Raw genomic sequence first — 57,671 nt, 5'->3', positions numbered from 1 at the left:
ATTGCGGAGAAGAAACTTGCCGATGCACCGATCGCTAATTACAAAGGCGAACCAATTACCAAAGGAAGCGGTAGATTCGGGCCTTTCATCAAATATAAAAGCATCTTCATCAATGTTCCGAAGAGATATGATTTTGAAAATCTTTCTCAAAACGACATCAATGAATTGGTGGAAGCGAAATTAGAAAAAGAAGCCAACCGATATATCCAGCATTGGGAAGCTGAGAAAATCTCCATCGAAAATGCAAGATGGGGCCCTATCGTGAAGCATGGAAAGAATATCTATAAAATTCCAAAGAAAAAAGACGATACCAAATACGAAGCCGACGACTTGAAAGAAGTCTCCATCGATGAGGTTAAAAAATGGATCACCGCACAGGATCCAAAAGCTTTCGCAGAAAAGAAAAAGCCTGCAGCAAAGAAAGCTCCTGCTAAAAAAACGACGACAGCTAAGAAACCTGCAGTGAAAAAACCTGCAACTAAGAAATAATTAGTTTCAAATAAATAGAAAGCACAGATTTTTGGTCTGTGCTTTTTTGTGTTTTCAGAACTATTTGATAGTGCAGATTTGTTATTTGTATGACACTTCTATATAGTGCGTATGTAAAAATTTGAGCTTTTAATTTATAATTTTAGCCTTTCTTCAAATCATCAGCCAGGAGGTTATTGAATATTATTAAATTGTTTGTGTCGTAATATTAAATTGTTAAATTTTTGATAAAGAATTATAACAGCATTATGTTTAAAAATCCAAAATTTAGAATGTTGTTTTTTAAATTTCATTAAAATCACATCTCAAAAACTAATTCCATCATTCGCTCGTATGTTATTTTAAACCTTAACCTATGATTCGTCTCATTCTTATCATCATTCTTTTTATTTTATCTCTTGTTAATTTTTTCCCTGTCCCAAGCCAGAGTACTTGGTATGTTGGGATTGCAGTTCCTGAATTTCCTTGGGTTTTTATGCTCGTATCACTGCTTTTGATGGTTTGGTCTTGGTATTCTAAAAGGTTCAGAAAACTGTCGCTGGTTATTGGTGTGATTACTTTCGTAATTCTGGGTTCGCCAATTGTGCGTGCCTATCATGTGGGAAGTCATTTAAGCGAAGATCTTAATAAAGCTTATGGTGTAAATGATAATGATATGAAGGGTTTTCATCAGGAAAAACCATTTAGTTTTCTTCAAATGTTTACCGGAAATGGGGCTAAAGATATTCCTTTCAAGACGTATCATTTTGCAAAACCTTCAGGTGTGGATCTGACTTTGAATTTTACCCCTTCAGCAATTCCCGGTGTGCGACCATGTTTGATTGTGGTACACGGTGGTTCGTGGAAAAGAGGTGAAAACAGTGAAATTGCTGCTGCCAATAATTATTTTGCCAATGCCGGTTATCAGGTGGCAACGATCAATTACAGACTGGCTCCGAAATTTCCAAGTCCGGCTCAACAGGAAGATTTACATTCTGCTTTTAAATGGATTCGCCAACATGCAACAAAGTTAAAAATTGATACTACGAATATTGTACTGATGGGAAGATCTGCAGGTGCCTCAATCGTTTTAACGATGGCTTATACCGGAAACGAAAATGGTGTAAAAGGTGTGGCTGCATTTTATGGGGCGATCGACATGCCCTGGAGCTATAAAAATCCTGATAATCCTTTGATTATGGATTCTAGAGAAGTACAGCGGGACTTTTTGGGTGGTACACCGGAAGAGATTCCGGAAAGATACTATGCAGAATCTCCAATCTTTCATGTTAATACGAAAACAACTCCCACATTGCTGGCTCATGGCTGTCTTGATGCTCATGTTTGGCATATTCAGAGTGAAATGCTGAAAAAAGAATTAGATAAACATCATGTGAAAAATTATCTGCTCACCATTCCGTGGGGAACTCATGGTTTTGAATATAATCTAAATGGTCCTGCAGGACAATTATCGATGTACTCGGTAGAGCGGTTTTTTTATTCGGTAACGCAGATGAAACATTAACCCTAAACCGCAGGATACTCAACCAATCGATTCTCATTAAATTAGCTTTAAATGAAAATCATGAGTACATCCAAAAACTTTTCCAGAAAAGAATTTTTACAGACTTCAGGTCTAGGAGTGATGGCGATGCTTTTGGGTTCATCATTTACAAACTCATTTGATATTTCAGAGAAGCCTTATTTTAAATTAAAACCAATTGGTCGCTCTTTAGAACTCGAAGACTATTACATTTGGTGCTCTTCCCCGATTTGGGGTGAAGACGGAAAAGTTCATCTTTTCTATTCACGCTGGAAAAAAGAAAAAGGAATGGGCGGTTGGCTCAGCGGTTCTGAAATCTGTCGTGCAGAAGCTAATTCACCATTTGAAAAATTTGAACACAAACAAATTATTTTCTCTCCGAGAGGAGAAGGTTTTTGGGATGCAACCACGTGTCACAATCCTTTAATTAAAAAAGTAGATAACCAATATTATCTGTTTTTCATGGGAAATTCCAATGGGAAAACAAATACCAAAAGAATAGGATTGGCAGTTTCTAAAACTCTTGACGGAGAATGGACAAGACCTGATCAACCATTACTTCTTCCCGGAAAAGAAGGTTCCTGGGATGATCATTGTACGACAAATCCGGCTTTTGTAAAAGGAAATGACGGAAAATACTGGCTGTTTTACAAATCCTGGAATACCGAAGAATACGAAACGCAGAAAGGCACGGTGCGAGGAAATAGAAAGTATGGTTTGGCAAAATCTTTAAAACCTGAAGGTCCTTATATAAAAGTTTCCGAAAATCCGGTCATTGATTTTTCAGGATTGCCCAATAATGCCCAACTGGAAGATGCATATGTTTGGGAACAGAAAGGGAAATTCCATATGATTGCAAGAGATATGGGATTTTATAACCATGAATACGGTTTGCATTTAACGACAAAAGATGGAATGAAATGGACGAAACCTGAAGTTGCTTATTTAGATTTAAAACAATACGTCACCGAGGCTGAACCTCCGAAACATCTGAAGCGGTTCGGAAGACTGGAACGTCCCATGATTTTGTTTGATAAAGACGGAAAAACGCCGAAGTTTTTATTTGGAGCTACGCAAGGTGGAGTATTTGAAACTTCTACAACTTTTGTTTTTGAGATTACCAACCGCTAGTTTTTTCTTCATATAGATTTTGTTTAAACCATCACTTTTTTGTTGATGGTTTTTTGATAAGAGTAAATTTCTCGACCTTTCGTTTATACAATAATTGAACACTAAGCACACAAAGTTTTTTGTTTAAAATAACTTTTGAAGGTTCACAAAGCCGCTAGCGCTTATATAAGCTCGCTGAGTTTTTTGACTGGTTATGTTTTTCAATGTAGATGAGTTTTTGGAGGGCTTTGTTGAGCGGAGTGCCTCTGTGAAACATAAAGGATTTGGATTTAGAAAAAACTTTGTGTGCTTAGTGTTCAAATTAAAACCCGTTTATATCACAGCCAAATCAAATTTATTTTAATATTTTTGAGCATTAATAAGTATTTGAGCACATGGATTTTGAAGATTTTATTATTTCACCCAGAAATTTCAGAACAGAAAACTGGCAAATCGGGAATAAAATTACGAAGGATATAAAAGAAGACAGTATAGTTTTGCTGTTCATTTCCGATTACCGAGGTGCAAATGGTGATGCGGAAGTGCAGGATTTTACCGCAGTTCGAAAAGAATTTTATAAACTTTCTCAGCTTGACTTTGAAATTCCGGTTGTGGATTTGGGAGATTTGGTTTCCGGGAAATCAGTGCAGGATTCTCATTATATTTTGCAGGAAGTTTTATCGGCTTGTCATTCCAAAAGAGCCATTCCGGTAATTATTGGCGGCTCGAATGATTTTGTGTTCTCATTGTTTTCAGGACTAAATTATCATCATCAGAATATTAATTACACTCAGATCAGCAATATTATTTCGCTAAAACAGGGTGAAGCGATTGATGAACATACTTTTTTAAGCAAAATTTTAGGTTCGAAAAATTTCTCTATAAAAAATTATCATCATTTAGGTTACCAAAAACATCTGAATGAGCAGGATTCTGTAAAACTCATCAAAGAAGTGGAGTTTGATATTATTCGTTTGGCTGAAATGATGAATTCTACTGAGAAAACAGAACCGTTCTTCAGAAAAGCCGATTTGGTGACGGTCAATTGTGATGCGATTGAAAGTTTCAGCGAACCTTTTTCGATGAATCCGCAGGTTAATGGTTTGAATAGAAGAGAAATTTGTGCTTATATGAAGGAAATCGGTTTAAGTGAAAACCTAAAGTCAGTAGGAATATTTAATTATAATATTTATTCTGACAATCAGTTGAATCATCAGCTTTTAGCACAAATGATCTGGTACCTGATTGAAGGAATCAATATCCAGCAATCTCATCCCAAAGAAAGACATTACGAAATGTTTTATGTATTGATTGAAGACCGGCAATATGCTTTTAAGCGTGACACATTCAGTAATCTTTGGTATTTCGGTGACGATGAAAATATTGAAAACTGTATTCCTTGTTCGAGAAAGGATTTTGATGAAGCTAAAAAAGGCTGGCTCAGCGCAAGATTTACAAAAAGCTAAATGATGAAAAACGTTCCCTCAAAAGTTTCTGTCATCGTTCCGGTTTATAATGTTGAAAATTATTTGGCTAAATGTCTCGATTCTTTGGTGAATCAAACGTTGCAGAATATTGAAATTATTATCGTTAATGACGGAAGTAAAGATGGTTCGGAACAAATTATTCAGCAATATTCAGAAAAATATCCGAGTAAAATAAAAGCTTTTAATAAAGAAAATGGAGGATTAAGTGAAGCCAGAAACTTTGGAATTGAAAGAACAACAGGAGATTATTTTGGTTTTGTAGACAGCGATGATTATGTTTCTGAAACCATGTTTGAAGAAATGCTCAGGTTGGCTGAGAAACACGACGCAGAAATGGTGATCTGCAACATCCAGAAAGTAGATGAGTATGGAAATGTTACTCAAAAACTGACGCAGATCCCAAATATGCCTGAAAAAATAGATTTGGAAACCCATTTTTCCGTTTTTTCAGATTTGAGTTATTTTGCGTGCAATAAATTATTCAGAAAAGAACTTTTTAAACATAAAAGGTTCAAAAAGGGAGTTCACTTTGAGGATATTCAGTTGATTCCGCAGCTTTTATTAGAATGTAAAATCTTAGCTCAAACTCAGAATTTTCATTATCATTATTTGGAACGAACAAATTCTATCTCAAAAACGCACACCGAAAAAGGGCTGGATATTCTGAAAGCAGTGGAAGATGTTGAGAAGACTTTTCGAACGTCTAAATACTCTTCAAAAGTTATGGAATTGAAAGGTTTTCAGATTTTGGAAGGTATTTATACTTTTTTAGCCTATTTAGCATTCGTGAAAGATGAAGCTGTTTTTTATAAAATGTCTCATCAATTGGATGTTTTTATAGAAGAAAGGAATATTAAAATTAAAGATATATTGAATTACAGTCGTTTTGGTAAGAATTATATTTTATCTTTGCCACTGAAAAAAACTATATTTTATCTTCTTTTTCTTGCCGGACAAAAGAAGTTGATAAGAAAACTGATGTAAACACAACTGAAATTATCGCTGTTTTGAATAGAGAATTCAAAACGGGGATCTTTTTAAAACTTTGCTTTCATCCTGAATTGAAAGTAAAGAGCTCAAAAAGCAAAAGATGAAAAACTTTGAATTGTTCTTAAATCAAACTGGGATTTCTATTTTTTATGTAAAAGTAGGGTTAGGTTTTCTGTTCTCTTTTTTTATAACTTATTTCTCGATTCCCACCATAATTAAAATTTCAAAACGCAAAAACCTGATGGACGAGCCGGGTGTACGAAGCTCGCATCTGAGAAAAATACCTAATCTCGGCGGAATTGCAATTTTCTATTCAATAGGAATCTGTACTTCGATATTTGCATACGAGATTTTTGATCTCTACAAATTTTTATTTGCCTCACTTATTATCTTGCTTTATGTAGGAATTATGGATGATATTGTGGTGATGAGGGCTTATAAAAAACTGGTAGCGCAGATTGTAGTTTCAGCATTTATTGTCATTGGTTCTGATGTGAGAATCAGGAATTTATTCGGGATTTTTGGAATTCATGAGATTCATTATTGGGTAAGCGTTGTCTTTTCAATCATCACTTTTATTATTTTGATCAATGCATTTAATCTTATTGACGGGATCGACGGTCTTGCTGGAGGTTATTCACTGATCTGCAGCGCGCTCTTCGGGATCAGCTATTTTAGATTAGGCGAATATAATTATCCGTTGGTAGTGTTGTCGGTTGTACTTATTGGTTCTGTATTGGCGTTTTTATATTACAATCTTTCCAATTACCGTGCTACCAAAATTTTCATGGGTGACACGGGATCTATGCTTTTAGGCTTTTTATTAGCATTTACCTGTATTTGTTTTATAGATATTTTCATAGATAAAAAACTTCTGAATGTACCAAGATATCATCTGAAATCTGCTCCTGTTATAGCTGTTGCCATTTTAATTTTACCTATTGTTGATACACTAAACGTTATTCTGGTAAGATTCTGGAATAAAAAATCACCTTTTGAAGCAGATAAAAATCATATTCATCATAAATTACTTAGATTGGATCTCACTCATAGAAGGTCTAGTTTTTATATCATCATGTATTATCTTTTTATCGTGGCAGTTACTTATTGCTTCAGACATACAGATGTTAATATATTACTGTTTATAGTTCTGCTTTTAGGTTTTGTCGGAGCTTACATTCCAGATTTTCTGTATGTGATAAAAAATAATAAACTCAAAACTAATAATTAAATTTCTATTTTTGCAAACTACATTTAATACGATGAAAATTTACAAATACTTCCCATTTATAATAATGTTGCTTTTACTGACTTCATGTATCACAACGAAAGACGTGAAATATATGCAGCCCAGTGAAAGTTTGGTGATTAACGAAGAAGGTTTAATTCCTTACAATGTACCAGTTTACAGAGTTACTAAAAACGATATGTTGACATTGAATATCGTGACTACTCCGAAAGGAGATGCTGCACAGTTTTATTCGTCTTTAAATACCTCAGGAACAGGAGGTGTCAATAATATTTCTATTACAGGAGGCGGTGTTGGAGGAAATAATGGGATGGGCGGTAATGCAATGATTTATTTTAATGGGTTAAAAGTTGATTCTAAAGGAGATATATTGGTTTTTGGTATTGGTTATATAAAAGCAGAAGGCAGAACAATTGAAGAAATTACAAAAGAATTACAGGAAAAAGTAAATGAAAACTTTCAGGAAGGTAAATCTGAAGTTCGCCTCAATGTTGATGGGATTACTTATTATGTATTGGGTGATATTGAAACGGTGGGTATGACCGGTGAGAAGAAGGTTTATAAAAATACATTGACTTTAACTGAAGCAATCTCTATTAACGGTGGTTTAAACAGAACCGTGGATCGTAAAAATATTGTTGTTTACAGAAAATTTCCGGAAGGTATAAAAAAAGCTCAGATTGATCTTACCAGAGAAGATGTAATGAATTCTCCGTATTATTATGTTCAAAACGGTGATGAAATATTTCTTACTACACAGAGGAGAGCGCTTAACGGGTTTGGAAAAGATCCTATACAGACAATCGTAAGCGGAGTTTCTGTAATCACTACAGCCTTATCAATTTATCTGCTAATAAAAAATCTTTAATTTATGATTCCTGAAAAAAAGACTTTGGCAGGTAAAGATGAGCCACAAAAAGAAAAATACGGATCTTTTGCTTTATTTGATATTGAGCATTTTTTAAGAAAGATTTTAAGAAATTGGTATTGGTTTGCACTAATGCTGTCGATAGGATATGTTGTATCTTGGTTTTATGGAAAGTATTATGCCCAGAATATTTATTCGTCAAATCTTTCTTTAAGCATATCGAGTAATACGGCAAGTTATTTTACTCCTAATCAGTCAATCAACTTTATTTGGGGGCAAAACGGAAATCAGGATGGGGTTTATCTTAAAAAAATGCTACTGTCTAGATCTCATAATGAATTTTTGGTAACTGAACTAGGTTTATACGTTAATTATCAGACAAAAGGAATGATAAAATCAACGTATCTTGATAAGAATGACTCGCCCGTATTTTTAGATATTGATAAAAAACATCTTCAGCAGGTTTATTATCCTATTACAATTACACCAAAAGGAGAAAACTCTTATGAAATATCATTACCTGAAGAAGGGCAATCTACTCATCTGTATTCTTACGATTCTGAAGGATTTCACAATGTGGAGCCTTATAAGAGAGCACAGAATAAAATTTTAAAGATTAACGAATGGTATACAACACCGAATCTTCGATTTAGATTATTAAAAAACCCTGTTAAGCCGGTTACGAAATTTGATAATATTATTGTGAATCTTTCAACAATAAATGATGGTGTAAATGGGATAATATCTACAATTGGGGTAGAGTTTGATAAAGAGATCAATACCATTATGATTATATCAAAATCGGGTTTTAACTTAAACAGTACGGTAAATTTTTTAAATAAATCGGTACTAGAGTTACAGAAGAAGCGGTTTGCAGATAGAAATACAGTCGATAAAAATACAGAAGAGTATCTTACTGAAAGCTTAAAAGATGTACGGAGAAAATTAGACTCCAGTGCTGCTTACCTTAATTATCTTAAAGTTTCTGAAAAGCTTTACGATATCACCAACAGAGATGAAAAGTCCTTGGAAAAAATAAAAAATTTAGAAGCAAAAAAAGCTGATATTCTTAGTAAAATGAATTCTTTACGAAGAATCAGAAATTCCGTAGAGTCGCAAAGTTTTGATAAAATGATTAGTCCTTCGGCTGCGGGATTTGATGATGGTTTATTTTCGGCATCGGTTTCAGAACTAAAAGCTTTATATCTTAAAAAAAGGGAGCTTTCATCCATTTATACTCCCAATTCAGAGCCAATAAAAGAAATCAACAGACTCATCGCAGAATCAAAAACAAATTCTTCTGGTTCTTTAAAAAATGTTTATAACGTTTATACAACAGAATTAGGTAAAATTGATCAGCAAATTCTGGAAACGAGTTCCGATCTCAACGCATTTCCTGAAAAACAGAGAAAATACCTTGATGCTGAAAGAGGATATAATATGATTGAAGCAACTTATAACAGCTTGCTGAACAGACAAAATGACAGCCAGATGAGATTGGCAACCAACCAGTCTGATATCTCCGTTATTGACCCTGCGAAAAATCTTGGTCAGGCGCCAATAGGTCCAAATGTAAAAGGTACTAAAATGGCAATGATCGCAGGATTTTTAGGTCTTCCATTTATATTAATTCTTATCGGTAGCCTATTTGACAGTAAGATAAGAAACATCAAAGAGCTTTTAAGTGCTACAAGAATTCCTTTACTGGGAGTTATCGGTACCAATAATAACGAGAATATGCTTACGGTTCTAGATTCTCCAAAATCTTCTGTTGCAGAGGCATTTAGAGGGATTCGGGCAAATGTAAGGTTTTTATCGGGAGAAGATGAAAACAGCAAAGTGATCTTAGTAACATCATCCGTTGGCGGAGAAGGAAAAACCTATATTTCCATCAATTTAGCTTCAGTTTTGGGATTAAGTGATAAAAAAACGATATTACTGGGGATGGATTTAAGAAAACCAAAAATTTTTGGAGATTTTAATATTGATAATAAATTAGGAATATCAAATTATCTTACAGGGGAAACCACAATTGATCAGATTATTAACAGAACAAATATCCCTAATCTTGATGTAGCTACATCAGGACCAATACCTCCCAATCCTTCCGAACTTTTGATGAGTGAAAAAAATGTGAAGTTTATTGAAGAGCTTAGGCAGTTGTATGATTTTATTATTATTGATTCTCCTCCTGTAGGTCTGGTTGCAGACTCATATGAATTAATGAAGTATTCTGATGCTAATTTATATATCGTTCGTCATGAATATACCGAAAAATATATGCTGAAGATGATTACTGAAAAGTATCATAATAATGAGATTAAGCATTTAGGAATCGTCTATAACGATTATGTTACAAAACAGGGTTATGGTTACGGATATGGATATGGCTACGGATATGGGTACGGCTACGGCTATTTTGATGAAGACAAAAACTATAAAGAACCGTTATTAATAAAAGTTCGAAACAAAATCAGGGCTATTTTCAATAGATAGATATATAATTCTGCCCTCAGTTATTGAGGGTTTTTTATTTCAAAAGCTTGCTCAGAAGTATTAAAAAAAGAATAAATTTGCTACTTTATCGTTTACTTTATAACAAATTATATTTTTTTGTTTATTTTTAACTAAACATTAAGATTATCATTAATATAAAAATGTTTTATATTTGCAAAAATTAATTTTTAAAATAACCATAAATCCATATTCTTTTATGAATAAAAAATTATTGTTTAGCTTCCTTGCCCTCTTAGGAACAGTGGCGAGTATAAAAGCACAAAGAAATGAATTGGGAATTCGCTTAGGGATGAGTAATCTTGTGGGTGATATAGGAAAAACCAATTACATTTTGCAGCAACCTTTGGATTTGGATAGAGCTTCAGAATGGGGTGTTCCTTTTTATGGTGGAATTTTATATAGATTTAATTTTAATCCTCATCAGACCGTAAGATTAGATTTAGGATATAATCAGGTTCAGTTTAGTGATAAAGCAGCAAAGGAAGAATACCGAAGAAACAGAAACGCATATGGTAAAAATAATATATATGAAGCCAGTTTAGTTTTTGAGTATAATCTCTTCCCTGTAAATAATGAGCAGCTTAGTATGTTGAGTCCTTATATTTTTGGAGGTATCGGAGGTTTGGTGTTTGATGCGCCGAAAGCTACTTTGAATCATGATTTCAAAAGAAATTCTGATGGCGTTGCGCAGGCTCCTATCAATGAGCTGGATTTTAATACGACTACTGAATACTCTATGGGGAGAAAAGCTGTTGCGCAGATTCCTTTTGGGATAGGTTTAAAATATAAGTTCAATCATGGTTGGGGAATTTTTGCAGAAGCAACCTTTAGATATACATTAACAGACCAGCTGGATCATAGCAAAATTCTTGCTAAAGATGTAGTTTCTAATTATAATGCAGATATTTTGAATCCTACTACAGGTGGTTCTTTACTGCAAACAGGAAGTTATTACGCGGTATCTAAAGAAAGAGAAGCAGAATATATCAGAAACAGAGCTATTGGTGATACAAAATCTAAAGATTGGATGAATACTTTCAGTTTAGGTTTAACCTATTCTTTCGGAAGACCACCATGTTATTGTGATTAAGAAAATATGTCATTGATAAAAGAAAAAATAAATTCTGAGAATTTACCACAGCATGTAGCCATCATTATGGATGGTAACGGAAGATGGGCAAAATCTCGCGGTGAAGAAAGAACATTTGGTCACAAGAATGCCATTAATGCCGTAAGAAATGCCATTAATGCATGCAACGAGATTAATATTCCTTATCTTACACTCTATACATTTTCCTCAGAAAATTGGAAAAGACCTACAGATGAAGTAAACACCTTGATGACTTTGCTTGCTGAAACACTTTTGTTGGAAGCTGAAGAGATTTTTACAAAAGGTTTAAGAATGCATGTGATTGGGAATTTAGATAAATTACCGGTTTTGGTGAAAGAGCAGTTGCTGAATGTAGTTGATCTTACCAAAGAAAACACAAAAGGAAATTTGGTTTTGGCGATTAGTTATGGTTCACAGAATGAGATACTAAATGCCGTAAAAAATATATGCTCCGATGTAAAGGAAGGAAAAGTAGAGGCGGAGAATATTGATGAAAAATTATTTGAAAACTATCTTTATACAAAAGATTTTCCACCCGTTGATCTGCTAATAAGAACAAGCGGTGAAACAAGAATAAGCAATTTCCTGCTTTGGCAGATTGCCTATGCAGAACTTCAGTTTCTCAATGTTCTGTGGCCAGACTTTACAAAAGATATTTTCTTCCAATGTATTGTTGATTATCAAAATAAGGAAAGAAGATATGGTCTTACAGGCGACCAAATTCAAATTCAGTAAATTTTAAGAAAAGAAAGATTACGATAAAATGAAGTTTAGACTATTACCCATCATTATGTTTGCGGCTTCTGCACATTTTTATGGACAGGTTATTCCACAAGACAGCACAAAGGTAGAAAATACCTCTGTCTTAGCAGGAAATGAAGCAGGTGCTTATACGCTGAAAGACATTGTTGTTGATGGAGTGAAAAAATACACACCAGCTCAAATCTTCAGATTTACAGGCCTTACCAAAGGTGAAACTGTGGATATTCCGGGTCAGAAAGTAAGCAACGCTATCAAAAAGCTTTGGGATTCTCAGTCTTTCTCAGAAGTTGAAGTTTATGTAGAAAGCATTGAAGGACAAACGGTTGTCCTGAAGTTTTATCTGCAAGATCTGAAAGATCTTGGTGAGGTGAAATTTACAGGTAAAGGAATTGGAAAGTCTAAAAATGAAAAATTAGCAAAAGACAATAATCTAAAGCCGGGAACGAAGATTACCCAAAATCTTGTTTCAAGCCTTAAAACAAATATTCCCAAAGATTACGTTAAAAAAGGTTTTGCTGATGCAAAAATCACTATTCAGGATAAGGTAAACGCAAGTGATCCTAATCTTGTAGACTGGACAATTAATGTAGACAAAGGAAAGAGAATAAAAATCAGCCATATCGAGTTTGAAGGTAACGAAACCGTTACTGATGCTAAACTTAGAAATAAAGCCTTCAAAGAAACCAAACAAAAAAGATTTGGTATTGGCGGTATCCTGAAATCTTCAAAGTTTGTTGAAGAAAAATATCAGGAAGACAAGAAAAATTTAGTTAATTATTATAATTCATTAGGATATAGAGATGCAGCAATCATTTCTGATTCTGTATGGAGAAATAAGAAAAATAATTACGAGATCAATGTCAAGCTAAGTGAAGGTAAAAAATACTACATCGGAGATATTACATTTACAGGAAATACTGTTTATTCTACAGAATATCTTCAAAGAATCTTAGGATATAAAAAAGGTGATATTTACGATGCTGTAGGATTCAATAAAAAAGTAGGTGAAGACGGTGGTAAAGAAGACGATTCTGATATCAAATCGATATACATGAATAACGGTTATCTTTTCTCAAACGTTACTCCTGTTGAAAAATCGGTAAATGGTGATGCGATCAATCTTGAAATCAGAATTAACGAAGGTGAGCAGGCTACTTGGAATAAAGTAACTTGGAAAGGTAATACAACAACTCATGACCACGTTATTCTTAGAGCTTTATTAACAAAACCGGGAGAATTATTTAAGAAAACTGAAATCAAAAGAACATATTTTGATTTAGCTTCAATGTCTTTCTTTGATCCTCAACAGATTGGTCAGGATATTCAGCCTAATCAGCAGGATAATACCGTAGATATTGGCTGGTCATTAGTAGAAAAAGGTTCATCGCAGGTTCAGTTGCAGGCTGGTTACGGTGGTAACAGCTTTATCGGAACTTTAGGGCTTACCTTTAATAACTTCTCACTGAGAAACTTCTTGAAATTTAAAGATTTCAGACCGGTTCCTCAAGGAGATGGTCAAACATTATCTATTCAGGCACAGGCCGGGCAATATTTCCAAAACTATGGAGTTTCATTTACTGAGCCATGGTTATTTGGAACAAAACCAACTGCACTTTCTGTAAGTTTAAATAACTCCAGAGTTAACTACAGTCAAAGTATAGGACCAGATCAGAGATTGAATATCTTCTCAGCAACAGTAGGTTTAAACAGACGATTAAAATGGCCGGATGATTATTTCTCATTGTACACAGGTATTCAATATCAGAAATATAATTTTAGCAATTACCCGTTTGAATTTGGTAATACAACTGAATTATATGGAAATGCAAACAACTTAAGTTTAAATATCGGATTAAGCCGAAACTCTGCGGGTATTGACCCAATTTTCCCTACAATGGGTTCAAATATAGAGCTTTCGGGTAAATTTACACCGCCATATTCATTGTTTAGTAACAAAAATTATTCTACAATGAGTGCCACAGATAAATATAAGTGGATGGAATTTTACAAAATAAAGTTCAAAGCTGATGTTTATAATGAAGTTGTCGGAAAACTGGTTCTTAGATCTTCTGCTGAAATGGGGTTCATGGATGGCTACAACAAAGAATTGGGCGCTCCGCCGTTTGAAAGATTCTATGTTGGAGGTACAGGTCTTTTCGGAGGCAGATTTGATGGTAGAGAATTGATTCCTTTGAGAGGTTACGAAAATGCTTCTACGTATGGTGGACAAGCTGAAGATATTACTCAAAGAGGTGGAGGTACTATTTACAACAGATTTACGTTAGAATTAAGATATCCGATTTCAATGAGCCAGACAGCAAAAATCTATGCGCTTACTTTTGCGGAAGGCGGTAACGTTTGGAACACATGGGGTAATTACAATCCTTTCCAGCTGAAAAGATCAGTTGGTGTAGGGGTAAGAGTTTACATGGGAGCATTTGGTTTGATTGGGTTTGATTTCGCTTATGGATTTGATAAAACAATTAGTGGTGATGTTTCTGGAAGCAAAACACACTTCTTAATGAACCAATCGTTATAATTCGCAACATGAAAAATTTTAAAACTCTTTTCACCGCAGCTGCAATTTTGCTATTTAGTTTTAGCAATGCTCAAAAAGTAGGAATAATCGACACTCAGTATATTCTAGACAAAATGCCTGAATACAAGGAGGCTGAAGCAAGACTTAATTCTCAGATTGACACATGGGAACAAGATCTTCAACGATTACAGTCTGAGTACGAGCAAAAAAGATCGGCTTTTGAGAACGAAAGAGTTTTATTAATAGGAGATCAGCTAAAGCTTCGTGAAAAAGAAGTTTTAGACCTCGAGAAAAATATTAAAACAACCACAAGTTTAAGGTTTGGTAAAACAGGGGAGATTAATCAGCTTCGTGCAAATTTGGTTGAACCGTTTGAAGATCAGATCTGGACGGCAGTAAAGACAATGTCTGAGAAAAATGGCTTAGGTATAGTTCTTGATAAAACAGACAACAATGTTATCTTCCTGCAAAAAAGATACGACTATACAGATAAGGTTTTAGACGTATTATTAAAAGGAACAGGAGACAAAAAAGAAAAGAAAAAATAAAAAGGAGTAAAAGTTTTTTTCAATACTTAACTTTTACCTAAATTTAAAATCTAAAAACAAATTAATTATTTATTACCCGTTATGAAAAAATTAAGTGTATTATTTGCAGCAGTTATGATGGTTGTGTCAGTAGGTATGGCAAAAGCTCAAAAAATTGCTACATTAGATCTTGTAAGCATACTTAATGCAATGCCAGAAAAGAAAAAAGCAGATACAGATCTAAAAGCTTTCCTTGATGTAAAAGAATCAGAGATAAAAAAGAAAACTGATGCTATGCAGGCGAAATATGCTTTGTATACAAAAGAAGCTACTACAAAAACAGAAGCTGAAAACAAAGTTAGAGGAGAAGAAATGCAAAAATTGCAGGCTGAAGCTCAACAAATGAGCGAAAGAGCACAAAAAGATCTTGCTGAAAAAGAAAAAGTAGCTTACGCTCCTATCGAAAAGAAAGTAATGGAAGCAGTAGACAAAGTAGCAAAAGCAAACAACTATGAGTATGTAATGGATGTAAATTCTACAGGTCTTATCTACAAAGGCGGTCCTGATGCAACTGCAGCTGTTAAAAAAGAATTAGGTCTTTAATAGTAGATATTAACAAAGATTTATAAAAATACCACTTCATTTAGGAGTGGTTTTTTTATTTTTGCGCTATGGAAAGAGAAGTTTCAACAACTGTAAAAGTTAGATTTAGTGATTGCGATCCTATCGGGCATTTAAACAATGTGAAATATTTGGATTATATGTTCAATGCAAGAGAAGATCATGTAGAAACTTTTTACGGTTTTACTTACGAAGAATATACAAAAAAAACAGGCTGCACCTGGATTGCGATTCAGAATGAAATTGCTTACTTAAAAGAAGTAAGGTACAATACTCAGGTTGTTATCAGCAGTAAAACTATTGAAATAGGAGAACGAACTGCAAAAGTGGAGATATTAATGAAAAGTTTAGACGAAAAAACAATTCATGCAGTACTTTGGGTGACAGTTATTTATTTCAATATAAAAACGAGACGTTCTGAAGTACATCCTGAAGATATAAAACAAACATTTGGCAAATTCTTCATTGATTTGGAGCAGAAAGACTTCCAGGCGAGAGTAAAGTTTTTAAGATCTCAAAACGCTAAAAATTCTTAAATTAATCAAATGAAAAAGATACTTGTAATAGGAAGTAATGGTCAGCTGGGAAATTGCATCAGAAAAATTGCTCCCGATTTTGAAACTCAGTATGAATTTATTTTTACAGATTCCCAAATTTTAAATATCACCAACGAATCGCAGATCAATGAGTTCTTTTATGATAATAAACCAGATTTTTGTATCAATGCTTCTGCTTACACAGCTGTTGACCTTGCTGAGAAAGAGGAAGACAAAGCGTTTGCTGTAAATGCAGATGGGGTCGGAAATTTGGCAAAAGCTTGTGCAGATAACAAAACAATACTTATTCACGTTTCTACAGACTATGTTTTTGATGGAGAGACCAATTTAGATTATTCTGAAGATGATTTCACAAACCCGCTCGGAGTGTATGGTAAATCAAAATTAAAAGGTGAAGAATTAGCTTTGGAAAATAATCCTCAGACAATTATTTTGAGAACTTCATGGCTGTATTCAGAATTCAATAAAAATTTTGTAAAAACAATGCTCCATTTATTTAATCAAAAAGATGAATTGGGAATTGTTGCTGATCAGTTTGGGCAACCGACAAATGCAAATGATTTAGCAGAAGCTATTATGAGTATTATTGAAAATCCGAATAAAAAATTTGGTGTTTTTCATTTTTCCAATTATCCCGAAACTACCTGGTACAATTTTGCCCGGAAAATTGCAGACTTTTCAAAATCATCAGTAAAATTAAATGCATTGACAACCGAAGAATATCCAACTCCGGCTAAAAGGCCAAAACGTAGCACAATGTGTCTCGATAAAATAGAAAATGTGTATGGTATAGAACCAAAACATTGGGAAAACAGTTTAGAAGAATGCGTTAACATACTTTCAAATTAAAATGAAGATTAAAAATATTGCGACTTTTATTTTGGCTTTGTCCTTTGCTTTGATTAATGCTCAGGATATTTATTTGTCAAAAGTAGCCAAGGTAAATGATAATACCGATAAATTTTTTATAAAAATCAATAAAGACACATCCGCAGAATATCTCGGGCAGATTGACGTGCAGGGATTTTCTTCTGATGATGAAGAAGTGTTCTCCAGAATTTATAAAAAAGCAAAAGAAATTGGTGCGAATGCATTTGCTTACCAACCTTTTGATACAGTTGATGAGATAGAACAACTTTTCAACCCTTCAAATTATAGAATAAAACTTTTCTATGTCACAAAAGAAGAGTTTTCTAAAAATTCACAACAGCTTTATCTCTTCTCTACTTCAGAAAAATCACAAACTATCAGTATCAATAAAAAAGACTATGTTCTCGAGCCAAGGTCTTACCTTTCACTGACAACTATTCGGGGAGATATTTATACAATTTCTACAAAAAAGTTCCTAGGATCGGCAATTAAAGTATCAAATACTGACGGTGTACCTCAATATTTTCAAGTTTCCGCACTTAAAGTCAGTTCAAACAAATCTGGTGACGCCGGGATAAATTTAAAATCCGGAGACATCACAGGCATTGATAGATCTTTTGGAGATTTTCTCAGAATGATTTACACCGAAATTAAATAATATTAAAACATTTTTTACCTCAGAATTTTTCCGGGGTATTTTTTTTCAAGAGCTTCCACCCGCTCTCTCCTTTATCTTTTGCTCTTCGTTCCTCATCACAAAAGGATGCCGTTTCGATCGGGGCTATGGGTTTGGGTTTACGAGAGATTTTATGCTCTCGTATCAATATAGGTGATTCTATATCTATAATATGTATTTATAATTTCCATTCTTTTATTTTTGAATCAAGATTTAGCTCAACAACAAATTATCTGCTCCAAGCTTTTACTTAAATTTAATGTAAGTGGAAAATTAATTATAATAATACGTTTCCGGATATTGCTCAAAACTTCCACGAGCTGTATCTTAACAGAATCATTAAAGCAGTTTTATCTACGACTCCGTAGGAGCTAAACCTTTGTAGAAAGATATTTCAAAACAACCAGAGCTCCTTAGGAGCGGCACTTATGTCATCTTTGATAAAAGTTTGCCGGTTCTCGTTTTGTTGATCGCCAAATCTCCTTCAAATCCCCACGAACAGTACTTCTCTTCGTTATATCCACCCCTTTATTGCTCACCGCACATCAAATATCAACCCGTTTGATGCAACCGTAACACCCAACAGTCAAAATTTTCTTTGCACCAAACCAGTGAGTTAAGCTTTAATATGAATTAAATAACAACATTATGTTAAATAAATTAGGTTGGTAAAGGAAAAATTTTCTACTTTTGCCGCACTGAAAAACGAGAGAGCTTCAGTAGCGCAGAGGAGCTTTTAGATAAGCGGGGAACATTAAGAAATACTTTTATTAGGGGATGTGTGATCGAAAGGTGATGCATTATTTAATAGGATATGAATTAAAAAAAACTTTTAAAATTTTTAGAGATAAGAGTTGCGGGGGTTAAAAATATTTGTATCTTTGCAGTCCCAATACGGGGAGCGCAGGAGTAGAATTGAGGAGATGTAAATAAAAGGAATTAAGGTCATCAAAAAACTTTAAATTTTCTTTAAAAACATTTTGTCAATTAGAAATAAAGTTTTACTTTTGCACACGCAAATACGATAAGCGAAACGACAGAAAGTAGCGAAGTAGGAAGCGGAAGATAAGAGATCATTGAAATACAATATAACAACCAAAATAAGGAAAAACTAAAGCGTATTAAATAAACTTTGAGTGAGTCAGACAAACATACAATGGAGAGTTTGATCCTGGCTCAGGATGAACGCTAGCGGGAGGCCTAACACATGCAAGCCGAGCGGTATTTCTTCTTCGGGAGAGAGAGAGCGGCGTACGGGTGCGGAACACGTGTGCAACCTGCCTTTATCAGGGGGATAGCCTTTCGAAAGGAAGATTAATACCCCATAATATATTGACTGGCATCAGTTGGTATTGAAAACTCCGGTGGATAGAGATGGGCACGCGCAAGATTAGATAGTTGGTAGGGTAACGGCCTACCAAGTCAGTGATCTTTAGGGGGCCTGAGAGGGTGATCCCCCACACTGGTACTGAGACACGGACCAGACTCCTACGGGAGGCAGCAGTGAGGAATATTGGACAATGGGTGAGAGCCTGATCCAGCCATCCCGCGTGAAGGACGACGGTTCTATGGATTGTAAACTTCTTTTATACTGGGATAAACCTACTTTCGTGAGAGTAGCTGAAGGTACAGTATGAATAAGCACCGGCTAACTCCGTGCCAGCAGCCGCGGTAATACGGAGGGTGCAAGCGTTATCCGGATTTATTGGGTTTAAAGGGTCCGTAGGCGGATCTGTAAGTCAGTGGTGAAATCTCATAGCTTAACTATGAAACTGCCATTGATACTGCAGGTCTTGAGTAAAGTAGAAGTGGCTGGAATAAGTAGTGTAGCGGTGAAATGCATAGATATTACTTAGAACACCAATTGCGAAGGCAGGTCACTATGTTTTAACTGACGCTGATGGACGAAAGCGTGGGGAGCGAACAGGATTAGATACCCTGGTAGTCCACGCCGTAAACGATGCTAACTCGTTTTTGGGCTTTCGGGTTCAGAGACTAAGCGAAAGTGATAAGTTAGCCACCTGGGGAGTACGTTCGCAAGAATGAAACTCAAAGGAATTGACGGGGGCCCGCACAAGCGGTGGATTATGTGGTTTAATTCGATGATACGCGAGGAACCTTACCAAGGCTTAAATGGGAATTGACAGGTTTAGAAATAGACTTTTCTTCGGACAATTTTCAAGGTGCTGCATGGTTGTCGTCAGCTCGTGCCGTGAGGTGTTAGGTTAAGTCCTGCAACGAGCGCAACCCCTGTCACTAGTTGCCATCATTCAGTTGGGGACTCTAGTGAGACTGCCTACGCAAGTAGAGAGGAAGGTGGGGATGACGTCAAATCATCACGGCCCTTACGCCTTGGGCCACACACGTAATACAATGGCCGGTACAGAGGGCAGCTACTTAGTGATAAGATGCGAATCTCGAAAGCCGGTCTCAGTTCGGATTGGAGTCTGCAACTCGACTCTATGAAGCTGGAATCGCTAGTAATCGCGCATCAGCCATGGCGCGGTGAATACGTTCCCGGGCCTTGTACACACCGCCCGTCAAGCCATGGAAGTTTGGGGTACCTGAAGTCGGTGACCGTAACAGGAGCTGCCTAGGGTAAAACAAGTAACTAGGGCTAAGTCGTAACAAGGTAGCCGTACCGGAAGGTGCGGCTGGAACATCTCATTTTAGAGCGTCTAAAGACGTTAAACAAAACAGTACGCAAGTACAAAAAGTACTTATTTAAAGTTTTTTAGCTTTAGTTTTTTATTTGGTTGTCATATATAATAAAATACAAACCCACTAGAAATTAGTATCAGGGAACAGAAGAGACGGGAGAAGATTTTGTGAATCGTTAAAACTCGAAACACAAAACTCGAAACTCGAAACAACAAAGAGTCTCGTAGCTCAGCTGGTTAGAGCGCTACACTGATAATGTAGAGGTCGGCAGTTCGAGCCTGCCCGAGACTACTAATTGAAGCGGATGGCGAATAGCTTTTAGCTGCTGGCAATTAGTCAATAGCAAGAAGCGATAAGCTGGAAGCACCTAGAGGGGGAATTAGCTCAGCTGGCTAGAGCGCCTGCCTTGCACGCAGGAGGTCAAGGGTTCGACTCCCTTATTCTCCACCATCACCGATGGTTTATTCTTAAAAAAGCAGATAGAGCCAAAAACAATATTTTGCGGAATAGATCAGAAGTAGCAAAAAGATCATTGACATTAACGGTAAAGATATCACAAAGAGAAAACCGAGCGCAATAAAGCGTTTGAGTTTACAAAAATATTTTAGCAGCAATGCTAGGAAAAAAATACTGAACTAATGTAACAATTAGGAAAGAAATCGTTAAGGGCGTATGGCGGATGCCTAGGCTTTCAGAGGCGACGAAGGACGTGGTAAGCTGCGAAAAGCTCGGGGGATTGGCACACACGAATTGATCCCGAGATGTCCGAATGGGGCAACCCGTCTGGTTGAAGACCAGTCATCCCGCTTAATGCGGGAAGCAAACCAGGAGAACTGAAACATCTAAGTACCCTGAGGAAAAGAAATCGAAGAGATTCCGTAAGTAGTGGCGAGCGAACGCGGATTAGCCCAAAAGCTTTTATATGTTTAATAGAATGTTCTGGAAAGAACAGCCGTAGAGGGTGATAGCCCCGTATATGAAAGGCATATTAGAGTGATAAATGAGTAGGGCGGGACACGTGAAATCCTGTTTGAATATGGGGGGACCATCCTCCAAGGCTAAATACTCCTGAAAGACCGATAGTGAACAAGTACTGTGAAGGAAAGGTGAAAAGCACTTCGAATAGAAGGGTGAAATAGAACCTGAAACCGTACGCCTACAAGCGGTCGAAGCCCACAAGTTGGGTGACGGCGTGCCTTTTGCATAATGAGCCTACGAGTTAATGTTACTAGCGAGGTTAAGTACTTCAGGTACGGAGCCGGAGCGAAAGCGAGTCTGAATAGGGCGCTTAGTTAGTAGTATTAGACGCGAAACCTTGTGATCTACCCATGGGCAGGTTGAAGCTTTGGTAACACAAAGTGGAGGACCGAACCGGTTGACGTTGAAAAGTCTTCGGATGACCTGTGGGTAGGGGTGAAAGGCCAATCAAACTGGGAGATAGCTCGTACTCCCCGAAATGCATTTAGGTGCAGCGTCGTGTATAAGTTTATTAGAGGTAGAGCTACTGATTGGATGCGGGGGAGTCAAATCCTACCAATTCCTGACAAACTCCGAATGCTAATAAATGTTCCACGGCAGTGAGGGCGCGGGTGCTAAGGTCCGTGTCCGAGAGGGAAAGAACCCAGACCAACAGCTAAGGTCCCCAAATATATGTTAAGTTGAAGCAACGCGGTTGGACTGCATTGACAGCTAGGATGTTGGCTTGGAAGCAGCCATTCATTTAAAGAGTGCGTAACAGCTCACTAGTCGAGCGGTCCGGCATGGATAATAATCGGGCATAAACATATTACCGAAGCTATGGATTTACAGTCATAGGACTGTATCTGGTAGGGGAGCATTCTATAGGCACAGAAGCTGAGTCGTGAGTCTTGGTGGAGCGTATAGAAAAGAAAATGTAGGCATAAGTAACGATAAAGCGGGCGAGAAACCCGCTCACCGAAAGACTAAGGTTTCCTCAGCCATGCTAATCAGCTGAGGGTTAGTCGGGACCTAACGCGAACCCGAAAGGGGTAGTGGATGGACAATGGGTTAATATTCCCATACTTGCTCACACTAAAAAGGGGACGGAGTGCCGTACTTACTGGAGACTGACGGAATAGTCAAGACCTAGCCTTCGGGCGAAGTTGCTGTAAGGAAAGTGCTTCCAAGAAAAGCCGAAGTGAAGCAACCCGTACCAAAACCGACACAGGTAGTCGAGGAGAGAATCCTAAGGTGCTAGAGTGAATCATGGTTAAGGAACTAGGCAAAATAGTCTCGTAACTTCGGAAGAAGAGACGCCATCAGCAATGGTGGCCGCAGTAAAGAGGCCCAGGCGACTGTTTATCAAAAACACAGGACTCTGCTAAATCGAAAGATGCTGTATAGGGTCTGACACCTGCCCGGTGCTGGAAGGTTAAGGAAGGGCGTTAGCAGCAATGCGAAGCGTTTGACTGAAGCCCCAGTAAACGGCGGCCGTAACTATAACGGTCCTAAGGTAGCGAAATTCCTTGTCGGGTAAGTTCCGACCTGCACGAATGGTGTAACGATCTGGGCACTGTCTCAACCATGAGCTCTGTGAAATTGTAGTCTCGGTGAAGATGCCGAGTACCCGCAATGGGACGAAAAGACCCTGTGAACCTTTACTATAACTTCGTATTGACTTTGAGTAAGTAATGTGTAGGATAGGTGGGAGACTATGAAGCAGGCACGCTAGTGTTTGTGGAGTCAACGTTGAAATACCACCCTTTACTTACTTGGAGCCTAACTTCTGAAAGGAAGGACACTGCGTGGTGGGTAGTTTGACTGGGGTGGTCGCCTCCAAAAGAGTAACGGAGGCTTTCAAAGGTACCCTCAGCACGCTTGGTAACCGTGCGTAGAGTGTAATGGCATAAGGGTGCTTGACTGTGAGACCTACAAGTCGATCAGGTGCGAAAGCAGGACATAGTGATCCGGTGGTTCCGTATGGAAGGGCCATCGCTCATAGGATAAAAGGTACTCCGGGGATAACAGGCTAGTCTCCCCCAAGAGCTCACATCGACGGGGAGGTTCGGCACCTCGATGTCGGCTCGTCACATCCTGGGGCTGGAGAAGGTCCCAAGGGTTGGGCTGTTCGCCCATTAAAGTGGCACGCGAGCTGGGTTCAGAACGTCGTGAGACAGTTCGGTCTCTATCTATTGCGGGCGTTAGATGTTTGAGAGGGCTTGAATCTAGTACGAGAGGACCGATTTGAACAAACCTCTGGTGTATCAGTTGTTCCGCCAGGAGCACCGCTGAGTAGCTACGTTTGGAAGAGATAAGCACTGAAAGCATATAAGTGCGAAACTCGCCTCAAGATGAGACATCTTTTAAGGGTCGTTGGAGATGACGACGTTGATAGGCTACAGGTGTAAAGTTGGTAACAGCATAGCCGAGTAGTACTAATTACCCGTAGATTTATAGCCTGATTGGCTGATGCTTTATTGCGCAATTAAAGGTTCTCTCTTTGTGAATGTTTTTATCGATTAAAATCAGAAGTTAGAAACTAGAGATTAGAAGTTAGTCATTCACTAACCTCTGACGACTAAAATCTAACCTCTTAATATACAGCCTTTAGGGTGGTTTTAGCGGTGGGGCTCACCTGTTCCCATTCCGAACACAGAAGTTAAGCCCACCAGCGCCGATGGTACTGCGAAAGCGGGAGAGTAGGTCGCCGCCAGTTTTTATTCAACTCCTCAATCGAAAGATTAGAGGAGTTTTTTGTTTTAAGTCTCATACAGTCTCATAAAGTTTCATACAGTCTTATACATCTTTGTATCAGACTTTTTTGGATATAAACTAAAGGATATGCAAAAAGAATTCAAATTAACAAGTTAAAAAGCCAAAATTCAAAATGCAAAGTGCAAAAGGCAAAGTACAAAAAACAAAAAACAAAAAGCAAATTCAAAAAGAAAGCAAAAAGCATAATGCAAGTTTTAATATTCTTAGTTCAATATTTATAGTTCAAAACTGAAACACCAATATCAAAATTAAAACTTCAGAGCTCAAAGTGAAAATTCTAAATTTTCGGCTGCAAATTTAAGATTGATCTCAATGTTTTAATCTGTACTTAAATCCAGAACTTTACACTTTACAAAATTGTCGTTAAAAAAGTACTACTCAAAATTCAAACTAGGTTTTTATATAAACCCGACATATCCCTTCTATATAAATTAAGCTGAAACCTATTTCTATTTACACTTCAGCTTCTCTTATCCTTATTCGGTTTAAACAGTAAAAATCTTTTAGTTGCTGATTTTCAAAAAATTTGCCTGTCAATCTCGGATAATTTTCTTTTTTAATTTGAAAATGTAAAGCAACAAATTTCAGGTTTATATTCAATACTAAAAAATTGCTTTCAAAAATTCTATTAACTTTGCGAAAGTGAAAAATGTTGTTATGATTAAAAAGTTATCTTTAAGTTTGGGAATTTTGATTTCAATATTCTCTTTTTCTCAGCAAAAAACATATTGCAATCCTATTAATATAGATTACGGTTACACGCCTTTTGAGGTATTTTCAAAGCAGGGAAAACACCGTGCTACAGCTGATCCGGTGATTGTTAATTTTCAGAAAAAGCTGTTTCTTTTTTCAACCAATCAGGAAGGATACTGGTACAGTGACAACATGCTCGATTGGAAATTTGTGAAGAGAAAATTCCTCAGAGACAATAAATATACCCATGATCTCAACGCTCCCGCAGTTTGGGCAATGAAAGATACTTTGTACGTTTATGGCTCAACATGGGAATCTGATTTCCCGATTTGGAAAAGTACGAATCCTACTGTAGATGACTGGAAAATAGCAGTTGATACCCTAAAGGTAGGAGCTTGGGATCCTGCTTTTCATTATGATGAAGATAAAAATAAACTCTATTTATATTGGGGATCCAGCAATGAATGGCCACTTTTGGGAACTGAAGTGAAAGTGAAAAACTTACAGTCAGAAGGTTTTGTAAAGCCTATTTTAAGATTAAAACCCGAAGATCACGGCTGGGAAAGATTTGGAGAATACAATGATAATGTTTTCTTGCAACCTTTTGTAGAGGGAGCTTGGGTAACGAAGTATAAAGACAAATATTATATGCAATATGGAGCTCCTGCTACAGAATTCAGCGGATATTCTGATGGAGTGTATGTTTCTAAAAATCCTCTCGAAGGCTACGAATACCAACAGCATAATCCGTTTTCTTATAAGCCGGTAGGTTTTGCAAGAGGAGCGGGGCATGGGGCAACTTTTGAGGATAATTTTAAAAACTGGTGGCACGTTTCAACGATTTTTATTTCCACTAAAAATAATTTTGAGAGACGTTTAGGGATTTGGCCTGCAGGTTTTGATAAAGATGATGTAATGTTTACCAACACGGCTTACGGAGATTATCCAACATTACTTCCTCAGTTTGCACAAGGTAAAGATTTTTCAAAAGGACTTTTTACGGGTTGGATGTTGCTGAATTATAACAAACCTGTACAAGTATCTTCAACTTTGGGAGGCTATCATTCTAATAATGCTGTAGATGAAGATATCAAAACCTATTGGAGTGCAAAGACCGGAAATTCAGGTGAATGGTTTCAGACCGATTTGGGAGAAATTTCAACCATAAATGCAATTCAGATTAATTATGCTGATCAGGATGTTGAGTTTATGGGGAAAACAGAAGGCAAAATGCACCAGTATAAAATTCTTGGTTCTAATGACGGTAAGAAATGGAAAATCATAGTTGATAAAAGCAAGAATACCAAAGACGTTCCCCACGATTATGTCGAAATGGTTAAGCCTGCTGAAGCAAGATATTTAAAAATGGAAAACCTGAAAATGCCTACCGGAAAGTTTGCATTGAGCGGTTTCAGGGTATTCGGAAAAGGTGCAGGAGCAAAACCTGCGAAAGTTCAGAATTTTGTTCCGCTGAGAGCGGACCCTAAAAAATACGGTGAAAGAAGAAGCATCTGGATGAAATGGCAACAGAATTCTGATGCCGACGGATACGTTATCTATTGGGGTAAATCACCCGATAAATTATACGGAAGCATTATGGTTTACGGTAAAAACGAATATTTTTTCACTGGAGCAGACAGAGTAGACTCTTATTATTTCCAGATTGAAGCATTTAATGCCAATGGAATGTCTGAGAGAACGGAAGTTATGAAATCTGAATGATTAATTTGAGCCATTAAGATTTATTAAGCGGTTAAGTTTGCTTAAGATGAAATATAATTTTTTTAAAAGTAAAAGAAAAAATAGTCTGCTTACATTTGCTTGCAAATTCTTAAATTATCTAAACTCCTTAATAAAAAACTTAATGGTTAATAATACAGCGCTTTGGAAATATTCAATGCGTTGTATTATTTTATATCTTTTAGAAATTCATTGATTCTTTTAATTATAATAGGTGAATTTTTTTCATTATTCCAATCTAAATGTCCACCCGAAAATTCAAAAGATTGATTGTAAACTTTATTTTTATATAAAACTGAATCTAAAATCGTCTTCTGCGAAATAGGAATTATCTGATCATTATTTCCGAAAAAAGAAATGGTTGGAGGAGAAGTTTCGTTAATCCAAAAGATAGGATTTGGTATATCTTGATTTGTAATATCTATTGGAGTTGGTTTTGACAAATCAATCATATGTTTTTCAACAAAATCATAATCTGAATAATTTTTAAAATCCGGATCAGATAAATCTGCAGGTCCTGCAATATTTACTATAGCTTTTACATTTTTTCTATGTTTAGAATCAAACATTCTATTGTAACCGTATAACATAGATAAATGACCACCGGCACTGTTTCCCAGCAAAATAAACTGAGGTTTAGATTTTATTTCTACTGACTTTATAACCAATAAATCTAATGCGCTGTCAAGATCATCAGTTTGAGAAGGAAGAATAAAAGAATTATTACTCGCCAATCTATAATTAATATTCGCAAAAGCATAATCCGGAAATCTTTCCATCATCGAGAGAGTAAACAAAGTAAGGTTTGATTTATCTCCGCCTTTCCAACCGCCTCCATGAATCATCACAAAAATACCTCTTATCGAATCTTTGTTTTGAGGAATATATAAGTCCATTTTTTGCTCAGAACTTTCGCCGTAAGAAATATCTTTTTCGATACTAAAAGAAACTTTTTCACCGAGATTGATAGTTTTTTCTTTACAACTGAAAAAGAATAGAACTAAAAAAGAAAAGAATGCAAACTTTTTCATACCATAAATATAATCGAAACCCGCCAATTTCTCGGCGGGTTTCTGTACAAAATAAATATATATGAAGATTGAATGTTAACGTGTTCTGCTTTTAATGTCATCTGAAGCGCCTTCGATGTTTCTTATTTTTTTTACTTTTTGGTTTCCGAAATTATATGTAATACTGAAAGTTCCGCCTCTTCTGAACTGGTCATTTTTTACATAATTGTAATTTCCGTTTGCCTGATAATCTTCTATTTCTACAATATTGGTTCTTAAAATATCATTTACATTTAAGGCAAAAGTCCAGTCATTCCAGTTTTTCTTTAAGCTTACATCAAGACTCATTAGATTTTTCAACATTCCAAGCTCAATTTGCTGTTTGTCTACAAAGAAATAATTTACACCTAAAAACCAGGTCTTCTTTTTATCTAGTCTAATGGTATTGTTGGTCTGAATTAAAATGCTTGTAGAGCTTATTTTGTTTTCGTAAGTAGGGAAAACATCTCCCGAAGTAGGATCTATACTTAAACTTCCGTCGTTGACATTTCTTTGAACTCCAATATTGAAATTTGTCGTTAAATATTGATTAAAAAATGTTCTTTGAACGCCCAGCATTGCAGACATCTCCTGTTTATCGCCAAAATTGGTTCGGATGTATCTTAATTGCTTATGAGAATCCATTATTGGCTGACCTGTAACAGGATCATTTACAACTTCTCCGTTCTGGTCTCTTCTTACTTTCAAAATGTCTCTTTGCAAAGGCACCTGGGTAATCTGGTCTTTAAAATAAGAATGGTTTAGAATCAAGAAATATGAGTTTTTAAACATATATGTCAATTCCTGGTTGTAGGTTGAAGATGCTTTTACAAAAGGATTGTTTTGAGTATAATTGTCTTCTGTAAGAATATTTCTTACAGGATTCAGCTCCCAGAAACTTGGTCTTCTCATCCTGCTCGAAAATGCGTATGAAATATTATTTTTATCATTAATCGCATAATTGAAGCTTAAATAAGGAAGTACATTGTTGTAATTTCTTTCAATATTTCTATATTCAGAAGCGGCGTTGTCTGAAGTTCCCAAACTGTTGGTGATCTCATATCTTGTTCCTATTTTCCCTGAAAGTTTATCTGAAAACTTCTTTTCCGCAGTGACATAAAATCCGTAGATATTTTCATCATAAATAAAATGATTCGGGGCAAATACGGGAGTTTCACCAGTTTTATAAGTATCACTTTTAGTATCGTTGTCGGTTTTGGTTTTGTTGTAGTTTCCGCCGATTGATAAGGTAAAGTCGTTTTTAAATTTTTGAATGTAATCTACCGTTCCCGAAAAATTATTGATTTTTTGAGGCAGGCTTTGGAATATAGTCTGTCCTAAGCTTACATCATTTCCCAAGACATCTGCAAAAAAAGTTTTATTGTCTGTAAACTGAAATCTTTTATAGTTAAGGTAAGCCGCATTTACATTCAGTTTACTTCCTAAAGAATCGGTTTTTAATTCATAATTCAGGTTTAAAGAATTATTGTAAGAACGTGCATCTTCTACATTTCTTGAATTGGTGTAATTGATATTATATTCATTCGTTTTTGGATCTAAAGAACGGATGGTATTGAATAAATTTACCGTAGAATTGTAGCTTTTATTAGCATTTGTATTCCAGGATAAGCCTAAGTTACTCTTTTCTGTTAATTGATAATCAAAATTCAGATAACCTCCGATATATTGATTCGGATCGTCGATACTTCCCGTAGATTCATTTGATGAAGAATTGTTTCCGTTTCGTAAAACATAATGCTGTGCCTGAATATTATCTCCTCCGTAAAGATTGGCACTGATTCCCAGTTTGTCTTTTCTGTAATTTGCAGAGAAACTTGCAGAGCTTCCGTTGAATTTATTCTGGGAATTCGACATTCTCATATTACCATTCAGACCGTCGCTCATTTTCTTTTTCAAAAAGATATTGATGATTCCGTCTGAAGATTCCACCTGGAATTCACTTCCCGGAACCGTAATGACCTCAATTTTCTGAATATTTTCAGCAGGAGTATTTTTTAGAAACTGAGCCAAAGATTCGGCATCCATATTAGACTTTCTGCCGTTGATGTAGATCAGTGCATTGTTTTTACCTGCAATTTTTAAAGTTTTATCGTCTGTGGTAGAAAGCAGAGGTGTTTGTTTCAAAAGATCAAATGTGGTATTTCCTTTTGCAACAGGAGAGGCTGCAACATCATATACAAAACGGTCACTCTGCTTTTTGAAAACTTGCTTTTTCAAAACAACTTCTTCGATTTTCTGTGTTTTTACTGAATCATTTTTTTTCTGTTGTGCAAATGCAAATCCGCTGAAGAAAAGTGCCGCAATGAATATTTGAGTTTTCATAATATTATATTTTTAGTTTAGATGCTTGTATCTGTTATTAATTTACATTGCAAAGATATATAATAAAAATAGTATCATGCAATACAAAGTAGTAAAAATGTTTTAATTTTAAATATAACTCATTGATTATTAGTCAATAAAATATCTTTATAAATTTCATCACTTTATCTTTACATAGAATAAGACAACTGAAATAACAATTTTGTTACAATTATTTTTAAAAATAATTTACATCACAGTTTTTTGATTAAATTAGCCTGAACTTTTAATTATTAATATATGAGTAAACTTTATCCTTTATTATTTTTAATGTTAATGCTTGTTTCTTGCAAAAGTGATATTAACATAGAAAACGAAGAGCAGCCAAATATGGCTATAGATTTCAATTTTGGAAGCACTGCTCAAAGAAATTTTCACGGTCTTGTCTTGGCAACAGACGGAAGTCCTGTTTCTGGCGCTACAGTTACGATCGGAACAAAAACTGCGCAAACCAATAACAAAGGTATTTTTGCGATTAACAATGCAGATGTAAAAGAAAATTTTGCGTATGTAAAAGTTACCAAAGCGGGATATGTGAATGGTGCGAGAACAATAGTTCCCACTACAGGAAACAACAGAATCAATGTGATGATGATTCCTGCGACGACTACTTTAATGATTGCTTCAGGAACAACTTCTACAGTTGCTCTTCCGAACGGAACTAAAGTGAAATTCGACGGAAGTTTCAAAGACGAAAGTGGTGCAAACTACACAGGAAATGTAAATGTCGCTATGTTTCATTTAGCTCCATCCAATCAGTATCTCAACGAATTGATTCCCGGTTCTTTCCTGGCAACCAATTCTACGGGTAATTCCAGAATTATGGAAACTTTTGGGATGCTTCATGTACAATTAACGGGAACTTCAGGACAGAAACTTCAGATTGGAAACGGACATACTGCAGAAATGACTGTGGCAATCGATGCTACACAAATGTCTTCCGCTCCGGCAACAATTCCGTTGTGGGCATTCAATGAAACAACAGGAATTTGGCAGGAAGAAGGTGTTGCAACAAAAGTAGGAAATGCGTATGTGGGAAATGTAAGTCATTTTTCCTGGTGGAATTGTGATGCACAATTTCCGGTATCTACTTTAAATGTAAATGTTAAAAATTCAACAGGTCAGCCATTAAGTAATGTAATGGTGAATATTAGAAGAGTGGGACAGACTTATGACGTTCATGGTTTTACTAATGCTCAAGGTTTGGCTTCCGGATTAGTTCCCGCAAATGAAATACTTGAGGTAAGAATTTATAACAATTGCGGAACACTTGTTTATAATACGAATGTTGGACCTTTCACTGCAGGCTCGGTCAATACAATTCCGGATGTTACTTTACAGTCCGCTATATCATTTGCAATTCAGGGAACTTTAAAAACATGTTCCGGTGCAAATGTAACAGACGGATTAGTGAATCTTAAATTTGCTAACACGACTAACTTTTTTCAGACTTTAACATCAGTTACAAATAATGGAAATTTTTCCTTCAATGTCGTGGGATGTAATAATAATCAGCAATTTAATTTAGAAGGAATAGATTTAACAAATACTCAGGGAAGTGGAAACATTGCATTTACTGGAGTAAGTCCAATAACTAATCTTGGCAATATTACTGCTTGTGGCAGTATATCGGAATTCGTTAATTATCAAGTTGATAATCAGGCTGTACAGCAATGTATAAATGGATTTCAGGCCAATTTAGATGCTGCATACTTCGGTATTACTCATATTATGTCTCCTGTTGCTGGAAATCCGTTTTTCCAATTCCAATCTAACGGAATAACTTCTGCCGGAACATATACAACTAATTTTACTGTTTTCTTATCACCAAATATTCCAATTCCTGCAGCAGGAAATAACTTAACTTTACAAATAAGCCAATTCGGAACGGTAAATAATTATGTAGATTTTACCATAAATGGGACTTATTCAGAATCGGTTAATGGTGTTCCGGTAACGAGAACATTATCCGTAACAGGACATGTGAAAAGAGATTTTTAAAATAATTGAAAAAAATGATAAAATAAAAAAGGACTTGAAAAAGTCCTTTTTTATTTTATTCTCTGTCGAAACGAGCCAGTTTCTTATCAATCCAAACGGTGGCAAAAGGAAAAAATGCAGAAATTAGTGAAAAAACGGTGTCTTCATCATCCCAGTTATAAATTTTTCTTACAGAAGGTAAAAATAAAAGATAAAGCGTAAAAAATAATCCGTGGATGCTTCCAATTGTACTGATGTAGACAATAGGTAAAATACCTTCCGGATCTACACGAATCCAAATCATCGCAGTGAATAGAAAAAACCACGAAATCGCTTCTGCTAAACAAATCTGCTTAAACCATCTGATCACTTTTTCCTGACCGTATTTTGCGAAAAAATTTTCGATGAATTCCATTTCTTATTTAATTTTGACTAACAACTAATTTCTATTTATAAAAATTACTTCCATCCAAATACTCAAAAACTTCCGGCGGAAGCATTGGTCGTACGTTTTTACCTTCTTTAATCATGTTGCGAATTTCTGTTGCAGACAATTCGATTACGGGAGCTTTTATCAAAGAAATATTTTCATGCTTTAAATATTCTGAATCTTTTTTATCCTCATTAAAAACTCTAGGATACACAATAATATGATGATTTTTTACCAATAGATCAGAGTTTTTCCATTTAGGCAAGCTTTCCAGATTATCTTCACCCATGATTAAACTGAAAGAATAATCCGGATGTTTTTCTTTAAGATAAGTTAAAGTATCAATAGTATAACTCGGTGTTGGAAGTGAAAATTCTATATTAGAGGCTCGCATTTCGGGATAATTTTTTATCGCCAGTTCCACCATTTCTAATCGATTGTGATCGTTCAGCAAAGATTTTTTTTCTTTGAATGGATTTTGCGGACTTACCACAAACCATAATTCATTCATATCCGAATTTTCTAGAATATAATTCGCCAAAATTAAATGCCCAATATGAATGGGATTAAACGAACCGAAAAATAAACCGATTTTTTTCAATGTTAATGAGATGTTATGAAATTTTATGCTTAAATTAATTTAATTATTATTTTAAATTGACTTTTCACTTCCGAAGGAAAATTCACTATTCACTTTCATGAAACTTCACATCCTTAATATTTAAGCAATGCGTTACATTTCCTTTCCAGTGATTTTCTTCTAGGGTGAATGCGATGTCGAAATTTTTAGTTCTGAAATCATCAGCAAATTGGCCTAATTTAAAACCCACACATTCAATATTTCTACCGGTAGATTCCTGTTTGATATAAAATTTAAGATGATTATTATCTTTTCCCATTGTTTTCAAATACCCGGAAATCTTCTGATTTTTCAAAACCAGGTTAGGTTTCATGTTCTGTGGTCCGAAAGGGGCCAGTTTTCTATGAAAATTAATAAAATCTCTGTTAATTTCATCAATACTTATATCGCAATCAATCGTAATCGATGGTTCTTTCTGATGGTCTTTAATTTTTTCGGCAACGATTTTTTCAAATTTAATTTTGAAATCTTCAAATTTAGACTTTTCCATCGAAAGTCCTGCTGCAGCATGATGGCCGCCAAATTTCAGAAAATATTCCGAACAGAGATCTAAAGCCTCATGTACATCAAAATCTGAAACCGACCTTGCAGAAGCAACCATTTCACCGTTATTTCCATCAGTAAAAACCAAAGTCGGTTTGTGATACGTTTCAATTAACCTTGAAGCAACGATCCCGATCACGCCTTTGTTCCATTCAGGATGATAAACAATAGTTGAAAATTTTGTTTCCTGTTGTGATTCTATAATTTGATTTAATGCTGAAACCGTAGAATTCATGTCGAGTTCCCGTCTTTCATCATTAAGATTCATAATGTCGCTTACAATTTGATGGGCATGTTTCAAATTATCAGAAACCATTAGTTCCACAGCAGCTTTTCCCTGAGAAATTCTACCTGCAGCATTTATTTTCGGAGCAATTTCGAAAACAATATTCGAAATTTCAAAATGTGAAAGTTTATCTTCCGGAATTAAAAGTCTCAGTCCCATATTTCGGGTTTTTCTGAGCATTTTGAGTCCCATTTTTGCTAAAACCCTGTTTTCACCGGTCATTGAAACAATATCTGCGGCAATTGATATTGCCAGCAAATCTGTAAGCTCAAAAAGTTCCTGTTCAGGAATTTTATAAATGGTATTAAGACCTTGACAAAGCTTAAAACCAACACCACAACCTGAAAGCTCTTTAAACGGATATCGGCAATCGGTTCTTTTCGGATCCAAAACTGCGGTAGCATCAGGAATTTCATCTCCGGGTAAATGATGGTCACATATAATAAATTCGATGTTTTTGCTTCGGGCATAATTAATCATGTCAATCGCCTTGATTCCGCAATCTAACGCAATAATCAATGAAAAACCATTTTCTTTGGCAAAGTCGATACCCTCAGTAGAAATTCCGTAACCTTCAGAATTTCGGTCGGGAATATAGTAATCTAAGTATTTTTTCTGAACAATCTTGCTTAAGTAGAGATACATCAATGCTACAGCTGTTGTTCCATCAACATCGTAATCTCCGTAAACCATTATTTTTTCTCCATTTTCGATAGCTGTTGCAATGCGTTCTACGGCTTTTTGCATATCTGCCATCAGGAAAGGATTATGAATATCTGCCATATTCGGCTTGAAAAATTCTCTGGCCTTCTGATAATTGTCAATTCCTCTGAGAACTAATAGTTTGGATTCAAAAGTTCCAAAACCAAGCGACGAACTCAATCCATCAACAATTTCTTCATCAGGTTCGGTTTTATAAATCCATTTTTGACTCATTTCACAAAAATAGGTAAAATTTATTTTAAAAACTATTGGAAATTGTGGGCAAATTCAAACTGCTTGATATTTAAATTTTAAAATATTTTTAAGTAAATGTGGTATACACGGTCAAATTTTTAACAAATTTTAAAAATAATTATAATTTATTAAATCCATTATGAATTTACTCTCGTACATGATTTTAAATACTAAACCTATTTAAAAATTATATTATGAAAAAAACAATTAAAGTTTCCAACCAGGGAGCCACTCTGGACACCAGTAGAAGAAACTTCCTAAAACTAAGCGGTATTGGTCTTGCCGTAGCTGGTCTTACTTTGGTAGGATGTAACGATGATGATATGGGATATGATCCTAATGCCGGAATTTTCGATTTGGGTACGGGAGATGTAGGTATTCTTAATTATGCATATGCTTTGGAACAACTAGAAGCAGATTTTTACACAAAAGTTGTTAATAGTTTCTACAGCGGAATTTCCAATGCTGAAAAAGAAATCTTAACAGACCTTTATCACCATGAGGTTATTCACAGAGATTTTTTTCAGGCAGCAATTTCTGCCGCTACACAAAATGTTTTACCAACTTTAGAATTTCAATATCCTAACGTAAATTTCAATGACAGAACTTCGGTTTTAGCTACTGCAAAAGCTTTGGAAGATACAGGGGTTGCTGCTTATAATGCGGCCGGAAAATATATTACCAATCCTACATATTTGGTAGTTGCCGGTAAAATTGTTTCTGTGGAAGCAAGACATGCTGCAGCAATCAGAGATTTGATCAATCCTGGAACAGCTGCATTCTCAGGTGATGATGTAATCAACTCAAACGGACTTGATGTTGCCAAAGAGCCTAAAGACATCGTAATGGCCGCAGGAGGATTTATAAAAACGCCTTTCACTTGGAAAGAACAGGGTATTAACTAATTATCACATCAAAACCTATTATTATGAACATTCTAAAATTATTAGATAAACTTTCTGACGATTCTTTTTTTACAAGACAAACGTCTAGATCAGAAACACTTTCAGATATTACAGCATTCGGGAAAAAAGCGGCAGTTGCTGCACTACCTTTAGGATTGGCTGGATTAATGTCAACTAATGCCAAAGCTGAAACATTGACAGTAAATAATGATCCTATTGCTGCTAAAAGTGCATTAACCGATGCTTTGCAGTTAGCTTTAACTCTAGAATATCTGGAAGACGAATATTACAGATTGGGTTTGAATGCATTAGCCGGAAATTTAATTCCAGCATCAGATAAAGCAGTTTTTATGCAGATTTCTAAACATGAAGCAGCCCATGTTTCATTTTTGAAGGCTACTTTAACTTCTTTAGGGGAAGCACCGAAAGCGAAACCCAATTTTGATTTTTCAGCAGGCGGAAACTTTACTCCTTTTACTAATTATCAACAGTTTCTTATTTTAGCTCAGGCTTTTGAAGATACAGGAGTGAGAGCATATAAAGGTCAGGCTGGGAATGTAATGTCAAATAAAGCCGTTTTACAGGCAGCTTTACAAATTCATTCCGTGGAAGCAAGACACGCTTCTCAGGTGAGAAGAATGCGTGCAAACAAAGGATGGATTGAATTAGCCAATGGAGGAAATATGCCGGCTGCAACAAATGCTGTTTATGCAGGTGAAGATGTTACAGTGCAAGCAGGTTTCAATACGGCGACAAAATTTGGTGCAGCGGCTGGTTCTGCTGCTTATGACGAAATTTTAAGTGGTACAGATGCAGCTGCAATTGCGGGTCTGTTTATTGTTTAAGCATAAATTCTCATATATATATCAAATCCTTTTTCGGTATTTATCCGGAAGAGGATTTTTATTTTGTAGAAACTTTCATCCTCACAGCATAATTATTCAGTACGAAAAAATCTTTATTTCTGGACTTTTAATAAATGCTGTAACGGGCTTTAAGCTTAAAAACTCAATGAAAAATAAGGTGTTTTGAATGATTCAGAAACGTTTCTTTGCCAACACCAAACTTGCAAAATTTAAGGATTTTAAAAACAAAAACTCCTCTAAAATTAATTTTTGAGGAGTTTTCTATAAGATAAATTTTAATATTTATAAAAATTAAGAATACATTTTTTCTCTTAATTCTTTGATTTTTTTGTCAGCAAGATATTCATCATAAGTCATTTCTCTGTCGATAATTCCGTTTGGAGTCAATTCTATGATTCTGTTACAGACCGTTGAAAGCATTTCGTGGTCATGAGAGGCCAATAAAAGATTTCCTTTAAAGTTAGACAATGAGTTGTTCAATGTAGTGATACTTTCAAGGTCTAAGTGGTTTGTTGGTTCGTCCAATAGAAGTACATTCGCTTTTTGGAGCATCATTCTGCTAAACATGCATCTCATTTTTTCACCTCCCGAAAGTACTTTACAAGATTTCAAAGCTTCATCTCCCGAGAAAAGCATTCTTCCTAAGAATCCTCTCATAAATTCTTCATGACGCTCTTCATCATTTTTGGTAAATTGTCTCAACCAGTCAACTAGATTGATATCTTCTTTAAAGAATTCTGTATTATCTAAAGGCATATGAGATTGGTTAGTCGTAACTCCCCAGGCAAAAGTACCTTTGTCTTGTTGAGTGTTTCCTGCTAAAATTTCGAAAAATTCTGTAATTGCCAAAGAGTTTTTAGATAAAACAGCAACTTTATCATTCTTTTTAAGATTAAGATCTATATTAGAGAACAATAATTCTCCGTCTTTTGTTTTTTCAAGACCTTTTACATCTAAAATCTGGTCACCAACTTCTCTTTCCATTTCGAAAATAATCGCAGGGTATCTTCTTGAAGATGGTTTAATATCATCGATGTTTAATTTATCGATCATTTTCTTTCTTGCAGTTGCCTGTTTAGCTTTTGCAACGTTTGAACTAAATCTGGCGATGAAATCCTGAAGTTCTTTCTTCTTTTCTTCTGCTTTTTTGTTAGCCTGAGCTCTTTGTCTTGTTGCTAACTGAGAAGCCTGATACCAGAAAGAGTAGTTACCTGTGTAAAGATTTAATTTAGCATAATCTAAATCTCCGATGTGTGTACAAACAGTATCCAGGAAGTGACGGTCGTGAGATACAACGATTACTGTGTTTTCGTAGTCTGCCAGGAAATCTTCTAGCCAAGAAATCGTTTCAATATCAAGGTCATTCGTAGGTTCATCCAAGATCAATACATCTGGATTTCCGAAAAGTGCCTGAGCCAAAAGAACCTTTACTTTGTCCTTATTCTCTAGTTCGCTCATCATTTGCCAGTGCATATCGTCTTTAATACCCACGTTTGAAAGCATGGTCTGTGCATCAGATTCAGAGTTCCAGCCTCCCATTTCGTCATAGACAACACCTAGCTCACCGGCTTTAATACCGTCTTCGTCAGAGAAATCTTCCTTTGCATAAAGGGCATCCATCTCTTCTTTTATTTCAAATAATTTTTTGTTACCTCTCAAAACAGCTTCAAGTACCGTAAATTCATCATAGGCAAAGTGATCCTGCTCAAGAACCGACATTCTTTTCCCTGGTTCCAAAGATACGTGTCCTGTTGTTGGATCTTGCTTTCCTGTTAGTATTTTAAGGAATGTAGACTTTCCTGCACCATTTGCTCCGATAATCCCGTAGCAGTTTCCTTTCGTAAACATAATGTTTACCTCGTCAAAAAGAACTCTTTTCCCGAATTGTAAAGATAAATTAGATACTGTTAACATATAAGTTTGTAAATTTGGCGCAAAATTACGAAAAGAATTTGGGTAAATTATAATAATGTAATACTCAAGTTTTTATAGGAAAGCAAATTTTGTATATTTATTAACAAAATTAGAAATAATGAAGATTGAAAAAACAGTCAGAATTTTAAATAAAAGAGCTCGGTTTGAATATGATATTATCGAAGAGATTGAGGCCGGAATGGTATTAACTGGTACCGAGATTAAATCTTTGCGTTCATCAAAAGCATCTATCACAGAGTCTTTCTGTCAGTTTATTGATGGTGAGTTATATATCATTAATATGATGATTGATGAATATAAACTGGGAACTTTTTATAACCATAAAACAAAAAGGGAACGGAAGTTGCTGTTGCACAAAAGAGAATTGTTAAAATTTGAAAAAAAACTCAAGGATGCAGGGAATACAATTGTTCCACTAAAGCTTTATATTAATGACGGAGGCAAGGCTAAAATAATTATTGCTCTTGGAAGAGGTAAAAAACTCTTTGATAAGAGAGAGGCAATAAAAGATAGAGAAAATAAACGAAACCTCGATAGAATATTAAAGAAAAGTTAAAAATCATCCTGAAAACTTTGTTTATAAAGAAAAATTATATTTATTTTGCAATATCAATTATTTAATCATTTAATTCTATGAAAAATCTAAAATTAGGAATTTCAGTATTGGCGCTTACGGTTGCTTCTACTGTTTTCGCTCAGACTACCAACAATCCGTGGATGATCGGAGTTGGTGCTCATGCGGAAAACCATACAGCACAACGTAATAACTTTAGTAATACGTTTTCTGCTACTAATTTGACGAAAAATATGTTCAATGTGAACAATTTTTCTATTACGCCACCTCTTTCTAAACTAACAGTTGCTAGAAACATTGGTAAAGGTTTAGTTATCGACTGGCAGACTAGTGTAGGAAATGTTGAAAACAAAAGACTAAACATGGGTAAAGAATTCATGTTAATGACTGGTCTTGGTTTCCAGGCTAAAGCAGCTGGACTTATCTGGGATGAAGAGTCTTGGTTTGACCCGTACTTGAGAGTTGGTGCTAACTACCTAAGACATGATTATACATCTTTGTCTTTCCCTAGACAAACTTTCATCAACGGAAATCCTGCTGAGATGACTGCTAATGGTGATAACGGTATGGAAATGGGTAAAGCGAATCACTTTACTGTTTCTACAGGTGCTGGTGTTAACTTCTGGTTGACTAAAAACTTCGGTTTAGGTGTTCAGGGTGATTATGTTTCAACTCCTGGAGATAAAGCTAATTATGCTAACTTCTGGCAAGCTTCTGCTTCATTGAACTTCAGATTCGGAAACAGAGATAGAGATAAAGATGGTATCTTAGATAAAGACGATTTATGTCCAGATACACCAGGTTTACCAGAATTCCAGGGATGTCCTGATACAGACGGTGATGGAGTTCCAGATAAAGACGATCAGTGTCCAGATGTTGCTGGTCCTGTTGAAAACAATGGTTGTCCTTGGCCAGATACAGATGGTGACGGTGTAATCGACAAAGATGATGCTTGTCCTACAGTTGTAGGTCCTGCAGAAAACAACGGTTGTCCTTGGCCAGATACAGATGGAGATGGTATCTTAGATAAAGATGATGCTTGTCCTACAGTTCCAGGTGTTCCTGAATTCCAAGGATGTCCTCCTCCAGTACCAGTTAAGCCAATTGAAGAAAGAGTAACTGAAGAGTTTAGAGATCTATTGTTTGATTTTAACAAAGCTACTATCAGACCTCAATCTAATGGTAAATTAGATCAAGCTGCAAGAATTATCAAAGAAGAAGGTTCAAACCAAAACTTTGTGATTGTTGGTATGACTGATGCTAAAGGTGCTGCTGCTTACAACTTGAATTTATCTAGACAAAGAGCTGCTGCTGTAGTTGCTGCTTTAGAAGCTAGAGGTGTAAATGGTTCAGTTCTTAAATCTATCGGTATCGGTTCTCAGGAAGCTACTCAACCAGCTACTGCATCTGATGAAGCAAGATTAGTAGACAGAAAAGTAATTGTAAGAGCAATCTCTGGATCAGAGTGGGAAACTTACAAAAAATCTGACTTACCAGTGAAAAAAGCTCCAGCTAAGAAAAAGGCTCCAGCTAAAAAGAAAAAATAATTAATTTTTCTAAATAATAAATACCCTCAGTTTTCTGGGGGTATTTTTTTTGTTGTTGATTTTGAGTATTTTTGTCAAAATTTAATATAAAAAATGGGAAGAGCATTTGAATATAGAAAAGCCTCCAAGATGGCTCGTTGGGACAAAATGGCCAAGACTTTTTCTAAAATTGGTAAAGACATTGCTTTAGCGGTAAAAGCAGGGGGAACTGATCCTGAAGCTAATCCTGCATTAAGAAGATGCATCCAGAATGCAAAGGGTGCAAATATGCCGAAAGATAATGTTGAGAGAGCTATAAAAAAGGCGGGAGGTGCAGATGCTGAAAACTACGAAGAAATCACTTATGAAGGTTACGGACAAGGTGGTGTTGCGTTTTTCGTTGAATGTACTACAAACAATCCTACAAGAACTGTTGCCAATGTAAGAGCAACTTTCAATAAGTTTGACGGTAATCTTGGAAAAAATGGTGAGTTGGCTTTTATCTTCGACAGAAAAGGAATTTTTACCATTGATTTGGCTAAAGTTACAATGGATTGGGATGATTTTGAAATGGAAATGATCGACGGCGGAGCAGAAGATGTAGAAAAAGATGATGAAGAAGTAATGATTACCACTGCTTTTGAAGATTTTGGTTCTTTGTCTCACAAATTAGATGAGCTTAAGATTGAAGCTAAAAGTGCAGAATTGCAAAGAATTCCGAACAATACGAAAGAAGTAAATGCGGAACAATTTAAGGCAAATATGAAAATGCTTGATCGTTTTGAAGAAGATGATGATGTACAAAACGTCTATCACAACATGGAAATCACAGACGAATTATTAGAATCTTTATAAAAAGATAATACAGCATTCATACACAGTTCATTTTCAATTAGTTTCTTTGCAAAAGAATCAATTGTGCAATCGCCATCCTTGGTAATACAAAAATACTAGTTGATATGGCGATCACATTTGATCATTTAGTAAGATAAATATCTGCAAATGAAAAGAGATGTTGAGCTGGTTGTTATTTCGGATGTACATTTGGGAACTTACGGATGTAAGGCTAAAGAACTTCTTAGATATCTAAATTCTATTCAACCGAAAACATTAGTTTTAAATGGTGACATTATTGATATTTGGCAGTTTAAAAAGTCTTACTTCCCTAAGCCTCATTTAAAAGTAATCAAAAAGATTATTTCTTTTGCTACAAAACACACAAATGTCTATTATATTACAGGTAATCACGACGAAATGTTCAGAAAATTTACCGACTTTGAATTGGGTAAACTGAAAGTCTGCAACAAACTTTGTCTTGATATTAATCACAAAAAAACATGGATTTTTCACGGAGATGTTTTCGACGCCTCCGTTCAGCATTCAAAATGGATTGCAAAATTAGGCGGAAAAGGCTATGATCTTCTCATTGTCATCAATAATGTTGTGAATTGGTTTTTAGATAAAATGGGTAAAGAAAAATATTCATTTTCAAAAAAAATCAAGAATAATGTAAAAAAAGCAGTCAAATATATTGGTGATTTTGAACTAACAGCTTCAGAACTGGCAATTGATAACGGTTATGATTACGTAATTTGTGGTCATATTCATCAACCTCAAATGCGTAAGGTTGTCAATAAGAAAGGCTCTTGTACTTATTTGAATTCAGGTGATTGGATTGAAAATTTATCTGCATTGGAATTTCATCAAAACGAATGGAAAATCTTTCATTATGAAGAGCACAAACATTTGCTTAAAGACGATGATGCCGAAGAAATTCCGGATATCAACAATTCAGATCTTTTGAAAATTGTAACTCAATTTACTTAGCATGAAGGTACTGTATGCATTTCAGGGAACAGGAAATGGGCATGTTGCAAGAGCACAGGAAATCATCCCTATTCTTAAAAAATATGCTTCTGTAGATACTTTAATAAGTGGTCATCAATCTCAACTGAAGGCTGATTTTCCAATTAATTTTCAACATAAAGGTGTTTCACTGCTGTATAATAAAACTGGAGGGATCTCTTATAAAAAAATTCTCTTTGAAAATAATTTCCTCGAAGCTTTTAAAACAATTAAAAATATTGATTTAGGCAAATACGATTTAATTATCAATGATTACGAACCTTTAACGGGTTGGGCTTGCAAAACTAAAAATTTGAATATGATTGAGCTGAGTCATCAGGCTTCAATGAGTTTTACAGAAACGCCAAAACCTGAAAAAAAAGATTTTTTCGGAGAATTAATTTTAAAATATTATGTTCCGAGTGAAAGGAAAATAGGTTTTCACTTTGATAATTATCATCCTCAAATAAAAAAACCCGTCATCAGAAGAAAAATTAGAAATCTAAATCCTCATAAGAAAGGTTTTTATGTGGTTTACCTTCCGAGTTTTTCAGATGAAAACATCATTAAAGTTCTACGGGAGATTCCTGTAGAATGGAAAATTTTTTCCAAGCACAGCAAACTTCAGGTAAAAATAAAAAATGTTGAGGTTTTCCCGATTGATGAAGTTCAATATTTAAAATATTTCGAAAACTGTGACGGAATTTTATGCAATGCTGGTTTCGAAACTCCTGCAGAAGCACTTTTCATGGATAAAAAATTATTCGTAATACCCATTCATAATCAGTATGAACAGGAATGTAATGCGTGTGCTTTAGACAAAATGGGAATATCAAATTCTAAAGTTTTAGAGGTAAAGGAAATTAAAAACTGGGTAGCTTCGGATCTTCATTTGCAGGTAAATTATCCTGATGATATTGAAGATATTCTGCTGAATGAAGTTTTAGTTCTGTAAAAAAATATCCTCCACATCGTTCATCCTTCTCATTACCGCTCTTGCATAAGAACAATGCGGGTAAACCTTCCAATGATTGTCTCTTGAGAATTTAATGGCTTCTTCTACAAGAAATTTTCCCATTCCGCGACCTTCAAATTCGGGATGAACTAACACAAAAGAAATAATCAATTTATCTTCTTCAGGGAAAATGGTGTACGTTAATCTTCCGACTTCTTTTATTTCGTTGTTGAGTGTGATTACTCCGCCGTTTCCCGATTTATTATTTTCAAATTTCATAAGTAGATTTTTAACTAAGTTTAAATGTACAAAAATTGAACCGCAGAAGTTTTGATGTACATCAAAAAAAGGGATTAAATGAAAGGTCAATTTGGTTTCACTGGTCAATTTTAAGAATAAATAATTTTTAAAATACAGAATCTTTCAAAAGAAAATACAGAATATTCCGTTTAATTCTTAAATTTGACTTATGCGAAAGAATTTTTATCTTATTACTGTATCATTATGTCTTGTAAGCTGCTATACTTATCAAGTTAAAAAACCTGCGGATATTACAGCAACCGATAATAAGCAAGATTCTAAGAGAAGTGCAGAGCTTGCAAAGGCATCTCCCGCAGAGATGAACAATGAAAAAGCCGGATCTCAAAAACTAAACTCACAAGCAATGGCTGCTCCAATCAATGTGAAAGAGAAACTTGCTCCTAACAAAAATTTTAGAATTGATGTTGATGGCAAAAGCTATAAGATAATCGTTGATCGATGGGAAAGTGACAGTCTGGTTGCTCACTCCGTTAATAATCCTAAAAGAATTATGAAATTCCATAAAAACCAGATTAACAGCGAAAAAATTGCTGAAAAGCAATTTTCAAAACCTATCGCAGATATTATTACAATTGCAGCTTATGCAGGAATTGGAGTTGGAATTTGGGCTCTTTTGAAATAAATTTTTAGAAATAAAATATAATTAACAATTCACTTGCACAGCAAAATTGAGAGTAGACTAATTTTCTTTACCTGTGTAATAATTATAATCTTTAATAACCACTCCTATAAACTGTCTTTCGGTCATTTTTGTGAGATCAACTTCAAGTTTGAGAATACTTTTTATTTTATCCGAAAGCTTCGTAATGACTTGCCGGTCATCGATTTTTAAGGCCTTTAAATAATTATCTTTAATAATTCTCATATCATTATCACTCAGACCAATTACCTGCGGAAAGGTGGGGATGTAATCATGATTGATATTCTCCAAAATAGTGTGAGAAATATTGATATTGTTTTTTAATGAAATTACTGCTGTTCCGGAAGCAATGTCGCCCAAACGTTGATTATTTTTAGAAACAATCATAGAAACCAGACCTACAATTCCCGCAAAAGTAGTGTCGATTAACCTGAAAACCCAGCGAATCAGATAATCTCCAAAACTTGCCTGGTAACCATCGATTTTTACTACCCGTATTTTCATTACTTTTTTTCCGGGAGTCTGTCCTTCCATCAGGCTTTCCAAAACAAGAGGATATAAAGAAACCGGCAATGTAAGGACGATGTAGATTGCACTTTGAGACCAGGAATCCATCCCGTTAAGGATGTATCCTAAATTTAAAATATTAAAAAACAAATAGAATGTTGCAACAAGATAAGCCACCTTGATGAGAGTGTCTATAAGGTACGCTACTATTCGTTCTCCGATACTTGCAGTGATAAAATTAATATTTACATTTTGGGAGGTATTTATCGCAATTTGAGACATAATTTTTATTATTTTAGCCTTACAATTATGAGAGAAGTTTATTTCATTAAACAAAATAAAGAAAAATGGTTGGGAATTGAGCAGGTTGTTCAGGGGAAAATTAAAAAAAATCCTGATGATCTGTCTTCGTTGTACATTAATCTTGTCAATGATCTTTCCTTTGCCCAGACGTACTATCCTAAAAGTAATACGACTGTATATTTAAACCATCTTTCGTCTCAGATTTTCCAGAAAATTTATAAAACTAAAAGGGTTGAAGAAAACAGGCTGATTTATTTCTTCAAAACAGAAGTTCCTTTAATTGTTTATGAATATAGAAGATATTTAGCCTACTCATTTTTATTCTTTATATTTTTTATGCTGATTGGAGTGCTTTCGGCAATTTATGATAATGAATTTACCAATCTTATTCTCAGCGAAGGATATGTAAATATGACCATCGAAAACATTAAAAACGGAAATGCTGTCGGTGTTTATCAGGATGGTTCTACTTGGGGAAGTACGATAGGAATTACCGTTAATAACATAATAGTGGGTGCAAAACTTTATATGTATGGAATCACCTGCGGAATAGGAACATTGTATCTTCTGATGCAAAACTCGATCATGGTGGGTACTTTCCAATATTTTTTCTATCAACACGGAGCTTTGGGAGATAGTGCAAGAGGAATCTGGCTTCACGGGGCATTTGAAATTTTCAGTATGGTGGTGGAAGGAATGTGTGGTTTGATTCTGGGAACTTCTATTCTTTTTCCTAAAACATTTTCAAGATTTAATTCTTTTAAAAACGGATTCAAAAATTCATTCAAAATATTTTTAAGTACCATTCCATTTACGATTTGTGCCGGAATTATCGAAGGCTACGTCACAAGGCATGCTTTAGAAATGCCTTTAGCTTTAAATCTTGTGATTATTTTTGGCTGTTTGGGAATCATCGGCTTTTATTATTTTGTGTACCCCAGAATGGTTAACCGTAGAATAAAAAAACTTATCAATGATGCAATTTTATAAAAAAAGAGATTTCGGAGCTTTCATAACAGATAGTTTTACGTTTTTCAAACTGTATGGTAAAAATTATTTCAAAAATTATATTTTACTGAATGGTCTCTTGCTTATTCTCATGGTCGCAATTTTTATTTTTGGTTACAGAGAATTGTTTATGCAGATTTTCGGTTCAAATATGAGTGGAGAAAGTTACTATTTCGAATCTTATTTTGAAGACAATATCGGCATGTTTACTGTTATCGGAGTCATCACATTTTTACTTTTCATGACAATAATGATTGTAAATTATCTTTTTCCTGTTTTTTATCTGAAAAGATTGGCTAAAGGAGAAACGGTAATAAAAGCAGACGATATTTTTGGCGATTTTAAAAAAAATGCGGGAAGAATCGGTAAACTTTTGTTGGGATTAATTTTTATAGTGACACCAATATCAATCATTATTATTGGGATTTCGTATGCATTAATGCTTGTAATTATTGGCTTTTTTCTTTTGTTACTCATATTTCCGGTTGTAATCAATGTTGTTAATTTTCTGATGTACGATTATTTTAACAGCAACAGAGGTTTTTTTGAAAGTTTAAGTTACTCCATTCGTTCGCAATTTTCTTATGCAAACAACAGGGAAGGTTCACCGTTCTGGAAATATTGGGGTACAACGATAGTAATATTCATTATTTTGTACGTCATTACTACTGTTTTTACGATGATCCCGATGATATTTTTCATGCTTAAAATTACAACAATGGCACCTGATGGAAATTTTGAACAAAATCCTTTCGCCGGAAGTTTCGGAGTCTTAATTTTTGTGATGTATGGCGTTTCTACTTTGATTTCATTTTTCCTTTCTAATATATTGTACGTTAATTCAGGATTAATGTATTACGACAGCAGAAGAGATTTTCACCAAAAAGTTGAGCTGGAAGAAATTGAAACAATCGGTGTCAATGAATAAGTTTTTATTTGTTTTATTGATTTTTATAAATCCTGGGCTTTTAAAAGCACAGGAGTATAATGATGATGAATATCCTGAAGATTATACAGAAGTTGTCACTGCAGATACTGTTGTGACAAGTCATTACAAAAATATGTATGTGGCAGATTCTGTTTTAAAAGCCAATCCGCAGACTGAAAATACGGTTTTCCCAAAGAAATTCAAAGAAAATCTTCCTTCAAGATACAAAGGAAACGAGTTTGATTATACCACTTCGAAGCCCAGAGAATCATTTTTCGAAAAGCTTCAGAGAAAGTTGATTCAATTGATCCGAAGTATTTTTGGTGATACCAGTTTAGAAACTTCTTCGCAGATTACAAGCGTTATCATTCGTCTTTTTGCGATTATTCTGGTAGGTTTCTTACTGTATTTTATCGTTAAATTTTTAATTAAAAATAACGGAAATCTGTTTTTTGGAAAGAAGAACAAAAAAATAGAAATCAATGAAGAGGAACTTCACGAAAATATTCATGAAATCAATTTTCCACAGAGTATCTCAAAATTCGAAAATGACGGAGACTACCGTTCTGCCATTCGATACCAGTTTTTATTTGTTCTTAAAAAGCTGAGTGACAAAAAGCTGATTCTATGGAATCCCGAAAAAACCAATAGAGACTATGTTTCCGAGCTAAAATCGAATCATCTGAAAAACGATTTTTATAATCTTTCTTATATATTCGATTACGTTTGGTATGGCGAATTTAGGATTGATGAGCTAAGTTATCATAAATTTAAAAATCAATTTAAAGGATTTAAACCTTAAATAAAAACTTCTTATAATGAATAAAACGTTCAAAATATATGCTGTTATTTTCATCATTATCATGGTGATTCTGGCATTGCTTGAAGTGAGTAAAAAGGAAGTTACAGACTGGCGAAAAAACTTTGCTGTAAACAAGAAGTCACCATTTGGCCTGTTTGTTTTTAATAAAGAAATTAAAGATTTATTTAAAAATAATTTAACGAAAATTGAAGTTGCACCTTATGATTATTACTCTGATAAAAACAAAAAACTGCATAATATTCTTATTGTAGAAAGTGAAGTAGATCAGGAATCGTGGAATAAAATTTTAAATGAAGTTTCGAAAGGTTCCGATGCGATGATTATTGCGACCCGAATTCCTAAGAGCATTTCAGATTCAATTGGTTTTTACAACTCGAAAATATCTTTTGAAGAACAAAATATTTTAAAACTCACCGACAAAAAATATCAGAATGATTTTATTAAATTAGATAAATTTCCGTCGGGAAGAGGTTTTTCTTATATTAAGCCCAACGTTCAGGTTTTAGGTAAAACCATTGAAGAAAATAACGAAGATCAGGCAAATTTTATCAAAGCACCTTTCGGAAAAGGAAATATTTACGTGCATTGCGAACCTCTTTTTCTTACCAATTACTATCTTTTGAAATCAGGAAATATAAAATATGCTCAAAGTATATTTTCATATTTAGATGATAAAGAAACCATATGGTTTGTGGAAAGCAATACCAAAGAATCGAGTTCATTACTGAGATTTATTCTTGCCAATCCTGCTCTGAAATATGCTTGGTGGGTATTTTTAGGTGGGATTATTTTATTCATTTTCTTTAATGTAAAACGAAAACAAAGAATTGTTCCTATTATTGAACCCTTAAAAAATACATCTGCCGATTTTGTGAAAAGTATAGGTAATCTTTATCTGCAGGAAGGTGATTTCCACGATATGATGGCGAAAAAAGCTCAGTATTTCTTACATAAAGTAAGGCTTGATCTCTTAATTGATACTCAAAATTTGGATGAAGAATTTTCTAAAAAACTTCAGTTAAAAACGGGTAAACCAGCTGAATTGGTCAGTGAAGCCATTTCATTCATTAAAAAAGCACAAGATCCTTATGGAAGTGTAATGAAAGAGGATCTGGCAAGGATGAATAAAATTTTGGACGATATTTTAAAATAGAAATATACGGCAAGGCTTTGTAGGAATCTAAACTTTGTAGTAGAAACAATCAGCATCATAAAAGTAGCTCCGTAGGTGTGATAAAAAAATACAATTAATTTAATTTGGAAAATGGCGAATACGTATTCACAAATTTTTATTCAACTTATTTTTGCTGTAAAAGACAGAGATAGGTTAATTCGTGATGAATATCGTATCCGTTTAGAAAAATATATTACCGGAATTGTTCAAAATAATCGGCAAAAACTATTGGCTGTTTATGCAAATCCTGATCATATTCATATTTTAATTGGTTATAATAATTTGAATGTTCTTTTACCTAATCTTGTACGGGATATTAAATCAAATTCATCAAAACTCATTAATGATGAAAATTGGTTTGTGGGAAAATTTTAATGGCAAGAAGGTTATGGAGCATTTTCTTATTCTAAAAGTCAAATTGATATGGTCGTAAAGTATATTTTAAATCAGAAGAAACATCACGAAAAGCAGTCATTTAAAGAAGAGTATATTGAGTTTTTAACAAAATTTGAAATTGATTATAAAAATGAATATATTTTTGAGTTTTTATGATGATTAAAGGTGTCGCTCCTACGGAGCTTCGCCAATTGTGAAGAAAAAAATCTACAAAGGTTAAATTCCCACGGAACAAACCAACAGTGTGAAGAATTTAAAATAAAGGTTATGAAATTGCATGCAGCTGTAGGAGTCAAATGTTTGCAGAAAATAATCAAATTAAGAAGGAAGCTCCGTAGGAGCGACACCTTTGTAACCCAATGTTAAAATAGAAAAATTAGCTTTAATAAAGCGAAGAACTTTAAAATAAAAACGAATAAAATGGAAAATTACCAAGATCAGAATCTAGAGAACCAAAATTCCATCAACTTACATAAAGAACAAAAATCTGAGGGAGAATTTCAATCAAGAATTGATATGATTGATCTTCGTGAAAATCTAAATAAAGTAAAAACAGAAATAGCAAAAGTGATTGTCGGCCAGGAAAAAATGATTGAACACCTTTTAGCGGCATTGCTTTCTAATGGTCATGTTTTGATAGAAGGAGTTCCCGGAGTTGCGAAAACCATTACGGCTAAATTACTGGCAAAAACAATTGATGTAGATTTCAGCAGAATTCAGTTCACTCCGGATTTGATGCCTTCGGATATTTTGGGAACATCGGTTTTCAGCATGAAAAATTCCGAATTCGAGTTTAAAAAAGGTTCGATTTTTTCTAGTTTTATCCTGATTGATGAGATCAACCGTTCTCCTGCAAAAACACAGGCTGCTTTGTTTGAGGTGATGGAAGAAAAACAGATCACCATCGACGGAACGCGTTACGAAATGGAGGAGCCTTTTTTGGTCATTGCAACTCAAAATCCAATTGAACATGAAGGAACATACAGACTTCCGGAAGCCCAGCTTGACCGATTTTTATTTAAAATCAATGTTGGTTATCCAACGCTTGAACAGGAAGTGGCGATTATCAAAAATCAACACGACAACAGACTTGAAGATAAAACCGAAGCCGTAAATAAAGTTATTACAGCGCAGCAACTGAATGATTATCAGAAATTGGTAAAAGAAATCATCGTTGAATCTCAGTTGATTGAATACATTGCAAAAATCATTATCAATACAAGAGAAAATCAATTTTTATATTTAGGAGCTTCACCAAGAGCAAGTTTGGCATTGTTAACCGCTTCAAAAGCTTTTGCTGCGTTACGGGGAAGAGATTTTGTAACTCCGGAAGATATCAAAGAAGCAAGTTACGCAGTTTTAAGACACAGAGTAATTGTTTCTCCGGAAAGAGAAATGGAAGGTTTAACGGCAGATGAAATTATCAGACAGATTTTAGAAGGAATAGAAATTCCGAGATAAAATTTATAAGCATAAAGAATAATTTAACCACAAAAGTCATAAAAGTTTAGCTATTTAAAGTAGCTGAAAAAAAGGTGATTAAAGAATACTTAAGTTTTGAAAATCTTTGATTTTCTTATTTGTGAACTTGTTATTTTCAAAGTTATAAACTAAATAAAACTTTTGCGACTTTTGTGGTTTATAAAAATTAATCAAACTGCATTTAAAAACAAGTTGGATTGCTAAAAATGAAAAAATTATACATCAATACCCGTTTTTTTTTCGCACTTATCGGTGTGGGAATGCTTTATGTTTTGGCATTTTTCTTTCCGTTAATTATGTTTTTGGGTCACGGATTTTTATTGTTGATTTTCCTTACAGTTTTTGTTGATTATCTGCTTGTTTTTAGCCCAAAAGACGCTGTTTTAGCGCAAAGAATTTTACCTGAAAAGCTATCAAATGGCGATGAAAATGCAGTGAAAATTGATATTAAAAACAATTACAGTTTTAAAATTAATGTGAAAGTTATTGATGAAATTCCATTTCAGTTTCAGAAAAGAGATTTTTTAATTAAAAAGCAGGTTCAGTCAGGAAAAAATACATTCTTTCAGTACATTTTAGAACCTAAAGAACGGGGTGAATATAATTTCGGAGCTTTAAATATCTACGCTTCATCACCCATCGGTTTTGTTTCCAAACGTTTTATTTTTCAAAAAGATGCTTTATTAGCCTCTTATCCGTCATTTATTCATTTAAGAAAATATGAATTGATGGCTCTTCAGAACGAATTTCTTTTAGGCGGAATAAAAAAAATAAGAAAGCTGGGACACACGATGGAATTTGAGCAAATCAAAGAATACGTTCCGGGAGATGATGTTCGAACGATCAACTGGAAAGCAACTTCAAAAACGAATCGTTTAATGGTAAATCAGTTTCAGGATGAAAAATCGCAGCGTATTTTTATGCTGATTGACAAAGGAAGAACAATGAAAATGCCTTTCAGTGGTTTGAGCCTTCTAGATTATTCCATCAACGCAGCAATGGCTTTGTCTCATATTATTCTGAAAAAAGGTGATCGGGCGGGAATGATGACTTTTTCTAAGAAAGCAGAAAATAAAGTCGCTGCCGAGAATAAATCCGGACAATTAAGAAAGATTTCCGAAGCTTTATATAATATTAAAACCGATTTTTTTGAAAGTGATTTTAACAGATTGTACCAGGATGTAAAATATTCAATCAATCAGCGGAGTTTGGTTTTACTTTTTACCAATTTTGAAACGTTGGACGGTTTAAACAGGCAAATGAAATATCTTCGGGGAATTGCTAAAAATCATTTATTGGTTGTTGTTTTCTTTAAAAATACTGAGATTCAGAATCTCATTCATACCAATCCTGAAAGTACGCAGGAAATTTATGACGAAATTATTGCCGAAAAATTTGAGTTTGAAAAAAAACTTATCATTCAGGAATTGAGGAAATATGGAATTTATTCGGTGTACACTTTGCCTGAAAATCTGAATGTTGAGGTGATTAATAAATATCTTGAGATAAAAGCAAGGGGAATTTTATAATTTTGCAATAAGCAATAAGCAATAAGCAATAAGCAATAAGCATAATGAAAATTACTTTAAACAGAATCAACGACGATTTTTTATTTGAATGTACCAACTATCAGGGAAATTCAATTTTATTAGATAATACTTCTCAGCCTGGAGCGAAAGGTGTTTCGCCGATGGAAAGCGTCTTAATGGCTGTTGCAGGTTGCAGCGGAATTGACGTTGTTTCGATTTTAAAAAAACAAAGGCAGGAAATCACCGATTTTAAAGCTGAAGTGGAAGGCGAAAGAATTCAGGTTGATGATGCAAAACCATTCAAATCAATCAGCGTAAAATTTTTATTGGAAGGAAATATTGATCCTAAAAAAGCTTTAAAAGCATCAGAACTATCTTTTGAAAAATACTGCTCGGTTTCTAAAACTTTAGAACCCAACGTAGAAATCGGGTACGAGGTTTTTGTAAATGGAGAAAAGGTTGAGCAATAGAGAACGATACATAATTAGTGTTTGAGAGTTACAGAGTAATTTATCTCTCTCAAACACTTTAATTTAAAACTCTAGAAAAACCATCACGACCCCATTCTTGGCTTTAAAAGTTTGGCTACCGTTGCAGTCCATCCTGTTTGATGTGATGCACCAACTCCTCTTCCGTTATCTCCGTGGAAATACTCAAAGAACGTAATATAATCTTTAAAGTTGGGATCATAATTGAATTTATAATTTCCACCGTTAAAAGCACGTTGTCCGCTTTCATCTTTCAGGAAAATAGAGCATAGTCTTCCGCTTATGTTTTGAGCCACTTCATCTAAGTTTTTCTTTTCACCACTTCCGGTAGGAAAATCTACTTTTAAGCTGTTTCCATAATAAAAATGGAAACGCTGAAGACTTTCAACAATCAGAAAATTAATCGGAAACCAAATCGGACCACGCCAATTGCTGTTTCCGCCAAACATTCGGCTGTCACTTTCAGCTGGTGTATAATACACTACGTTTTTATTGTCATGAACGGTAAATATAAACGGATTTTCTTCGTAAACTTTAGACATTGCGCGAATTCCGTAAGAACTCAGAAATTCTTTTTCATCAAGCATTCTGTTCAAAACCTTTGTAAGTCTTGTTTTTCTTAAAATACTCATCAAATGTTTTCTGCCAATTCCTTCTTCATCCCAATGCGAAACTAAAGACGCTAACTCGGGCTTGTTTTTTAAAACCCAGTCCATTCTTTCGCGGAAATTCGGCATTTTATCGAGTAAATGATGATCGATAATTTCAACTGCAAACAGAGGGATCAATCCGACTATACTTCTCAGTCTCAAAGAAACACTTTCCCCGTTTGCCAGCTGCAAGACATCATAGAAAAAGCCGTCTTCCTCATTCCAGAGGCCTTCTTTACCTTCTCCCATATTTTCCATTGCTTCAGCAATATAAAGATAATGCTCAAAAAACTTGATCGCCATATCTTCGTAAACCTGATAGTATTGAGCAAGTTCCATGGAAATTCGCATCATATTCAAAGCATACATTGCCATCCAGCTCGTTCCATCTGCTTGCTCAAGATGTTCGCCGTCTTTCAGTTCCATATTTCGGTCAAAAGCACCAATGTTATCCAGTCCTAAAAATCCGCCGCCGAAAATATTTTTACCATTTTTATCTTTTCGGTTAACCCACCAAGTAAAATTCAGCAATAATTTCTGGAAAACTTTTTCAAGGAATAAAAGATCTGGTTTCCCATTTGCTTTTTCGTCAATTTTAAAAACCCTGAAGCAAGACCACGCATGAACAGGCGGATTGACGTCGCTTAAATTCCATTCATAAGCAGGCATTTGTCCGTTCGGATGCATATACCATTCCTTAGTCAGCAAAAGCAATTGATTTTTTGCAAAATCTGCATCAATAATAGCAAAAGGGACACAGTGAAATGCTAAATCCCAAGTTGCATACCATGGATATTCCCATTTATCGGGCATTGAAATGATGTCTTTATTGTGAAGATGTTCCCATTCTGTGTTTCTCACGTAATTGTTAAAGTTTCTAGGTGCTTCGTGATTGGGATCACCGTTTAGCCATTTCCCAACATTATAATGGTAGAACTGTTTGTTCCATAAAAGCCCTGCAAAAGCTTGTCGCTGAACATTTTTTTCATCATCATTAAATATATCCTGCTGAATTTCATTATAAAATTCATTAGCTTCATTAATTCTTGCATTAAAAATATCATCAAACTGATAGAATGCGTCATCCATATCATAAGGTGATAATCTGAATTCGAAAACTTCAGACTTTCCGGCTTCGATAATTTCGTCAATTACAAAAGCTGCTTTTGTTCCTTTTTTTTCAGGATTGATGGTCTTTTTTTGATGAATAATATAATCGTTGATTCCGTCTTTGTAGTATGTGTTTTCTACAATTGGGGCATCATATAGCTTAGTTTCATTGGTTTCATTATCACAAAATACTCTTTCTGCATTTTTATTTTTTGAATAAAACTTTTTAATAGGAATACTGTCATGATTTACATTGATACAACCCTCTTTTCCTGCTTCAACCTGGCCTTTGTATTCATTGTATCCCCATTTCCAGTTGTTTCTGTACCATGTTGTTGGCAAAATGACAATCGGAGAAGATTTGTCACTCCTGTTACAAACGGTAACTCTTACTAAAATATCATTTGCGTCTGATTTACAGTATTCTATGAAAATGTCAAAATATTCATCATGATCAAAAATTCCGGTGTCAAAAAGTTCATACTCAGGTTCTTTTTTTGAACGTCTCGCATTCTCAGCAACAATATCATCGTACGGAAACTCATTAATCGGGTATTTGTACACCATTTTCATGTAACTGTGAGTTGGTGTATTGTCGAGATAATAAAAAATTTCTTTAATGTCTTCGCCGTGATTTCCCTGCGGATTGCTTAGACCGAAAAGCCTTTCTTTTATTCTTTTATCTTTTTTATTCCAAAATGAAAGTGCAAAACAGAAAATTTGTTTTGGATCTGAAATTCCGGCAATACCTTCTTCGCCCCATCTGTAAGTATGACTTTCTGCAATGTCATGATTGGCAAAATGCCATGCGTTTCCGTTGTTACTGTAATCTTCACGCACATTTCCCCATTGTCTGTTGCTTACATAAGGTCCCCAGTTTTTCCAGTCTTTATCTTGTAATCTTTGCTTCTCAGTATTCATTTCCAATCATTTTCATTGCTAAGTTAATTTTTTTGAGAAATAATTCCAATTTTTTTAATCTGAATAATTCTTAACAATTCAATCAAACCCTCATCAATATTAAGTTTAATGAGATTTATTAAATTTTTTTAATTTTTAAAAAGAAAAGTTCTATCTTTGCACTATTCGTTCATTAAAATATTGAAAATGTTATCAAGAAAGGTTGAGGGATTAGACCCTGTGAAACCTTAGCAACCCTTTGTGCAAGCAAAGAAGGTGCTACGTTCTACCAAAATTGTTTTGGACAGATAACTACTGAATTTTTTTCAGCCATTTCCTGTGGCATTTTCAATTATATTATCATAAGTGTAATAGAATTGAAAACAGAACTTAAACATATTAATTTTTCGTATGAAACCAATTCCAATAAGGAATATAATATCTCGTTGAGCTATCAGCTTTTCGGGAAAGATCTGTTTTCAGCTCCAATTATTTTGGTAAATCATGCCTTAACCGGAAATTCATATGTTTCAGGCGAAAAAGGATGGTGGAGACAATTGATTGGTGAAAATGATGTAATCGATACTAATAAATATACAGTTCTGTGTTTCAATATTCCCGGAAACGGATTTGATGATTTTTTAATTGATCAATACGAAGATTTCACGCCTTCAGATATTGCGAATATCTTTTTACAAGGTCTTGAAATTTTAAATATTAAAAGTTTACACGCCATTATTGGAGGTTCTTTAGGAGGCGGAATCGGCTGGGAAATGCTGGTAAAAAACCCAATGCTTGCCGAAATTTTCATTCCTATTGCCTGCGATTTTAAAACCCACGATTGGCTTCATGCACAATGTCTCGTTCAGAAGTTTTTATTAAATCAAAAAGATGAACCATTACAAAAAGCAAGAATCCATGCGATGTTGTGCTACAGAACGCCGGAATCGTTAAATGATAGATTTCAAAACAGATACAATCATGAAAAACAAAGATTGGAGTCGGAAGATTGGCTGATTTATCACGGAAATGCTTTAAACGAGAGATTTAGTTTAGGATCTTATCAACTGATGAATCATTTGCTGATGAATATTAATGCTGATGAAATGCAATTGGAAAAGATTCAGGCACGAATGCACATGATCTCCGTTGATACAGATCTGTTTTTCCCCGCTTCTGAAATCCGAATGTGTTTTAAAAAGCTAAAAGAAAAAAAGGAAAATATTTTCTATCACGAGATCATCTCAATTCATGGGCACGACGCCTTCTTAATGGAATACGAACAATTAAATAACATCATTAAAAATATTTTGTAGAATGAAAAGTAATGCTAACGAAATAAAATTTTTAAAAAACAGATCAATCATCAAATTTGAAGGAGAAGATTTCTTGGGCGAAATCGGGATTGACGGACGAATTTTCAAGGCGCTTACTTTGGCGCGAATCAGTGTTGGAGTAATTTCTCAACAGGCAATAGAAAACGGATTATCAATTTTAGTGCAGGAAAGTGATTCTGAAAAGGCTGTTAATTGCCTGATTGATGAATTCGAAGCAGAAAGAAAATCAGGGAAAGTTTCTCAGATTTATAGTATAAATAATGTTTCCGTGATAGGTTTTGTTGCTGAAGATTTTAATAAAGTCTTGGCAGAATTGGCAAGGAATAATGTTTTTCCTTTGCTTTTAAACCAAATTGCATCAGAAAAACGAGTAAATATTGTTGTCACTTCTTCTCAGGACGAGAAAGCAAAAAATATCATCGAATCAGAAATTTCTAAAAAACCAAAGACGGTTCATTTGGCAATTATCGGTCACGGA

44 protein-coding genes, 2 tRNA genes, 3 rRNA genes, 1 pseudogene and 1 riboswitch (2 of these 51 cut by a window edge) are annotated in these 57,671 nt (G+C 34.9%); of the genes and pseudogenes, 41 read left to right on the top strand and 9 right to left on the bottom strand.

Annotated features, from left to right (window positions below):
- From topA to ACOOWA_RS00670, 22 genes are all read left to right on the top strand, one after another.
- Positions 1-489: the 3' portion of a type I DNA topoisomerase gene (gene topA / locus ACOOWA_RS00775; protein ID WP_421372554.1), read on the top strand. Its footprint begins 2,082 nt before the window's first position; only the last 489 of its 2,571 coding nucleotides appear in the window; the start codon falls outside the window, past its left edge; it ends in the stop codon at positions 487-489.
- 355 nt (positions 490-844) lie between these two features.
- Complete coding sequence (locus ACOOWA_RS00770; protein WP_421372552.1) at positions 845-1,993, top strand: alpha/beta hydrolase fold domain-containing protein; 1,149 nt, start codon at positions 845-847, stop codon at positions 1,991-1,993.
- 60 nt (positions 1,994-2,053) lie between these two features.
- On the top strand, positions 2,054-3,142 hold the full coding sequence (locus ACOOWA_RS00765) for a glycoside hydrolase family protein (protein WP_421372550.1): 1,089 nt from the start codon (positions 2,054-2,056) through the stop codon (positions 3,140-3,142).
- A 374-nt stretch (positions 3,143-3,516) separates the two neighbouring features.
- Entirely contained in the window at positions 3,517-4,587 is a 1,071-nt protein-coding gene (locus ACOOWA_RS00760; RefSeq protein ID WP_421372548.1) for a formimidoylglutamase, read from the top strand.
- A gap of 3 nt (positions 4,588-4,590) precedes the next feature.
- Positions 4,591-5,592: a glycosyltransferase family 2 protein gene (locus ACOOWA_RS00755; protein ID WP_421372546.1), complete on the top strand. Its 1,002-nt coding sequence runs from the start codon at positions 4,591-4,593 to the stop codon at positions 5,590-5,592.
- A gap of 106 nt (positions 5,593-5,698) precedes the next feature.
- Positions 5,699-6,829, top strand: a complete 1,131-nt coding sequence (locus ACOOWA_RS00750) for a glycosyltransferase family 4 protein (protein WP_421372544.1) — start codon at positions 5,699-5,701, stop codon at positions 6,827-6,829.
- A 31-nt stretch (positions 6,830-6,860) separates the two neighbouring features.
- Positions 6,861-7,715, top strand: a complete 855-nt coding sequence (locus ACOOWA_RS00745) for a polysaccharide biosynthesis/export family protein (protein WP_421372542.1) — start codon at positions 6,861-6,863, stop codon at positions 7,713-7,715.
- Positions 7,716-7,718: 3 nt separating this feature from the next.
- Entirely contained in the window at positions 7,719-10,211 is a 2,493-nt protein-coding gene (locus ACOOWA_RS00740; RefSeq protein WP_421372540.1) for a polysaccharide biosynthesis tyrosine autokinase, read from the top strand.
- Positions 10,212-10,428: 217 nt separating this feature from the next.
- Positions 10,429-11,322 carry a DUF6089 family protein gene (locus ACOOWA_RS00735; protein ID WP_421372539.1) on the top strand — a complete coding sequence of 298 codons (894 nt, stop codon included), beginning with the start codon at positions 10,429-10,431 and terminating at the stop codon, positions 11,320-11,322.
- Positions 11,323-11,328: 6 nt separating this feature from the next.
- Complete coding sequence (locus ACOOWA_RS00730) at positions 11,329-12,078, top strand: isoprenyl transferase (protein WP_421372536.1); 750 nt, start codon at positions 11,329-11,331, stop codon at positions 12,076-12,078.
- A 28-nt stretch (positions 12,079-12,106) separates the two neighbouring features.
- Positions 12,107-14,644 carry an outer membrane protein assembly factor BamA gene (gene bamA / locus ACOOWA_RS00725; protein ID WP_421372533.1) on the top strand — a complete coding sequence of 846 codons (2,538 nt, stop codon included), beginning with the start codon at positions 12,107-12,109 and terminating at the stop codon, positions 14,642-14,644.
- A gap of 8 nt (positions 14,645-14,652) precedes the next feature.
- A complete protein-coding gene (locus ACOOWA_RS00720) occupies positions 14,653-15,192 on the top strand; it encodes an OmpH family outer membrane protein (RefSeq protein ID WP_421372531.1) in 540 nt (179 codons plus the stop codon).
- An 81-nt stretch (positions 15,193-15,273) separates the two neighbouring features.
- Positions 15,274-15,774: an OmpH family outer membrane protein gene (locus tag ACOOWA_RS00715; RefSeq protein ID WP_421372528.1), complete on the top strand. Its 501-nt coding sequence runs from the start codon at positions 15,274-15,276 to the stop codon at positions 15,772-15,774.
- A gap of 68 nt (positions 15,775-15,842) precedes the next feature.
- On the top strand, positions 15,843-16,328 hold the full coding sequence (locus ACOOWA_RS00710) for an acyl-CoA thioesterase (protein WP_421372526.1): 486 nt from the start codon (positions 15,843-15,845) through the stop codon (positions 16,326-16,328).
- A 9-nt stretch (positions 16,329-16,337) separates the two neighbouring features.
- Positions 16,338-17,198 carry a dTDP-4-dehydrorhamnose reductase gene (gene rfbD / locus ACOOWA_RS00705; RefSeq protein ID WP_421372524.1) on the top strand — a complete coding sequence of 287 codons (861 nt, stop codon included), beginning with the start codon at positions 16,338-16,340 and terminating at the stop codon, positions 17,196-17,198.
- 1 nt (position 17,199) lies between these two features.
- Complete coding sequence (locus ACOOWA_RS00700; RefSeq protein WP_421372522.1) at positions 17,200-17,877, top strand: hypothetical protein; 678 nt, start codon at positions 17,200-17,202, stop codon at positions 17,875-17,877.
- A gap of 1,171 nt (positions 17,878-19,048) precedes the next feature.
- Positions 19,049-20,565: ribosomal RNA gene (locus ACOOWA_RS00695) — 16S ribosomal RNA — on the top strand.
- 208 nt (positions 20,566-20,773) lie between these two features.
- Positions 20,774-20,847: transfer RNA gene (locus ACOOWA_RS00690), tRNA-Ile, on the top strand.
- Positions 20,848-20,929: 82 nt separating this feature from the next.
- A tRNA-Ala gene (locus tag ACOOWA_RS00685) sits at positions 20,930-21,006 on the top strand.
- Between the two features lie 202 nt (positions 21,007-21,208).
- A 23S ribosomal RNA gene (locus ACOOWA_RS00680) occupies positions 21,209-23,975 on the top strand.
- 149 nt (positions 23,976-24,124) lie between these two features.
- Positions 24,125-24,232, top strand: a 5S ribosomal RNA gene (gene rrf, locus ACOOWA_RS00675).
- Together the 16S, 23S and 5S rRNA genes with 2 tRNA genes alongside form the textbook arrangement of a ribosomal RNA operon.
- A 716-nt stretch (positions 24,233-24,948) precedes the next feature.
- Positions 24,949-26,706: a discoidin domain-containing protein gene (locus tag ACOOWA_RS00670; RefSeq protein WP_421372520.1), complete on the top strand. Its 1,758-nt coding sequence runs from the start codon at positions 24,949-24,951 to the stop codon at positions 26,704-26,706.
- Between the two features lie 185 nt (positions 26,707-26,891).
- On the opposite strand, the gene ACOOWA_RS00665 is transcribed toward ACOOWA_RS00670, so the two are convergent.
- Together ACOOWA_RS00665 and ACOOWA_RS00660 are read right to left on the bottom strand one after the other, a co-directional pair.
- Positions 26,892-27,755, bottom strand: coding sequence for an alpha/beta hydrolase fold domain-containing protein (locus ACOOWA_RS00665; protein ID WP_421372518.1), 864 nt, complete (start codon positions 27,753-27,755; stop codon positions 26,892-26,894).
- 75 nt (positions 27,756-27,830) lie between these two features.
- Positions 27,831-30,116 carry a TonB-dependent receptor domain-containing protein gene (locus tag ACOOWA_RS00660; RefSeq protein WP_421372515.1) on the bottom strand — a complete coding sequence of 762 codons (2,286 nt, stop codon included), beginning with the start codon at positions 30,114-30,116 and terminating at the stop codon, positions 27,831-27,833.
- Between the two features lie 279 nt (positions 30,117-30,395).
- Between ACOOWA_RS00660 and ACOOWA_RS00655 the strand changes: the two genes are divergently transcribed.
- Complete coding sequence (locus ACOOWA_RS00655; RefSeq protein WP_421372512.1) at positions 30,396-32,156, top strand: carboxypeptidase-like regulatory domain-containing protein; 1,761 nt, start codon at positions 30,396-30,398, stop codon at positions 32,154-32,156.
- Positions 32,157-32,211: 55 nt separating this feature from the next.
- On the opposite strand, the gene ACOOWA_RS00650 is transcribed toward ACOOWA_RS00655, so the two are convergent.
- The 3 genes from ACOOWA_RS00650 to recJ all read right to left on the bottom strand — a co-directional run bounded on the left by ACOOWA_RS00650 (position 32,212) and on the right by recJ (position 34,970).
- Positions 32,212-32,550 carry a DUF3817 domain-containing protein gene (locus ACOOWA_RS00650; protein WP_421372509.1) on the bottom strand — a complete coding sequence of 113 codons (339 nt, stop codon included), beginning with the start codon at positions 32,548-32,550 and terminating at the stop codon, positions 32,212-32,214.
- Between the two features lie 31 nt (positions 32,551-32,581).
- Complete coding sequence (nadD, locus tag ACOOWA_RS00645) at positions 32,582-33,166, bottom strand: nicotinate (nicotinamide) nucleotide adenylyltransferase (protein ID WP_421372506.1); 585 nt, start codon at positions 33,164-33,166, stop codon at positions 32,582-32,584.
- 85 nt (positions 33,167-33,251) lie between these two features.
- A complete protein-coding gene (recJ, locus tag ACOOWA_RS00640; protein ID WP_421372504.1) occupies positions 33,252-34,970 on the bottom strand; it encodes a single-stranded-DNA-specific exonuclease RecJ in 1,719 nt (572 codons plus the stop codon).
- 215 nt (positions 34,971-35,185) lie between these two features.
- On the opposite strand from recJ, the gene ACOOWA_RS00635 reads away from it, so the two are divergent.
- Positions 35,186-35,896, top strand: coding sequence for a ferritin-like domain-containing protein (locus ACOOWA_RS00635; protein ID WP_421372501.1), 711 nt, complete (start codon positions 35,186-35,188; stop codon positions 35,894-35,896).
- Between the two features lie 23 nt (positions 35,897-35,919).
- Positions 35,920-36,741: a ferritin-like domain-containing protein gene (locus tag ACOOWA_RS00630; protein WP_421372498.1), complete on the top strand. Its 822-nt coding sequence runs from the start codon at positions 35,920-35,922 to the stop codon at positions 36,739-36,741.
- Between the two features lie 312 nt (positions 36,742-37,053).
- On the opposite strand, the gene ACOOWA_RS00625 is transcribed toward ACOOWA_RS00630, so the two are convergent.
- Complete coding sequence (locus tag ACOOWA_RS00625; protein WP_421372496.1) at positions 37,054-38,676, bottom strand: ABC-F family ATP-binding cassette domain-containing protein; 1,623 nt, start codon at positions 38,674-38,676, stop codon at positions 37,054-37,056.
- Positions 38,677-38,794: 118 nt separating this feature from the next.
- Here ACOOWA_RS00625 and smpB point away from each other — a divergent pair, with 118 nt between their 5' ends.
- From smpB to ACOOWA_RS00600, 5 genes are all read left to right on the top strand, one after another.
- Positions 38,795-39,253 carry an SsrA-binding protein SmpB gene (gene smpB, locus ACOOWA_RS00620; protein ID WP_421372493.1) on the top strand — a complete coding sequence of 153 codons (459 nt, stop codon included), beginning with the start codon at positions 38,795-38,797 and terminating at the stop codon, positions 39,251-39,253.
- 77 nt (positions 39,254-39,330) lie between these two features.
- Positions 39,331-40,818: an OmpA family protein gene (locus ACOOWA_RS00615; RefSeq protein WP_421372491.1), complete on the top strand. Its 1,488-nt coding sequence runs from the start codon at positions 39,331-39,333 to the stop codon at positions 40,816-40,818.
- A gap of 93 nt (positions 40,819-40,911) precedes the next feature.
- On the top strand, positions 40,912-41,652 hold the full coding sequence (locus tag ACOOWA_RS00610) for a YebC/PmpR family DNA-binding transcriptional regulator (RefSeq protein ID WP_421372489.1): 741 nt from the start codon (positions 40,912-40,914) through the stop codon (positions 41,650-41,652).
- 147 nt (positions 41,653-41,799) lie between these two features.
- Positions 41,800-42,624: a UDP-2,3-diacylglucosamine diphosphatase gene (locus ACOOWA_RS00605; RefSeq protein WP_421372487.1), complete on the top strand. Its 825-nt coding sequence runs from the start codon at positions 41,800-41,802 to the stop codon at positions 42,622-42,624.
- Between the two features lies 1 nt (position 42,625).
- Positions 42,626-43,597 carry a glycosyltransferase family protein gene (locus ACOOWA_RS00600; protein WP_421372485.1) on the top strand — a complete coding sequence of 324 codons (972 nt, stop codon included), beginning with the start codon at positions 42,626-42,628 and terminating at the stop codon, positions 43,595-43,597.
- Here ACOOWA_RS00600 and ACOOWA_RS00595 read toward each other — a convergent pair.
- Positions 43,586-43,876 (bottom strand): GNAT family N-acetyltransferase, encoded by a 291-nt coding sequence (locus tag ACOOWA_RS00595; protein ID WP_421372483.1) that lies wholly within the window; start codon positions 43,874-43,876, stop codon positions 43,586-43,588. The two genes, ACOOWA_RS00600 and ACOOWA_RS00595, sit on opposite strands and share 12 nt — an antisense overlap.
- 190 nt (positions 43,877-44,066) lie before the next feature.
- Here ACOOWA_RS00595 and ACOOWA_RS00590 point away from each other — a divergent pair, with 190 nt between their 5' ends.
- Positions 44,067-44,540, top strand: a complete 474-nt coding sequence (locus ACOOWA_RS00590; protein WP_421372481.1) for a hypothetical protein — start codon at positions 44,067-44,069, stop codon at positions 44,538-44,540.
- Between the two features lie 57 nt (positions 44,541-44,597).
- Here ACOOWA_RS00590 and ACOOWA_RS00585 read toward each other — a convergent pair whose 3' ends face one another.
- On the bottom strand, positions 44,598-45,347 hold the full coding sequence (locus ACOOWA_RS00585) for an RDD family protein (RefSeq protein WP_421372479.1): 750 nt from the start codon (positions 45,345-45,347) through the stop codon (positions 44,598-44,600).
- Positions 45,348-45,374: 27 nt separating this feature from the next.
- On the opposite strand from ACOOWA_RS00585, the gene ACOOWA_RS00580 reads away from it, so the two are divergent.
- From ACOOWA_RS00580 to ACOOWA_RS00545, 8 genes and pseudogenes are all read left to right on the top strand, one after another.
- Positions 45,375-46,358, top strand: coding sequence for a stage II sporulation protein M (locus ACOOWA_RS00580; RefSeq protein WP_421372477.1), 984 nt, complete (start codon positions 45,375-45,377; stop codon positions 46,356-46,358).
- A complete protein-coding gene (locus tag ACOOWA_RS00575; RefSeq protein ID WP_421372475.1) occupies positions 46,342-47,304 on the top strand; it encodes a DUF4013 domain-containing protein in 963 nt (320 codons plus the stop codon). The genes ACOOWA_RS00580 and ACOOWA_RS00575 overlap by 17 nt, the downstream gene beginning before the upstream one ends.
- Entirely contained in the window at positions 47,297-48,106 is an 810-nt protein-coding gene (locus ACOOWA_RS00570; protein ID WP_421372472.1) for a DUF4129 domain-containing protein, read from the top strand. Before ACOOWA_RS00575 ends, ACOOWA_RS00570 begins: the two co-directional genes overlap by 8 nt.
- Positions 48,107-48,122: 16 nt before the next feature.
- Positions 48,123-49,280: a DUF4350 domain-containing protein gene (locus tag ACOOWA_RS00565; protein ID WP_421372469.1), complete on the top strand. Its 1,158-nt coding sequence runs from the start codon at positions 48,123-48,125 to the stop codon at positions 49,278-49,280.
- Between the two features lie 111 nt (positions 49,281-49,391).
- A pseudogene (tnpA, locus tag ACOOWA_RS00560) lies at positions 49,392-49,853 on the top strand (IS200/IS605 family transposase).
- Between the two features lie 264 nt (positions 49,854-50,117).
- Positions 50,118-51,158, top strand: coding sequence for an AAA family ATPase (locus ACOOWA_RS00555; RefSeq protein ID WP_421372467.1), 1,041 nt, complete (start codon positions 50,118-50,120; stop codon positions 51,156-51,158).
- A gap of 227 nt (positions 51,159-51,385) precedes the next feature.
- Positions 51,386-52,708, top strand: a complete 1,323-nt coding sequence (locus tag ACOOWA_RS00550) for a DUF58 domain-containing protein (protein WP_421372465.1) — start codon at positions 51,386-51,388, stop codon at positions 52,706-52,708.
- A gap of 44 nt (positions 52,709-52,752) precedes the next feature.
- Positions 52,753-53,178 carry an OsmC family protein gene (locus ACOOWA_RS00545; protein WP_421372462.1) on the top strand — a complete coding sequence of 142 codons (426 nt, stop codon included), beginning with the start codon at positions 52,753-52,755 and terminating at the stop codon, positions 53,176-53,178.
- Between the two features lie 83 nt (positions 53,179-53,261).
- Here the strand turns inward: ACOOWA_RS00545 and ACOOWA_RS00540 are convergent, their stop codons facing one another.
- Positions 53,262-55,877 carry an MGH1-like glycoside hydrolase domain-containing protein gene (locus ACOOWA_RS00540; RefSeq protein WP_421372460.1) on the bottom strand — a complete coding sequence of 872 codons (2,616 nt, stop codon included), beginning with the start codon at positions 55,875-55,877 and terminating at the stop codon, positions 53,262-53,264.
- A 186-nt stretch (positions 55,878-56,063) separates the two neighbouring features.
- Positions 56,064-56,171: riboswitch (SAM riboswitch) on the top strand.
- 62 nt (positions 56,172-56,233) lie between these two features.
- On the opposite strand from ACOOWA_RS00540, the gene ACOOWA_RS00535 reads away from it, so the two are divergent.
- Together ACOOWA_RS00535 and ACOOWA_RS00530 are read left to right on the top strand one after the other, a co-directional pair.
- Positions 56,234-57,172, top strand: a complete 939-nt coding sequence (locus ACOOWA_RS00535) for an alpha/beta fold hydrolase (protein ID WP_421372458.1) — start codon at positions 56,234-56,236, stop codon at positions 57,170-57,172.
- Position 57,173: 1 nt separating this feature from the next.
- Positions 57,174-57,671 carry the start of an ACT domain-containing protein gene (locus tag ACOOWA_RS00530; protein WP_421372456.1) on the top strand. Its footprint extends 1,044 nt past the window's final position, so the window shows 498 of its 1,542 coding nt (coding positions 1-498); the start codon lies at positions 57,174-57,176; the stop codon falls past the right edge of the window.

This window comes from Chryseobacterium sp. GP-SGM7 (assembly GCF_049166575.1).
Lineage (GTDB): Bacteria > Bacteroidota > Bacteroidia > Flavobacteriales > Weeksellaceae > Chryseobacterium.
Note: the sequence above shows the minus strand (reverse complement) of the source record. Positions and strands in the feature narration are given on the sequence as shown.

What these genes read in the sequence shown, in the direction of transcription:
- ACOOWA_RS00630 (WP_421372498.1), top strand. Translation starts at nt 35,920, where the DNA reads ATGAACATTCTAAAATTATTAGATAAACTTTCTGACGATTCTTTTTTT.
- ACOOWA_RS00660 (WP_421372515.1), bottom strand. Translation starts at nt 30,116, where the DNA reads ATGAAAACTCAAATATTCATTGCGGCACTTTTCTTCAGCGGATTTGCA.
- ACOOWA_RS00755 (WP_421372546.1), top strand. Translation starts at nt 4,591, where the DNA reads ATGAAAAACGTTCCCTCAAAAGTTTCTGTCATCGTTCCGGTTTATAAT.
- ACOOWA_RS00540 (WP_421372460.1), bottom strand. Translation starts at nt 55,877, where the DNA reads ATGAATACTGAGAAGCAAAGATTACAAGATAAAGACTGGAAAAACTGG.
- ACOOWA_RS00595 (WP_421372483.1), bottom strand. Translation starts at nt 43,876, where the DNA reads ATGAAATTTGAAAATAATAAATCGGGAAACGGCGGAGTAATCACACTC.
- ACOOWA_RS00565 (WP_421372469.1), top strand. Translation starts at nt 48,123, where the DNA reads ATGAATAAAACGTTCAAAATATATGCTGTTATTTTCATCATTATCATG.
- ACOOWA_RS00605 (WP_421372487.1), top strand. Translation starts at nt 41,800, where the DNA reads ATGAAAAGAGATGTTGAGCTGGTTGTTATTTCGGATGTACATTTGGGA.
- ACOOWA_RS00545 (WP_421372462.1), top strand. Translation starts at nt 52,753, where the DNA reads ATGAAAATTACTTTAAACAGAATCAACGACGATTTTTTATTTGAATGT.
- ACOOWA_RS00700 (WP_421372522.1), top strand. Translation starts at nt 17,200, where the DNA reads ATGAAGATTAAAAATATTGCGACTTTTATTTTGGCTTTGTCCTTTGCT.
- ACOOWA_RS00635 (WP_421372501.1), top strand. Translation starts at nt 35,186, where the DNA reads ATGAAAAAAACAATTAAAGTTTCCAACCAGGGAGCCACTCTGGACACC.
- ACOOWA_RS00575 (WP_421372475.1), top strand. Translation starts at nt 46,342, where the DNA reads ATGATGCAATTTTATAAAAAAAGAGATTTCGGAGCTTTCATAACAGAT.
- bamA (WP_421372533.1), top strand. Translation starts at nt 12,107, where the DNA reads ATGAAGTTTAGACTATTACCCATCATTATGTTTGCGGCTTCTGCACAT.
- ACOOWA_RS00740 (WP_421372540.1), top strand. Translation starts at nt 7,719, where the DNA reads ATGATTCCTGAAAAAAAGACTTTGGCAGGTAAAGATGAGCCACAAAAA.
- ACOOWA_RS00735 (WP_421372539.1), top strand. Translation starts at nt 10,429, where the DNA reads ATGAATAAAAAATTATTGTTTAGCTTCCTTGCCCTCTTAGGAACAGTG.
- ACOOWA_RS00710 (WP_421372526.1), top strand. Translation starts at nt 15,843, where the DNA reads ATGGAAAGAGAAGTTTCAACAACTGTAAAAGTTAGATTTAGTGATTGC.
- ACOOWA_RS00570 (WP_421372472.1), top strand. Translation starts at nt 47,297, where the DNA reads ATGAATAAGTTTTTATTTGTTTTATTGATTTTTATAAATCCTGGGCTT.
- ACOOWA_RS00765 (WP_421372550.1), top strand. Translation starts at nt 2,054, where the DNA reads ATGAGTACATCCAAAAACTTTTCCAGAAAAGAATTTTTACAGACTTCA.
- rfbD (WP_421372524.1), top strand. Translation starts at nt 16,338, where the DNA reads ATGAAAAAGATACTTGTAATAGGAAGTAATGGTCAGCTGGGAAATTGC.
- ACOOWA_RS00580 (WP_421372477.1), top strand. Translation starts at nt 45,375, where the DNA reads ATGAGAGAAGTTTATTTCATTAAACAAAATAAAGAAAAATGGTTGGGA.
- ACOOWA_RS00600 (WP_421372485.1), top strand. Translation starts at nt 42,626, where the DNA reads ATGAAGGTACTGTATGCATTTCAGGGAACAGGAAATGGGCATGTTGCA.
- ACOOWA_RS00750 (WP_421372544.1), top strand. Translation starts at nt 5,699, where the DNA reads ATGAAAAACTTTGAATTGTTCTTAAATCAAACTGGGATTTCTATTTTT.
- recJ (WP_421372504.1), bottom strand. Translation starts at nt 34,970, where the DNA reads ATGAGTCAAAAATGGATTTATAAAACCGAACCTGATGAAGAAATTGTT.
- ACOOWA_RS00610 (WP_421372489.1), top strand. Translation starts at nt 40,912, where the DNA reads ATGGGAAGAGCATTTGAATATAGAAAAGCCTCCAAGATGGCTCGTTGG.
- ACOOWA_RS00625 (WP_421372496.1), bottom strand. Translation starts at nt 38,676, where the DNA reads ATGTTAACAGTATCTAATTTATCTTTACAATTCGGGAAAAGAGTTCTT.
- ACOOWA_RS00590 (WP_421372481.1), top strand. Translation starts at nt 44,067, where the DNA reads ATGCGAAAGAATTTTTATCTTATTACTGTATCATTATGTCTTGTAAGC.
- ACOOWA_RS00615 (WP_421372491.1), top strand. Translation starts at nt 39,331, where the DNA reads ATGAAAAATCTAAAATTAGGAATTTCAGTATTGGCGCTTACGGTTGCT.
- ACOOWA_RS00720 (WP_421372531.1), top strand. Translation starts at nt 14,653, where the DNA reads ATGAAAAATTTTAAAACTCTTTTCACCGCAGCTGCAATTTTGCTATTT.
- ACOOWA_RS00655 (WP_421372512.1), top strand. Translation starts at nt 30,396, where the DNA reads ATGAGTAAACTTTATCCTTTATTATTTTTAATGTTAATGCTTGTTTCT.
- ACOOWA_RS00670 (WP_421372520.1), top strand. Translation starts at nt 24,949, where the DNA reads ATGATTAAAAAGTTATCTTTAAGTTTGGGAATTTTGATTTCAATATTC.
- smpB (WP_421372493.1), top strand. Translation starts at nt 38,795, where the DNA reads ATGAAGATTGAAAAAACAGTCAGAATTTTAAATAAAAGAGCTCGGTTT.
- ACOOWA_RS00770 (WP_421372552.1), top strand. Translation starts at nt 845, where the DNA reads ATGATTCGTCTCATTCTTATCATCATTCTTTTTATTTTATCTCTTGTT.
- ACOOWA_RS00550 (WP_421372465.1), top strand. Translation starts at nt 51,386, where the DNA reads ATGAAAAAATTATACATCAATACCCGTTTTTTTTTCGCACTTATCGGT.
- ACOOWA_RS00650 (WP_421372509.1), bottom strand. Translation starts at nt 32,550, where the DNA reads ATGGAATTCATCGAAAATTTTTTCGCAAAATACGGTCAGGAAAAAGTG.
- ACOOWA_RS00585 (WP_421372479.1), bottom strand. Translation starts at nt 45,347, where the DNA reads ATGTCTCAAATTGCGATAAATACCTCCCAAAATGTAAATATTAATTTT.
- ACOOWA_RS00730 (WP_421372536.1), top strand. Translation starts at nt 11,329, where the DNA reads ATGTCATTGATAAAAGAAAAAATAAATTCTGAGAATTTACCACAGCAT.
- ACOOWA_RS00665 (WP_421372518.1), bottom strand. Translation starts at nt 27,755, where the DNA reads ATGAAAAAGTTTGCATTCTTTTCTTTTTTAGTTCTATTCTTTTTCAGT.
- ACOOWA_RS00555 (WP_421372467.1), top strand. Translation starts at nt 50,118, where the DNA reads ATGGAAAATTACCAAGATCAGAATCTAGAGAACCAAAATTCCATCAAC.
- ACOOWA_RS00745 (WP_421372542.1), top strand. Translation starts at nt 6,861, where the DNA reads ATGAAAATTTACAAATACTTCCCATTTATAATAATGTTGCTTTTACTG.
- ACOOWA_RS00760 (WP_421372548.1), top strand. Translation starts at nt 3,517, where the DNA reads ATGGATTTTGAAGATTTTATTATTTCACCCAGAAATTTCAGAACAGAA.
- ACOOWA_RS00715 (WP_421372528.1), top strand. Translation starts at nt 15,274, where the DNA reads ATGAAAAAATTAAGTGTATTATTTGCAGCAGTTATGATGGTTGTGTCA.